Origin of the sequence: Burkholderia sp. AU45251, assembly GCF_030482905.1 — a bacterium.
GTDB classification, from domain to species: Bacteria; Pseudomonadota; Gammaproteobacteria; order Burkholderiales; family Burkholderiaceae; genus Burkholderia; species Burkholderia aenigmatica.
On sequence record NZ_JAUJQH010000024.1, the window covers coordinates 1 to 56,166 of the forward strand.

55 protein-coding genes, 1 tRNA gene and 1 pseudogene (1 of these 57 only partly in view) are annotated in these 56,166 nt (G+C 66.6%); 28 read left to right on the plus strand and 29 right to left on the minus strand.

Annotated features, from left to right (window positions below):
- Positions 1 to 108: 108 nt before the first annotated feature.
- Entirely contained in the window at positions 109 to 414 is a 306-nt protein-coding gene (locus QZM67_RS31620; protein WP_301809341.1) for a hypothetical protein, read from the minus strand.
- A 350-nt stretch (positions 415 to 764) separates the two neighbouring features.
- On the opposite strand from QZM67_RS31620, the gene QZM67_RS31625 reads away from it, so the two are divergent.
- A tRNA-Gly gene (locus QZM67_RS31625) sits at positions 765 to 839 on the plus strand.
- Positions 840 to 1,077: 238 nt separating this feature from the next.
- On the opposite strand, the gene QZM67_RS31630 is transcribed toward QZM67_RS31625, so the two are convergent.
- A complete protein-coding gene (locus QZM67_RS31630) occupies positions 1,078 to 1,410 on the minus strand; it encodes a hypothetical protein (RefSeq protein WP_301809343.1) in 333 nt (110 codons plus the stop codon).
- A 200-nt stretch (positions 1,411 to 1,610) separates the two neighbouring features.
- On the opposite strand from QZM67_RS31630, the pseudogene QZM67_RS31635 reads away from it, so the two are divergent.
- Together QZM67_RS31635 and trmB are read left to right on the plus strand one after the other, a co-directional pair.
- Positions 1,611 to 1,928, plus strand: a pseudogene (locus QZM67_RS31635) (2-oxo-4-hydroxy-4-carboxy-5-ureidoimidazoline decarboxylase); the annotation flags it as partial.
- Between the two features lie 373 nt (positions 1,929 to 2,301).
- On the plus strand, positions 2,302 to 3,069 hold the full coding sequence (gene trmB / locus QZM67_RS31640) for a tRNA (guanosine(46)-N7)-methyltransferase TrmB (protein WP_175021851.1): 768 nt from the start codon (positions 2,302 to 2,304) through the stop codon (positions 3,067 to 3,069).
- A gap of 111 nt (positions 3,070 to 3,180) precedes the next feature.
- On the opposite strand, the gene QZM67_RS31645 is transcribed toward trmB, so the two are convergent.
- The 3 genes from QZM67_RS31645 to QZM67_RS31655 all read right to left on the minus strand — a co-directional run bounded on the left by QZM67_RS31645 (position 3,181) and on the right by QZM67_RS31655 (position 4,985).
- Positions 3,181 to 4,011 carry an undecaprenyl-diphosphate phosphatase gene (locus QZM67_RS31645; protein ID WP_301809348.1) on the minus strand — a complete coding sequence of 277 codons (831 nt, stop codon included), beginning with the start codon at positions 4,009 to 4,011 and terminating at the stop codon, positions 3,181 to 3,183.
- Positions 4,012 to 4,092: 81 nt separating this feature from the next.
- On the minus strand, positions 4,093 to 4,674 hold the full coding sequence (locus tag QZM67_RS31650) for a DUF1439 domain-containing protein (RefSeq protein ID WP_175021849.1): 582 nt from the start codon (positions 4,672 to 4,674) through the stop codon (positions 4,093 to 4,095).
- Positions 4,671 to 4,985, minus strand: coding sequence for a YkgJ family cysteine cluster protein (locus QZM67_RS31655; protein WP_089450665.1), 315 nt, complete (start codon positions 4,983 to 4,985; stop codon positions 4,671 to 4,673). The genes QZM67_RS31650 and QZM67_RS31655 overlap by 4 nt, the downstream gene beginning before the upstream one ends.
- A gap of 173 nt (positions 4,986 to 5,158) precedes the next feature.
- On the opposite strand from QZM67_RS31655, the gene hemN reads away from it, so the two are divergent.
- From hemN to ureG, 16 genes are all read left to right on the plus strand, one after another.
- Entirely contained in the window at positions 5,159 to 6,550 is a 1,392-nt protein-coding gene (hemN, locus tag QZM67_RS31660; protein ID WP_301809351.1) for an oxygen-independent coproporphyrinogen III oxidase, read from the plus strand.
- Between the two features lie 80 nt (positions 6,551 to 6,630).
- Positions 6,631 to 6,888: a hypothetical protein gene (locus QZM67_RS31665; protein ID WP_006488573.1), complete on the plus strand. Its 258-nt coding sequence runs from the start codon at positions 6,631 to 6,633 to the stop codon at positions 6,886 to 6,888.
- Positions 6,889 to 6,992: 104 nt separating this feature from the next.
- Complete coding sequence (locus QZM67_RS31670) at positions 6,993 to 7,649, plus strand: protein-L-isoaspartate O-methyltransferase (protein ID WP_043181658.1); 657 nt, start codon at positions 6,993 to 6,995, stop codon at positions 7,647 to 7,649.
- Positions 7,650 to 7,663: 14 nt separating this feature from the next.
- Complete coding sequence (locus QZM67_RS31675; RefSeq protein WP_011351193.1) at positions 7,664 to 7,987, plus strand: rhodanese-like domain-containing protein; 324 nt, start codon at positions 7,664 to 7,666, stop codon at positions 7,985 to 7,987.
- 456 nt (positions 7,988 to 8,443) lie between these two features.
- Positions 8,444 to 9,751: an urea ABC transporter substrate-binding protein gene (gene urtA, locus QZM67_RS31680; protein ID WP_301809356.1), complete on the plus strand. Its 1,308-nt coding sequence runs from the start codon at positions 8,444 to 8,446 to the stop codon at positions 9,749 to 9,751.
- Positions 9,752 to 9,900: 149 nt separating this feature from the next.
- Positions 9,901 to 11,520: an urea ABC transporter permease subunit UrtB gene (gene urtB / locus QZM67_RS31685; RefSeq protein WP_301809359.1), complete on the plus strand. Its 1,620-nt coding sequence runs from the start codon at positions 9,901 to 9,903 to the stop codon at positions 11,518 to 11,520.
- A 1-nt stretch (position 11,521) separates the two neighbouring features.
- Entirely contained in the window at positions 11,522 to 12,709 is a 1,188-nt protein-coding gene (gene urtC, locus QZM67_RS31690; protein WP_301809361.1) for an urea ABC transporter permease subunit UrtC, read from the plus strand.
- Positions 12,706 to 13,563 (plus strand): urea ABC transporter ATP-binding protein UrtD, encoded by an 858-nt coding sequence (gene urtD / locus QZM67_RS31695; protein ID WP_175021845.1) that lies wholly within the window; start codon positions 12,706 to 12,708, stop codon positions 13,561 to 13,563. Before urtC ends, urtD begins: the two co-directional genes overlap by 4 nt.
- 4 nt (positions 13,564 to 13,567) lie before the next feature.
- Complete coding sequence (gene urtE, locus QZM67_RS31700) at positions 13,568 to 14,260, plus strand: urea ABC transporter ATP-binding subunit UrtE (RefSeq protein WP_175021844.1); 693 nt, start codon at positions 13,568 to 13,570, stop codon at positions 14,258 to 14,260.
- Between the two features lie 208 nt (positions 14,261 to 14,468).
- The gene (locus QZM67_RS31705; RefSeq protein WP_301809367.1) at positions 14,469 to 15,344 is read left to right on the plus strand and encodes an urease accessory protein UreD; all 876 of its coding nucleotides are present in this window, start codon (positions 14,469 to 14,471) and stop codon (positions 15,342 to 15,344) included.
- Positions 15,345 to 15,580: 236 nt separating this feature from the next.
- Positions 15,581 to 15,883 (plus strand): urease subunit gamma, encoded by a 303-nt coding sequence (ureA, locus tag QZM67_RS31710; protein ID WP_006406310.1) that lies wholly within the window; start codon positions 15,581 to 15,583, stop codon positions 15,881 to 15,883.
- A gap of 8 nt (positions 15,884 to 15,891) precedes the next feature.
- Positions 15,892 to 16,197, plus strand: coding sequence for an urease subunit beta (locus QZM67_RS31715; RefSeq protein WP_043181642.1), 306 nt, complete (start codon positions 15,892 to 15,894; stop codon positions 16,195 to 16,197).
- Between the two features lie 29 nt (positions 16,198 to 16,226).
- Entirely contained in the window at positions 16,227 to 17,933 is a 1,707-nt protein-coding gene (gene ureC, locus QZM67_RS31720) for an urease subunit alpha (protein WP_301809376.1), read from the plus strand.
- A 22-nt stretch (positions 17,934 to 17,955) separates the two neighbouring features.
- The gene (gene ureE, locus QZM67_RS31725; protein ID WP_301809378.1) at positions 17,956 to 18,543 is read left to right on the plus strand and encodes an urease accessory protein UreE; all 588 of its coding nucleotides are present in this window, start codon (positions 17,956 to 17,958) and stop codon (positions 18,541 to 18,543) included.
- Positions 18,530 to 19,210, plus strand: coding sequence for an urease accessory protein UreF (locus tag QZM67_RS31730; RefSeq protein WP_301809381.1), 681 nt, complete (start codon positions 18,530 to 18,532; stop codon positions 19,208 to 19,210). Before ureE ends, QZM67_RS31730 begins: the two co-directional genes overlap by 14 nt.
- 17 nt (positions 19,211 to 19,227) lie before the next feature.
- Entirely contained in the window at positions 19,228 to 19,875 is a 648-nt protein-coding gene (gene ureG / locus QZM67_RS31735) for an urease accessory protein UreG (RefSeq protein ID WP_072436159.1), read from the plus strand.
- 63 nt (positions 19,876 to 19,938) lie between these two features.
- Here ureG and waaA read toward each other — a convergent pair whose 3' ends face one another.
- The 4 genes from waaA to QZM67_RS31755 all read right to left on the minus strand — a co-directional run bounded on the left by waaA (position 19,939) and on the right by QZM67_RS31755 (position 25,014).
- Positions 19,939 to 21,294: a lipid IV(A) 3-deoxy-D-manno-octulosonic acid transferase gene (waaA, locus tag QZM67_RS31740; protein ID WP_301809388.1), complete on the minus strand. Its 1,356-nt coding sequence runs from the start codon at positions 21,292 to 21,294 to the stop codon at positions 19,939 to 19,941.
- A 37-nt stretch (positions 21,295 to 21,331) separates the two neighbouring features.
- On the minus strand, positions 21,332 to 22,216 hold the full coding sequence (locus QZM67_RS31745) for a Kdo hydroxylase family protein (protein WP_175021837.1): 885 nt from the start codon (positions 22,214 to 22,216) through the stop codon (positions 21,332 to 21,334).
- 34 nt (positions 22,217 to 22,250) lie between these two features.
- Positions 22,251 to 23,279: a lipopolysaccharide heptosyltransferase I gene (gene waaC, locus QZM67_RS31750; protein ID WP_367620454.1), complete on the minus strand. Its 1,029-nt coding sequence runs from the start codon at positions 23,277 to 23,279 to the stop codon at positions 22,251 to 22,253.
- A gap of 340 nt (positions 23,280 to 23,619) precedes the next feature.
- The gene (locus tag QZM67_RS31755) at positions 23,620 to 25,014 is read right to left on the minus strand and encodes a phosphomannomutase/phosphoglucomutase (RefSeq protein WP_175021835.1); all 1,395 of its coding nucleotides are present in this window, start codon (positions 25,012 to 25,014) and stop codon (positions 23,620 to 23,622) included.
- Between the two features lie 263 nt (positions 25,015 to 25,277).
- Between QZM67_RS31755 and QZM67_RS31760 the strand changes: the two genes are divergently transcribed.
- From QZM67_RS31760 to QZM67_RS31780, 5 genes are read left to right on the plus strand one after another with little or no spacing between them, the layout of a single operon-like run.
- A complete protein-coding gene (locus tag QZM67_RS31760; protein WP_301809392.1) occupies positions 25,278 to 26,534 on the plus strand; it encodes a lipopolysaccharide biosynthesis protein in 1,257 nt (418 codons plus the stop codon).
- A complete protein-coding gene (locus QZM67_RS31765; RefSeq protein ID WP_301809395.1) occupies positions 26,531 to 27,355 on the plus strand; it encodes a glycosyltransferase in 825 nt (274 codons plus the stop codon). Before QZM67_RS31760 ends, QZM67_RS31765 begins: the two co-directional genes overlap by 4 nt.
- Before the next feature lie 51 nt (positions 27,356 to 27,406).
- Complete coding sequence (locus QZM67_RS31770) at positions 27,407 to 28,543, plus strand: glycosyltransferase family 4 protein (protein ID WP_301809398.1); 1,137 nt, start codon at positions 27,407 to 27,409, stop codon at positions 28,541 to 28,543.
- A 15-nt stretch (positions 28,544 to 28,558) separates the two neighbouring features.
- On the plus strand, positions 28,559 to 29,581 hold the full coding sequence (gene galE / locus QZM67_RS31775; protein ID WP_175021832.1) for a UDP-glucose 4-epimerase GalE: 1,023 nt from the start codon (positions 28,559 to 28,561) through the stop codon (positions 29,579 to 29,581).
- A gap of 27 nt (positions 29,582 to 29,608) precedes the next feature.
- Positions 29,609 to 30,715 carry a glycosyltransferase gene (locus tag QZM67_RS31780; protein WP_089450045.1) on the plus strand — a complete coding sequence of 369 codons (1,107 nt, stop codon included), beginning with the start codon at positions 29,609 to 29,611 and terminating at the stop codon, positions 30,713 to 30,715.
- Positions 30,716 to 30,799: 84 nt separating this feature from the next.
- On the opposite strand, the gene QZM67_RS31785 is transcribed toward QZM67_RS31780, so the two are convergent.
- The 7 genes from QZM67_RS31785 to QZM67_RS31815 all read right to left on the minus strand — a co-directional run bounded on the left by QZM67_RS31785 (position 30,800) and on the right by QZM67_RS31815 (position 39,266).
- A complete protein-coding gene (locus QZM67_RS31785; protein ID WP_175021831.1) occupies positions 30,800 to 32,683 on the minus strand; it encodes a nucleoside-diphosphate sugar epimerase/dehydratase in 1,884 nt (627 codons plus the stop codon).
- Positions 32,684 to 32,695: 12 nt separating this feature from the next.
- Positions 32,696 to 33,712: a glycosyltransferase family 4 protein gene (locus QZM67_RS31790; protein WP_301809404.1), complete on the minus strand. Its 1,017-nt coding sequence runs from the start codon at positions 33,710 to 33,712 to the stop codon at positions 32,696 to 32,698.
- A gap of 5 nt (positions 33,713 to 33,717) precedes the next feature.
- Positions 33,718 to 34,683 (minus strand): SDR family oxidoreductase, encoded by a 966-nt coding sequence (locus QZM67_RS31795; protein ID WP_301809407.1) that lies wholly within the window; start codon positions 34,681 to 34,683, stop codon positions 33,718 to 33,720.
- The gene (locus QZM67_RS31800) at positions 34,680 to 35,510 is read right to left on the minus strand and encodes a glycosyltransferase family 2 protein (protein ID WP_175021828.1); all 831 of its coding nucleotides are present in this window, start codon (positions 35,508 to 35,510) and stop codon (positions 34,680 to 34,682) included. The genes QZM67_RS31795 and QZM67_RS31800 overlap by 4 nt, the downstream gene beginning before the upstream one ends.
- 111 nt (positions 35,511 to 35,621) lie before the next feature.
- Entirely contained in the window at positions 35,622 to 36,356 is a 735-nt protein-coding gene (locus QZM67_RS31805; protein WP_089450040.1) for an ABC transporter ATP-binding protein, read from the minus strand.
- Positions 36,357 to 36,358: 2 nt separating this feature from the next.
- On the minus strand, positions 36,359 to 37,291 hold the full coding sequence (locus tag QZM67_RS31810) for an ABC transporter permease (protein WP_175021827.1): 933 nt from the start codon (positions 37,289 to 37,291) through the stop codon (positions 36,359 to 36,361).
- Positions 37,292 to 37,325: 34 nt separating this feature from the next.
- On the minus strand, positions 37,326 to 39,266 hold the full coding sequence (locus QZM67_RS31815; protein ID WP_301809415.1) for a glycosyltransferase family 2 protein: 1,941 nt from the start codon (positions 39,264 to 39,266) through the stop codon (positions 37,326 to 37,328).
- A 370-nt stretch (positions 39,267 to 39,636) separates the two neighbouring features.
- Here QZM67_RS31815 and QZM67_RS31820 point away from each other — a divergent pair, with 370 nt between their 5' ends.
- Together QZM67_RS31820 and QZM67_RS31825 are read left to right on the plus strand one after the other, a co-directional pair.
- On the plus strand, positions 39,637 to 41,529 hold the full coding sequence (locus QZM67_RS31820; protein WP_301809418.1) for a hypothetical protein: 1,893 nt from the start codon (positions 39,637 to 39,639) through the stop codon (positions 41,527 to 41,529).
- Positions 41,522 to 42,331 carry a glycosyltransferase family 2 protein gene (locus QZM67_RS31825; RefSeq protein ID WP_301809419.1) on the plus strand — a complete coding sequence of 270 codons (810 nt, stop codon included), beginning with the start codon at positions 41,522 to 41,524 and terminating at the stop codon, positions 42,329 to 42,331. Before QZM67_RS31820 ends, QZM67_RS31825 begins: the two co-directional genes overlap by 8 nt.
- A gap of 53 nt (positions 42,332 to 42,384) precedes the next feature.
- Here the strand turns inward: QZM67_RS31825 and rfbD are convergent, their stop codons facing one another.
- The 4 genes from rfbD to rfbB are packed head-to-tail and all read right to left on the minus strand — an operon-like array spanning position 42,385 to position 45,779.
- A complete protein-coding gene (gene rfbD, locus QZM67_RS31830) occupies positions 42,385 to 43,284 on the minus strand; it encodes a dTDP-4-dehydrorhamnose reductase (RefSeq protein WP_205823237.1) in 900 nt (299 codons plus the stop codon).
- Positions 43,277 to 43,828, minus strand: a complete 552-nt coding sequence (gene rfbC, locus QZM67_RS31835) for a dTDP-4-dehydrorhamnose 3,5-epimerase (protein ID WP_089450034.1) — start codon at positions 43,826 to 43,828, stop codon at positions 43,277 to 43,279. Before rfbC ends, rfbD begins: the two co-directional genes overlap by 8 nt.
- Positions 43,813 to 44,706: a glucose-1-phosphate thymidylyltransferase RfbA gene (rfbA, locus tag QZM67_RS31840; RefSeq protein ID WP_089450033.1), complete on the minus strand. Its 894-nt coding sequence runs from the start codon at positions 44,704 to 44,706 to the stop codon at positions 43,813 to 43,815. The genes rfbC and rfbA overlap by 16 nt, the downstream gene beginning before the upstream one ends.
- An 11-nt stretch (positions 44,707 to 44,717) precedes the next feature.
- A complete protein-coding gene (rfbB, locus tag QZM67_RS31845) occupies positions 44,718 to 45,779 on the minus strand; it encodes a dTDP-glucose 4,6-dehydratase (RefSeq protein ID WP_043181595.1) in 1,062 nt (353 codons plus the stop codon).
- Between the two features lie 344 nt (positions 45,780 to 46,123).
- Between rfbB and QZM67_RS31850 the strand changes: the two genes are divergently transcribed.
- Complete coding sequence (locus QZM67_RS31850; RefSeq protein WP_043181592.1) at positions 46,124 to 46,963, plus strand: symmetrical bis(5'-nucleosyl)-tetraphosphatase; 840 nt, start codon at positions 46,124 to 46,126, stop codon at positions 46,961 to 46,963.
- A gap of 32 nt (positions 46,964 to 46,995) precedes the next feature.
- Here the strand turns inward: QZM67_RS31850 and QZM67_RS31855 are convergent, their stop codons facing one another.
- From QZM67_RS31855 to QZM67_RS31890, 8 genes are all read right to left on the minus strand, one after another.
- Positions 46,996 to 47,853: a 1-acyl-sn-glycerol-3-phosphate acyltransferase gene (locus QZM67_RS31855; RefSeq protein WP_301809423.1), complete on the minus strand. Its 858-nt coding sequence runs from the start codon at positions 47,851 to 47,853 to the stop codon at positions 46,996 to 46,998.
- 19 nt (positions 47,854 to 47,872) lie between these two features.
- On the minus strand, positions 47,873 to 49,150 hold the full coding sequence (locus QZM67_RS31860; protein WP_301809426.1) for a dihydroorotase: 1,278 nt from the start codon (positions 49,148 to 49,150) through the stop codon (positions 47,873 to 47,875).
- Positions 49,151 to 49,202: 52 nt separating this feature from the next.
- Positions 49,203 to 50,234, minus strand: coding sequence for an aspartate carbamoyltransferase catalytic subunit (locus tag QZM67_RS31865; RefSeq protein ID WP_006476735.1), 1,032 nt, complete (start codon positions 50,232 to 50,234; stop codon positions 49,203 to 49,205).
- A 73-nt stretch (positions 50,235 to 50,307) separates the two neighbouring features.
- Positions 50,308 to 50,820: a bifunctional pyr operon transcriptional regulator/uracil phosphoribosyltransferase PyrR gene (gene pyrR, locus QZM67_RS31870; protein ID WP_175021819.1), complete on the minus strand. Its 513-nt coding sequence runs from the start codon at positions 50,818 to 50,820 to the stop codon at positions 50,308 to 50,310.
- Positions 50,807 to 51,256, minus strand: a complete 450-nt coding sequence (gene ruvX, locus QZM67_RS31875) for a Holliday junction resolvase RuvX (RefSeq protein WP_301809430.1) — start codon at positions 51,254 to 51,256, stop codon at positions 50,807 to 50,809. The genes pyrR and ruvX overlap by 14 nt, the downstream gene beginning before the upstream one ends.
- Positions 51,253 to 51,831: a YqgE/AlgH family protein gene (locus QZM67_RS31880; protein WP_011351143.1), complete on the minus strand. Its 579-nt coding sequence runs from the start codon at positions 51,829 to 51,831 to the stop codon at positions 51,253 to 51,255. Before QZM67_RS31880 ends, ruvX begins: the two co-directional genes overlap by 4 nt.
- 182 nt (positions 51,832 to 52,013) lie before the next feature.
- Complete coding sequence (locus tag QZM67_RS31885) at positions 52,014 to 53,315, minus strand: hypothetical protein (protein WP_301809434.1); 1,302 nt, start codon at positions 53,313 to 53,315, stop codon at positions 52,014 to 52,016.
- A 104-nt stretch (positions 53,316 to 53,419) separates the two neighbouring features.
- Positions 53,420 to 53,590, minus strand: coding sequence for a rubredoxin (locus QZM67_RS31890; RefSeq protein WP_004186709.1), 171 nt, complete (start codon positions 53,588 to 53,590; stop codon positions 53,420 to 53,422).
- A gap of 254 nt (positions 53,591 to 53,844) precedes the next feature.
- Between QZM67_RS31890 and QZM67_RS31895 the strand changes: the two genes are divergently transcribed.
- On the plus strand, positions 53,845 to 54,711 hold the full coding sequence (locus QZM67_RS31895) for a hydroxymethylpyrimidine/phosphomethylpyrimidine kinase (protein WP_043181580.1): 867 nt from the start codon (positions 53,845 to 53,847) through the stop codon (positions 54,709 to 54,711).
- 183 nt (positions 54,712 to 54,894) lie between these two features.
- Here the strand turns inward: QZM67_RS31895 and groL are convergent, their stop codons facing one another.
- Positions 54,895 to 56,166: the 3' portion of a chaperonin GroEL gene (gene groL / locus QZM67_RS31900; protein ID WP_043181578.1), read on the minus strand. The gene runs 369 nt beyond the window's last position; only the last 1,272 of its 1,641 coding nucleotides appear in the window; its start codon lies beyond the right edge, outside the window; the stop codon is at positions 54,895 to 54,897.

The following is a 56,166-nucleotide window of genomic DNA, read 5'->3' on the forward strand; positions in this document are numbered from 1 at the left end:
TGGACGCCTATCGGCGCGGTAACACTGAACCCCGAGCGCGACTGCATCGTCAAAACGTATACGCGCTCGACCGATATAGAGCCATTGGCAGCATGACCGAGACGACAACTAGCTTGACTCGCGCCGAAGTATCGCCTTCAACGCTGAATGTTTGTCGCTCTCAAGGGTTTCATCGGTGACCCAGAAAAAGTCGGCCGCCTTCGTCAGGCTTCCTTTGGCAACGTAATGTGTTATCTGCGTTGCAGTCATTGGATCGTTCGGACGAATTGCCTCCGCCAACTGGTTCAGCAATCCTTTCCAGTCCGGCAAACCCGCCAACATCGACACTCCTGCGCCGGCGAAAAGAATTGGAAAGTCGGAATTTTTGAAGAAGTCAGCAAGAGCCTCAGCTACCGAACTAGTTTTGGTTGTCATGTAATAGTGGGGACCAAATTGTTTGTGCTCATTGTGCCACGCACTCTACGTGGTGGAGCTCTTATCGCTTGAAGTCCTGAGGCGTCGCACCGGGTATCCGACGAGGCAACCATAGAGCAACCAATTGTAGGTTCGACGTCGACCGCTTGCGTTGTACCAGCCGTGCACTTTTTTGAGGATATGTCGAGAGTCCCGTAAAGGGTACCGCGTTCGCTATCCGTCCGGCGCCGACGCAACGGCATCCGCAGCGATGCCACCGCTCGATCATCAAGCCATGCCAGTTTCGCTGCCACCGGCCAAAACGCCCCGCTTGCCATCCCCACCGAAACCCCTGTAGAATTGCGCGTTCTGCGGGCGTCGTATAATGGCCATTACCTCAGCTTCCCAAGCTGATGACGTGGGTTCGATTCCCATCGCCCGCTCCAGTACATCTCAAACCCCTGCCGCGCAAGGCTTGCAGGGTTCTCCGGCAGTCACTGCCCCTCTTCCCGCGATATCCGTCTCGAATGTGTGCCACGGTGCATTTCCGTCGCGCGTCTGCGCCAGGATCGACCGATAGCTCACCCGTGACGTAGCGTCCGGCGTCTGCCCCATCCGCCACATACCTCCAGCCGCCCTCGCCCAACGACAGGCGAAGACCGGTCGACGCACGCGGCGCCTACCTCATGCCGCCCGCAACATCACGATGAGGATGGGCAAGCACAGCAGGCCATGAAGCACGATCGCGCAATAGGCCGGCACCAAGTCCACTCCGGCATCATCTTTCGCATGCAGCAACGCACCGATCGCCCAGACGAGACCGCCCAGCGAAACGATCCCGCACAGAACCACGACAACCAGCGCCGTACCGATCGCACCAAATCCCGACACCCCTGCGAAGGCCCCCGGATCATTCAGGATCGATATACCGACGATGCCGGCAATCGCACACTCGGCGAGTGCAAGGATGGCAGGGCTGCTACCGATCTTGCGACGCACGGAAGTTGTTTCACTCATGGCTTTTCTCCCCAAAGGCCAGTGATGGCGGATCATGCCGACGCACCCTCTCGCACGGTTGTTGCAAGCGCAACCACCGGCGAAGCATGAATCGTCGCGGCAGCCGTCATCGCTTCTTGTCGTTCTGGCCGCAGGCCGTCGAAACGAAACGCGCACTGTTCATTTTCATCACGTTGCGCACGCGTCTCACGCATCCGGTCATGCCGGTTGCGTACGCGATTCTACTCAATCGCCCGGCGACAGCACATCGTCCGAACCATCCCGCCCCCCCAAGAAAAAAGACACGCGCTCCCTCATCAGGAAAATCGGTCATCGAACAGACGAGCGCCGGCCTCGACGCACTGACCGACGACGAGGAAATCCGCCTGCAACGGATGAATCGCGCGTATCGCGAGCAGCATGGCTTCCCGTTCATCATCTGCGTGCACCACTACACGAGGGCCGGCATCTTCTTCGAACTCGAGAGCCGCGTGTCGCGCGAGACCGCATTCGAACGCGACTACGCGCTGAATCAGATCACCGGCTCGACCAGCGCGTCGGGTGACGCGCCACGCATCCGTTCGCTGAAACGAGGGCCGATGTGGCATACGCTTCGGCCCCGTCCCCATATGCCCCCGCCCCCGAGCACGTCGACGCCGGGCCGACGGCAGCACCGCCGCAGCCCCCGCAACCTTGCCAGTCGGATCAAACCAGTCCATAATCCGGCTCTTTCCGGTTGGCTGAACGGGAAATCCTTAAGGATCAACGGCTTGACGGCGTATCGCCGCTCCCGTCGCCACGTTCCGCAACCGCGCGCCCAGCCGCCTCGTCGAAGGCGGCTTTTTTATACCGCGCTGGCGCGTCCCGCGCGCCCGATGCCCTCGCCCGCAACCGAGCCTTTCTCTGTCACCGATGATGCACGACGACCCGAACGAAACCGGCCTGCCGCCGCACGACGACGCCATTCCCGACGAAGCCGCCGAAGGCGCCGACGCAGTCAATCCGCTGCACCACCGCCGCATCCGCAGCTTCGTGACGCGCGCCGGCCGCGTATCGACCGGCCAGCGCCGCGCGATGGACGAACTCGGCCCGCGCTTCGTGGTGCCGTACACGCCGGAACTGCCCGACTGGAACGCGGTGTTCGGCCGCAACGCGCCGCGCATCCTCGAAATCGGCTTCGGCATGGGCGCATCGACCGCGGAAATCGCTGCGAACCGCCCCGGCGACGACTTCCTCGGCGTCGAGGTGCACGAGCCGGGTGTTGGCGCGCTGCTGAAACTGATTGGCGAGCAGGATCTGCCGAACATCCGCATCATCCAGCACGACGCGGTCGAGGTGCTCGAGCACATGATCGCGCCGGAAAGCCTCGACGGCGTGCACATCTTCTTCCCCGACCCGTGGCACAAGGCGCGCCACCACAAGCGGCGGCTGATCCAGCCGCCGCTCGTCGCGCATCTCGCGTCGCGCCTGAAGCCCGGCGCGTACATTCACTGCGCGACCGACTGGCAGAACTACGCGGAACAGATGCTCGAAGTGCTCGGCGCGGAGCCGACGCTCGAAAACACGGCCGCCGACTACGCACCGCGCCCCGACTACCGCCCAGTGACGAAGTTCGAACGGCGCGGGCTGCGGCTCGGCCACGGCGTGTGGGACCTGGTGTTCCGCAAGCGCGCAAGCTGAGCCCTCCCGCCGCGGCGGCGCATGCCGCCCTGCTCCGGACAAGAAAAAGCCCGACCGGCATCCGCCGATCGGGCTTTTTTCATGGGAGACGCGCCCGCCTCCGTATTCGCGTCACGCCCAGTTGAGCCAGCCGCTGTACCCGACCAGCAGCACGAACAGCCCGAACGCAATCCGGTACCACGCGAACACCGTGAAATCGTGCGTCGCGACGTAGCGCAGCAGCCAGCGCACGCACACGAACGCGCTGACGAACGCCGCGACGAGCCCGAGCGCGAACAGGCCGAGCGAATCGACGGTGAACGCCTGCCAGTCCTTGACGGTTTCGTAGAGCGTCGCGCCGAAGATGATCGGGATCGCGAGGAAGAACGAGAATTCGGTGGCGACGCGCCGGTCGAGGCCGAACAGCATCCCGCCGATGATCGTCGAGCCCGAGCGCGACATGCCGGGAATCAGCGCGAAACACTGTGCGATGCCGACCTTGAGCGCATCGAGCGGCGTCAGCGCATCGACCGACACCACGCGCGGCGGTTCGCGACGCTCGCGCTGCCGCGCCTCGGCCCACAGGATGATCGCGCCGCCCACGACGAGCGCGAACGCGACGGGAACCGGCGAGAACAGCACGGCCTTGATCTTCTTCTCGAACAGCAGGCCGAGTGCGATCGCGGGAATCGTCGCGATCACGACGTTCAGCGTGAAGCGCCGCGCGTCGGGCCGGCTCGGCAGCCCTGACACGATGGACGCGATCCGTTGCCGGTATTCCCAGCAGACCGCGAGGATCGCGCCGAACTGGATCACGACGTCGAATGTCTTCGCGTGCGAATCGTTGAAATTCAGGAAGCTGCCCGCGACGATCAGGTGACCGGTACTCGACACCGGCAGGAACTCGGTCAGCCCCTCGACGACGCCGAGGATCAAAGCCTTGCAGATCAGGATCCAGTCCATCCGTGGCCCAACTCCGAAATGGTCGAATGAATGGGCCACTCTTCCACGCGCGGCCCCCCTCCGGCCGAGCGCGGGTCGTCGTCATTTTTCGACGATCGCCACGCGTATGCCGTTTGTAAGAATCGTAATTGTACCGGGTTCGTAGTTCACCCCGGCAAATTGCAGTTGTTCGGGCTTGAACGTGTAGATCGGATAGTTGGTCAGCAACTGCGTCGCGAGCAGGCCGGCGGCCGCGCCGACCTGTTGCGCGTACATCTGCGCGTCGCCGTCGAGCGCGAGGCTGTCGACGGCCGGCGACTTCAGCACGACCGAGCGGCTCGGCGCGTCGTAAGCAAGCTGGCCCGACACGGTGAACTTGCCGTTGACAGGCGCGCGCAGGAACGGGCTCACGAAATGCGCGTCGAGCTGCACGGCGACGCGGTTCTGGTCGGGCAGCAGGCTGACGGCCGGGTTCGCGAGCGATACGTCGACGACCTGCGCGACCGTCTTCTGGTACGGGAACTTGCGCGCGACGGCTTTCTGCACGTCACCGCGCGAGAACGTGTAGTGATCGGGGATGAACGGGAACGTCGACGCGCACGCGGCGAGCGAGAGCGTCACGCCGATGGCGCCGACGGTTGCGGCAAGAAAACGGCGCCGGCCGGGCGCGCAAGGTGCGGTCATGCTGAACACTCTCCTGGTGACGACGGTCGCGTCGCGGCCTCGAGACGCGTGAGCCACGCGAGCGCGTCGTCGCGCGATGCGCCGCACATGTCCGCCGCCGGCTGCAACCCGGAACAGCACGCGGGCCGCTCGGGGCGGCCGAAGATCCGGCAGCGCAGGTCGTCGCCGAGCTGCACGCAGCGCACGCCGGCCGGCTTGCCGTCGGGCATGCCGGGAATCGGGCTGGAAATCGACGGCGCGATGCAGCACGCGCCGCAGCCCTCGCGGCACGCATGCGGCGGCGGGACGGCTGACGCCGGGCGGACAGGCAATTCGACGGACACTCGGCTCTCTCGAACGAACAACAAAAAAACGGTGCGGCAACCGGACGCGGTGCCGGCAGCCCCACCCCGCATTGTGCCATCGCCGGCTGCGACGTTATTACACAATGCAGCCCAATCGCGCGTTTATATACTCGAAAGCATCTAAAAAGCGCGAGACCATCATGCGTTCTGGTTCTGCCGACACAATGTTCCGTCCCGATTTGCTCGCGAAGTACGGCGCGAACGGGCCGCGCTATACGTCGTACCCCACCGCGCTGCAGTTCCGCGACGATTTCGACCCGGCCGACTACGTGCGCGCGGCAAGCGACCCCGGCGCGTCGTCGAGTGAGCTGTCGCTGTACTTCCACATCCCGTTCTGCAACACCGCGTGCTTCTACTGCGGCTGCAACAAGATCGCGACCAACAACCACCGCCGCGCGCGCCCGTATCTCGACCAGCTCAAGCGCGAGATGGCGCTGCAGGCCGCGTTGTTCGATCCATCACGCCCGGTTACCCAGTTGCACTGGGGCGGCGGCACGCCCACCTTCCTGTCCGACGACGAAACGGCCGAGCTGATGGCGGCCACCCGCGAGCACTTCGCGCTCGCGCCGGATGCCGACGCCGAATTCTCGATCGAGATCGACCCGCGCACGGTCACGCCCGCGACGCTCGTGCACCTGCGCAACATCGGCTTCAACCGGTTGAGCCTCGGCGTGCAGGATTTCGATCCGGTCGTGCAGCAGGCGATCAACCGCATCCAGCCACTTGCGATGACGGCCGACCTGCTCTCGGCCGCGCGCACGACGGGCTTTCATTCGGTGAGCGTCGACCTGATCTACGGGCTGCCACACCAGACCGTCGCCGTCTTCGCGCGCACGCTGGAAACGATCATCGAACTCGCGCCCGACCGGCTGTCGGTGTTCGGCTACGCGCACATGCCGCACCTGTTCAAGATGCAGCGGCAGATCGACGATGCGACGCTGCCGCCGCCGGAAACGCGCATCGCGCTGCTCGGCCTCGCGATCGACATGCTGACGTCGGCCGGCTACGCGTACATCGGGATGGACCACTTCGCGCGGCCGTCCGACGAACTCGTGCACGCGCAGCGCAACGGCACGCTGCAGCGCAACTTCCAGGGCTACAGCACGCGCGCGGATACCGATCTCGTCGGTTTCGGCGTGTCGTCGATCGGCAAGGTCGGCGACGTCTACGCGCAGAACGCGAAGGACCTGCCCGCCTACGGCGCCGCGCTCGACGCGGGCCGGCTGCCGATCGCGCGCGGCGTGCGGCTCACGCCCGACGACCGGCTGCGCCGCGACGTGATCACGCAACTGATGTGCAACCTCGACCTGCCGTTCTCGCACGTCGAGGCCGCGCACGGCATCCGCTTCGCCGATCATTTCGCGCGCGAACTCGACGCCCTGCGCCCGTTCGAGCGCGACGGGCTGGTGACGATCGCGGCCGACCGCCTGACGATCCATCCGGCCGGCCGGATGGTCGTGCGCAACATCGCGATGGCATTCGACGCGTATCTCGGCCAGACGCAGCAGCAGCGCTACTCGCGCACGGTCTGAACCCGGCGGGCCCCGGCCGGCCGCACGCGGGCGGCCGGTTTGATACAGTGTGGGGCTTACGCCCCGCCAGAATCCGCACGATGCGCACCACCAAAGCGACCCACGCGGTCGAACGCCTGAAGACCCGCTCCGGCAACCCGCAATTCGCGGCCGTCGCGATGGCGGGCGGCCTGTTCTATCTCGTCGACCGCTCCGGCGGCACGGCCGAGAAGCGCTGCGAGCCGCTGCCGCTCGACGAGTTCGTCAAGTTCGTCGACGAATTCGGCCCCAAAAAACCGCGCAAGGCGAGCAAGCTCGACCTCGCGTTCGAGGCGCAGATCAAGAAGAGCAAGGGGTAAAGGTCTGTTGCAGGCCGCCTGAAGGCTTCGCGGCCGCCCCGTTTGGTACAATCACGAAGTTTCTCTATCCCCGCTGATGGCCGACCAGGCTGCGTGACCACACCATGAATATCGAAAACGCGCGTTTCAACATGATCGAACAACAGATCCGGCCGTGGGACGTGCTGGATCTCGACGTCCTGGGCCTGCTGTCGATCGTCAAGCGTGAAAACTACGTTCCGGCCGAATACCGCGATCTCGCGTTCGCCGACCTCGAACTCCCGCTGCCCAACGGCAACAGCAAGATGCTGTTCCCGCGCGTCGAAGCGCGCGTGCTGCAGGAGCTGACGGTCAAGAAGCACGAGAACGTGCTCATCATCGGCGCCGGCTCGGGCTACTTGGCTGCGCTATTCGCGCACCGTGCGCAGCACGTGACGGCCGTCGAGATCGATCCGACCAACGCGAAGTTCGCGGAAGACAACCTGCGCAACGACGGCGTGACCAACGCGGAAGTCGTGCTCGGCGACGGTTCGCGCGGCTGGGCCGGCAAGGCGCCGTATGACGTGATCTGCGTCGCGGGCGGCCTGCCCGTCGTGCCGCAGGAAATGCTCGAACAGCTGAAGGTCGGCGGCCGCCTCGCGGCATTCGTCGGCGGCCGTCCGGTGATGAAGGCGCAGATCATCACGCGCATCGACGACAAGCAGTACCGCGTCGCCGACGTGTTCGAAACGTACATCGACCACCTCGTCAACGCGATCGAGCCGTCGCGCTTCAAGTTCTGAGCGGCGGAGCCACCATGCAGATCCTGACGGCCGCGATGCTCGCGGAATGGCTCGGCGACAAGGCGCGTCCCGCGCCGGTCGTGCTCGACGTGCGCGAACCGTGGGAAATCGCGACCGCGCATATCGCCGGCAGCGTGTCGATCCCGATGCAGCAGATTCCCGCGCGCAGCGAAGAGCTCGACGACGAAGCGGAAATCGTCTGCGTGTGCCATCACGGGATGCGCAGCGCGCAGGTCGCGATGTTCCTCGAATCGCGCGGCTTCACGAAGCTGTACAACCTGCAAGGCGGGATCGACGCGTGGTCGCGCGACGTCGATCCGTCCGTGCCGCGTTACTGATACTGCCGGCGGCGCATCGCGCGCCGCCTCGCCGATCGGCACACTGCCGCCGGCCGCACTGATCCCCCGAACGGGCACGCATCGCGTGCCCGTTTCTCTTTTCCGCTCCGGTTAATCACTTCAGCGTCGTCTCGATGACCGGCAGCGGCACTGCGCTGTGTCCGAGCCCTGCCCTGCCCGCGTGGCGCGAAGTCACGGTGCACGGCAGTCCCGCACCGCGTTCCGGTGCCGGCACCGGAACGGGGAACCCCGACCGTGCACCATTTGCGCCCGTGAACCTGCACCGCGACGGACCGCCCATGCTGCACGACGCGTCATGCGCACCGTCCCGACGCCACGCACCGCCCCGCTCAGGCACGCCGGACGTGCATCCGCACGACTGGCACATGCCTTGCGTTACCCCCTTGGCCGACGCCTACACGGCGCACGCATATCCAACACGTCAAGGGGAACCCGATGAAACGTCGCAGTCTGTTGAAGTTCGGTTCGATGGCCGGCGCACTCGCGCTCGCGGGCAAGAGCCCGTTCGCGCACGCGGCCGATGCGGGCACCGGCCCGATCAAGGTCGGCATCCTGCACTCGCTGTCGGGCACGATGGCGATCTCGGAGACGTCGCTGAAGGACACGGCGTTGATGACGATCGCCGACATCAACAAGAGCGGCGGCGTGATGGGCCGCAAGCTCGAGCCCGTGGTGGTCGATCCCGCATCGAACTGGCCGCTGTTCGCGGAGAAGGCGCGCCAGCTGCTCACGCAGGACAAGGTCGCGTGCGTGTTCGGTTGCTGGACGTCGGTGTCGCGCAAGTCCGTGCTGCCGGTATTCGAGGAGCTGAACGGCCTGCTCTACTACCCGGTGCAGTACGAAGGCGAGGAAATGTCGCGCAACGTGTTCTATACGGGTGCGGCGCCCAACCAGCAGGCGATCCCGGCCGTCGAGTACCTGATGAGCGCGGAAGGCGGCGGCGCGAAGCGCTTCTTCCTGCTCGGCACCGACTACGTGTATCCGCGCACGACCAACAAGATCCTGCGCGCGTTCCTGAAATCGAAGGGCGTGAAGGACGCCGACATTCAGGAGGTCTACACGCCGTTCGGCCATAGCGACTACCAGACCATCGTCGCGAACATCAAGAACTTCTCGCAAGGCGGCAAGACGACCGTGATCTCGACGATCAACGGCGACTCGAACGTGCCGTTCTACAAGGAGCTCGGCAACCAGGGGATCAAGGCGACCGACGTGCCGGTCGTCGCGTTCTCGGTCGGCGAGGAAGAGCTGCGCGGGATCGACACGAAGCCGCTCGTCGGCCACCTCGCCGCGTGGAATTACTTCATGTCGGTGAAGAACCCGACCAACACGAAGTTCAAGGACCAGTTCGCCGCGTGGGTGAAGGCGAACAACCTGCCGGGCGGCGCGAAGCGCGTGACCAACGATCCGATGGAAGCGACCTACGTCGGCATCCACATGTGGAAGCAGGCTGTCGAGAAGGCGAAGAGCACCGACGTCGACAAGGTGCGCGTCGCGATGATCGGCCAGACCGTCGCCGCGCCGTCGGGCTTCACGCTCGCGATGGACGGCAATCATCACCTGCACAAGCCGGTGATGATCGGCGAGATCCGTGGCGACGGGCAGTTCAACGTCGTGTGGAAGACCAAGACCGCGGTGCGCGCGCAACCGTGGAGCCCGTTCATCGCGGGCAACCAGGGCAAGCCGGACATCGTCACGTCGATCCCGGTCTTTCTGCGCCGGCAGCGCGCGGCGCTCGCCTGATGCAGGGTGGCACGTCGCGCTTCATGCGCGACGTGCCGCTCGCACACCGGCGCCGATATCGATGCGCCGGCCACGCTTGCCTTCATGAACAGCAAGCGACCGCGCGTCGCCGCCCGCATTCGCTTCCCCACGCCCGACAGGATTTCCCGATGCCTACACGCTTTCGCCGAGCCGCCGTCGCGATCGTCGCGTGCGCCGCCCTCGCGGGCGGGCTGCCGCGCGCCGCGTTCGCGCTGACGGCTACCGATACCGCCGCGCTCGCCGGCGACGACTTCGACGCGAAGACGGCCGCGATCGAACGGCTCGCCGCCGATCCCGATCCGCGCGCCGTCGCGCTGCTCAACGCGCTGTCGACCGGCGACGCGCTCGCGACCGGTGACGGCCGCCTGCTGGTCCAGACCGGCGACACCGCGCACGACGCGCTCACGCAGGCCGCGACGCCGGCCGGCGACGCGCAGCCCGTGATGCTGAACAACCTGCTGCGCACGAAGATCGCGGGCGCGCTGTCGGGGCTCGCGCTCGCATCGCCCGACGTCGCCGCGCGCCGCGACGCGATCGATGCGTTGCTGAAAGCGCCCGACCCGGCACTCAAGCCGATGATCGACCGCGCGCGTGCGAAGGAAACCGATCCCGCATTGAAGCGCCGCCTCGACGCGTTGTGGGCGATCGCCGCGCTGCACGACGCCGATCCGGCAAAGCGCCTCGAAGCCGTGCAGGTGGTGGCCGCGCGCCGCGATCTCGACATGATCGAGCAGTTGCGCCCGCTCGTCGCGAAGAACGCCGACGGCAGCTACGCGGAGCCGGACGCGCGCGTGCGCGACGCCGCGCAGCAGGGGCTCGAAGCGCTGCACGCGTTGCAGCGCCGCGGCGAGATCGTCGGCACGCTGTTCGCGGGCCTGTCGCTCGGCAGCGTGCTGCTGCTCGCCGCGCTCGGCCTCGCGATCACGTACGGGCTGATCGGCGTGATCAACATGGCGCACGGCGAATTCCTGATGATCGGTGCGTACGCAACCTATGTGGTGCAGACGCTGATCCAGCGCTACGCGCCCGGCGCGTTCGACTGGTATCCGCTCGTCGCAGTGCCGGTGTCGTTCGTGACGGCCGCGCTCGTCGGCATCGTGCTCGAACGGCTCGTGCTGCGGCACCTGTACGGCCGCCCGCTCGAGACGCTGCTGGCGACGTTCGGCGTGAGCCTGATCCTGATCCAGGCGACGCGGATGCTGTTCGGCGCGCAGAACGTGCAGGTCGTGAATCCGTCGTGGATGAGCGGCGGCGTGACCGTGATGCAGAACCTGATCCTGCCGTACAACCGGCTCGCGATCCTCGCATTCGCGCTGGCGGTGGTGTTCGTCGCGTGGGCCGTGCTGACGAAGACGCGGCTCGGCCTGTTCGTGCGCGCCGTCACGCAGAACCGCCGGATGGCCGCGTGCGTCGGCGTGAAGACCGCGCGCGTCGACGCGTATGCGTTCGCGTTCGGAGCGGGCATCGCGGGCCTCGGCGGCTGCGCGCTGTCGCAGATCGGCAACGTGGGGCCCGACCTCGGCCAGAACTACATCATCGATTCATTCATGGCCGTCGTGCTCGGCGGGGTCGGGCAGATCGCCGGCACCGTGCTCGGCGGCTTCGGGCTCGGCCTCGCGAGCAAGGCGATCGAGCCGTTCTGGGGCGCCGTGCTCGCGAAGATCGCGGTGCTCGTGATGATCGTGCTGTTCATCCAGAAACGTCCGCAGGGCATGTTTGCCCCGAAGGGCCGCAGTGCGGAGGCTTGACGTGACTTCATTCACCCACTCGTTGTCCAATCCGGCCGCCGATTCGCCGAAGCCGACTGCCGCCGCCCGCGCGGAAGAACGCTTCGCACTCGGCCTGCCGCCCCGCCCCGCGCTGCTGTCGCGGCGCGCGTGGCTCGCGCTGATCGCGCTGTGCATCGCGATCGGCATCGGCGTGCCGCTCGCCGCGCTCGTCGCGCCCGAGTCGAGCGTGTTCCATCTGTCCGCGTACGCGATGACGCTCACCGGCAAGCTGATGTGCTACGCGATCGCCGCGCTCGCACTCGATCTCGTGTGGGGCTACTGCGGGATCCTGAGCCTCGGCCACGGGCTGTTCTTCGCGCTCGGCGGCTATGCGATCGGCATGTATCTGATGCGCGAGATCGGCCGCGACGGCAAGTACGGCAGCGACCTGCCCGACTTCATGGTGTTCCTCGACTGGCACCAGCTGCCGTGGTACTGGAGCGGCACGCAGCATCTCGCATGGGCGCTCACGCTCGTCGTGCTCGTGCCGGCCGTGCTCGCGTGGGTGTTCGGCTTCTTCACGTTCCGCTCGCGGGTGAAGGGCGTGTACCTGTCGATCATCACGCAGGCCATGACGTTCGCCGCGATGCTGCTGTTCTATCGCAACGAGACCGGCTTCGGCGGCAACAACGGCTTCACCGACTTCAAGCGCATCGCGGGCTTCGCGATCACGTCGCCCGGCATGCGCACGGTGCTGTTGCTGCTGACGTTCGCGACGCTGGTGCTCGCGTTCATCGCGGCGCGCGCGATCGTCACGAGCAAGCTCGGGCGCGTCGTCACCGCGGTGCGCGACGGCGAGACGCGGCTGATGTTCCTCGGCTACAGCCCGCTCGCGTACAAGCTGTTCGTGTGGACCGTGTCGGCCGTGCTGTGCGGCATCGCAGGCGCGCTGTACGTGCCGCAGGTCGGCATCATCAACCCCGGCGAGATGTCGCCCGGCAACTCGATCGAGATGGCGATCTGGGTCGCGGTGGGCGGGCGCGGCACGCTGATCGGGCCGATCGTCGGCGCGTTCGCGGTGAACGGCGCGAAGAGCCTGTTTACCGCGTACTTCGCCGAATACTGGCTGTTCTTCCTCGGCCTGATCTTCGTGCTCGTGCCGCTGCTGCTGCCGCGCGGGATCATGGGCCTCGTCGAAACCGTGCTCGCGAAGGGGAAACGCGCATGAACGGAACGGCCCTCTACCAATTCACGCCGCCGCCCGAGGACGAACTGCTGGCCGTCAGCGGCACCGCATCGATGGGGCGCGTGGTGCAGCCCGGCATCGATACGTCGCATGGCACGATCCTCTACCTCGAGGATATCGAGGTGAGCTTCGACGGCTTCCGCGCGCTCAAGAAGCTGTCGCTCGCGATCGACGCGGGCGAGCTGCGCTGCGTGATCGGCCCGAACGGCGCCGGCAAGACGACGATGATGGACGTGATCACCGGCAAGACGCGCCCTGACGCAGGCAAGGTGTTTCTCGGCCAGACGCTCGATCTCGCGCGGATGAACGAGCCCGAGATCGCACGCGCGGGCATCGGCCGCAAGTTCCAGAAGCCAACCGTGTTCGAACAGCACCCGGTGTGGGAGAACCTCGAGCTCGCGATGCAGACCGACAAGGGCTGGCTCGCGTCGCTACGTGCCCGGCTCGACCGTGCCGCGCAGGCGAAGATCGAGGAGACGCTCGCGCTGATCGGCCTCGAAAGCCACGCATTCCGCGCGGCCGGCGAGCTGTCGCACGGGCAGAAGCAGCGGCTCGAGATCGGCATGCTGCTGATGCAGCGCCCCGCCCTGTTGCTGCTCGACGAGCCGGCGGCCGGGATGACCGATCACGAGACGATGGAACTCGCCGAGCTGCTGAACACGCTGCGCGGCACCTGCTCGATGATGGTCGTCGAGCACGACATGGAATTCGTCGCAGCACTCGCGGGCGACACGGGCCGCGTGACGGTGATGGCCGAAGGCGCCGTGCTCGCGCAGGGCACGCTCGACCAGGTCAAGCGCGACGACGCGGTGATCGAGTCTTACCTTGGACGATGATGCGATGCTGAAGATCGATGCACTGAACCAGTACTACGGCGGCAGCCACATCCTGCGCAACGTGAGCCTCGCCGCCGACGACGGCAAGCTCACCGTGCTGCTCGGCCGCAACGGCGTCGGCAAGAGCACGCTGCTGCGCTGCCTGATGGGCGTCGTCGCCGCGAAGAGCGGCAGCGTATCGTGGCGCGGCACGGCGCTCGGCGCGATGCCGCCGTACGCGCGCGTCGCGGCCGGGCTCGCGTACGTGCCGCAGGGACGCGACATTTTTCCGCGGCTGACCGTCGAGGAAAACCTGCTCGTCGGCGCGGCGAGCCGCAAGACGCCGTCGAAAGTGCCCGACCGCATCTACGACCTGTTCCCGGTGCTGAAGGACATGCGCGCGCGACGCGGCGGCGACCTGTCGGGTGGCCAGCAGCAGCAACTCGCGATCGGCCGCGCGCTGATGAGCGAGCCGCAGTTGCTGATCCTCGACGAGCCGACCGAAGGCATCCAGCCGTCGATCATCCAGGACATCGGCCGCACGCTGCGCCAATTGGTCGACGAATCGAAGATGACCGTGCTGCTCGTCGAGCAATACTACGACTTCGCCCAGTCGATCGCCGACCGCTACTGGGTCATGAGCCGTGGCGAGATCGTCGCGGGCGGCGACGCGCGCGACATGGAGACGAACGGCGTGCGGGAACTGATCGCGGTATAGCGGGAAAGGCGACCCGGGGCGGCGTTGCGTCCGACGATCGGCCCGCAACACCGATCCGGTGCCTCGCCGAACGGCGCCTGTCGGGCACGCGCCGGCGAAGCAGCACGGCCCGGGAACGGCGTTGCCACGCCCCGCAACGCGGGCACCTCGGCGTATATTGTTGCGGTAGCATCCTCGTTCACCGCGCCCGCCCCCCTGCTTCCCGCCGATGTCCGCCCCCGACTCCCATGCCCCGCTGTCCCGCCCCGCCGTCGCCAAGTCGTGGCACGGCCGCCTCGAACTCGGCTTCGAACGGCACGGCGCGCGCACGACGCTCGCGCACCGGCTGCACGACGGCCCGCTGCGCGTGCAGCGGCCGCTGTACCCGGAAGGCGACGCGATCTGCCACGCGGTGATCGTCCACCCGCCCGGCGGCGTCGCGGGCGGCGACCGGCTCGACATCGACATCGCGCTCGGCAACGGCACGCATGCGGTGCTGACGACACCCGGCGCGACCAAGTGGTACAAGTCGAACGGGCTGGACGCGACGCAGCGCATCGGCATCGCGGTCGGCGAGCACGCGAAACTCGACTGGCTGCCGCAGAACAACCTGTTCTTCGACGCGGCGCACGCGTCGCTCGATTTCACGGTCAAGCTCGGCGCGGGCGCCAGTGCAATCGGCTGGGACGCGTCGCAGCTCGGCCGACAAGCGGCCGGCGAAACCTGGTCGGCGGGCCGCATCGCGTCGACGTCGGCGCTCGTCGATGCCGACGGCCGGCCACGATGGACCGAACGCGCGCTGCTCGATGCGCACGACCCGCTGCGCGGTGCTTTGCAGGGTCTCGCCGGCTTTCCCGCGTACGGCACGCTGTGGGCGGCCAGCGCCGCGTGCGACGCCGCGCTCGCCGAATCGCTCGCCGCGCGGATGCCGTTCGATGCCACGCTGCGCGCGGGCGCGACCTGCGTGACACCGGGCGTCGTGCTGGTCCGCGCGCTGTCGACGTCGATGGAAGCGCTGCAACGCCACTTCACCGACTGCTGGCTGCATCTGCGGCCGATCGTGCACGGCGTCGACGCACGGCCGCTGCGCCTCTGGCAGACCTGAGCGCGATCGCACCACGCACCGTTTCGGCGCAGCGTCGCGAGCGGCGCTGCACGTTGCGCATGCATCGCGCACCACGAGCGCGCATCGCGCTGCGTACAACGCACATGGCACACGCCTTGCTCCTTACATAACCGATACGCGACGCACGCAAAACAGCGCGGTGCTACGATGACCCGCGCGTTCGCCCCGTTGCGCACGCACCGATAAAAATTACGTTTTCCTGAACGTTTGCCTTCATGAAACTGACTCCCCGAGAGAAAGACAAGCTGCTGATCTTCACGGCGGCGCTGCTGGCCGAGCGCCGTCGCGCACGCGGCCTGAAGCTCAACTATCCGGAGGCGGTCGCCTTCATCACCGCCGCGCTGATGGAAGCCGCGCGCGACGGCAAGACGGTCGCCGAGGTCATGCATTACGGCACGACGCTGCTCACGCGCGACGACGTGATGGACGGCGTGCCGGAGATGATTCCCGACATCCAGGTCGAGGCGACCTTCCCCGACGGCACGAAGCTCGTGACCGTCCATCACCCGATTCCGTGAGGTCCCGCATGATCCCCGGCGAAATCCTCACCGACGACGGCGAACACGAACTGAATGCAGGCCGCGCCACGCTGACGCTCGTCGTCGCGAACACCGGCGACCGCCCGGTGCAGGTCGGCTCGCACTACCACTTCTTCGAAGTCAACGACGCACTGTCGTTCGATCGCGCGGCCGCGCGCGGCTTTCGCCTGAACATCGCGGCCGGCACCGCCGTGCGCTTCGAGCCGGGCCAGACGCGCACCGTCGAACTCGTCGCACTCGCGGGCGAGCGCGCCGTCTACGGTTTTCAGGGCAAGGTGATGGGGCCGCTGTAAGCCGCGCCCCGCTCTTCAGGAACAGCAACATGACACTACGCTTGAGCCGCCGCGCGTACGCGGAAATGTTCGGGCCGACGACGGGCGACCGCGTCCGGCTCGCCGATACCGAACTGCTGATCGAGATCGAACGCGACTTCACGACCTACGGCGAGGAAGTGAAATTCGGCGGCGGGAAAGTGATCCGCGACGGGATGGGCCAGTCGCAGCGCGTCGCAGCCGAGGTGCCCGACACGATCATCACGAACGCGGTGATCCTCGATCACTGGGGCATCGTGAAGGCCGACATCGCGATCAAGCACGGCCGCATCGCCGCGATCGGCAAGGCCGGCAACCCCGACATCCAGCCGGGCGTGACGATTCCGATCGGCGCGGCGACCGAAGTGATCGCCGGCGAAGGGCTGATCGTGACGGCGGGCGGCATCGACACGCACATCCACTTCATCAGCCCGCAGCAGATCGACGAGGCGCTCGCATCGGGCGTCACAACGATGCTCGGCGGCGGCACGGGGCCGGCCACCGGCACCAACGCAACGACCTGCACGCCGGGCCCGTGGCACATGGAGCGGATGCTGCAGGCCGCCGACGGCTGGCCGATCAACCTCGGCTTCCTCGGCAAGGGCAATGCGAGCCTGCCGCAGCCGCTCGTCGAGCAGATCGCGGCCGGCGCGATCGGGCTGAAGCTGCATGAAGACTGGGGCACGACGCCCGCCGCGATCGACAACTGCCTGTCGGTCGCCGACGACACCGACACGCAGGTCGCGATCCACACCGACACGCTGAACGAAGGCGGCTTCGTCGAATCGACGGTCGCCGCGTTCAAGGGCCGCACGATCCACACCTACCACACCGAAGGCGCCGGCGGCGGCCATGCGCCCGACATCCTGAAGGTGTGCGGCGAGTCGAACGTGCTGCCGTCGTCGACCAACCCGACGCGCCCGTACACGATCAACACGCTCGACGAGCATCTCGACATGCTGATGGTGTGCCATCACCTCGATCCGTCGATCGCCGAGGATCTCGCGTTCGCCGAATCGCGGATCCGCCGCGAGACGATCGCGGCCGAGGACATCCTGCACGATCTCGGCGCGCTGTCGATGCTGTCGTCCGATTCGCAGGCAATGGGCCGCGTCGGCGAAGTGATCATCCGCACGTGGCAGACCGCGCACAAGATGAAGGTGCAGCGCGGCGCGCTGCCCGAGGACGGTGCGCGCAACGACAACTTCCGCGCGAAGCGCTACGTCGCGAAGTACACGATCAACCCGGCGCTCACGCACGGGATCGCGCACGAAGTCGGCTCGATCGAGCCCGGCAAGTGGGCCGACCTCGTGCTGTGGGAACCGGCGTTCTTCGGGATCAAGCCGGCCATGATCCTGAAGGGCGGGATGATCGCGATGGCGCAGATGGGCGACCCGAACGCGTCGATCCCGACGCCGCAGCCGGTCCACTATCGCGAGATGTTTGCCACCCGCGGCGGCGCACTCGCGCGCACGTCGCTGACCTTCGTGTCGCAGATGGCGGCCGATGCGGGCATCGCGGAACGCTACGGCCTCGCGAAGCGGATCGTGCCCGTGCGCAACTGCCGCAACGTGACGAAGGCCGACATGATCCACAACGCGTGGCGCCCGTCGATCAGCGTCGACCCCGAAACCTACGACGTGATCGCCGACGGCCAGTTGCTCACCTGCGAGCCGGCCACGGTGCTGCCAATGGCGCAGCGTTATTTCCTGTTCTGACCTGATTGCCGGTTTTCGATTCATGCGCACCCTCGACAAACGCATTGCCCCGAACGTGAAACTCGCCGCGTCGCTCGTCGCGCGCGCGCCGACGCTCACGCTCGCCTACGACGCCCGCTGCAAGAGCCGCCTCGCGGCGACGCTCGACACCGGCGAGGACGTCGCGGTCCTGCTGCCGCGCGGCACGATCCTGCGCGACGGCGACGTGCTGGTTGCCGACGACGGTGCACTCGTGCGCATTGCCGCCGCGCCCGAAACCGTGCTGCTCGTGCGCGCCGCCGATCCGCTCACGCTGATGCGCGCCGCATACCACCTCGGCAACCGCCACACGCCGGTCGAGATCGGCGACGGCTACCTGAAGCTCGAAGCCGACCCGGTGCTCGCGGACATGCTGCGCCGGCTCGGCACGCAGGTCGAGGAAGCGAGCGCGCCGTTCCAGCCGGAAGCCGGTGCATACGGCGGCGGCCACAAGCACGGGCACGACGCGACGTTCGCCGAGGACTACGCGCTCGCGCAGCAAGTGTTCGGCGAGCATCACGGCCACTCGCACGATCACGATCACCAGCATGGTCCGGGTTGTTCTCACGGCCACGGTCATGACCACCACTGAACTCGTCGCGCTGCTGCATCTCGCGTCACCGGCACTGCCGATCGGCGCGTTCAGCTATTCGCAGGGTCTCGAAGCGGCGCTCGACGCGAACCTGATCCGCGACGCCGACACCGCGCGCGACTGGATCGCGAGCGGCCTGACCGACGTGCTCGCGCACGGCGAGCTGCCGTTCCTCGCGCACCAGCTCGCACGCTGGCACGCGCACGACGCATCGGCACTCGCTACCGAAAACGCGTGGTTCATCGCGAGCCGCGAATCGGCGGAACTGCGCCGCGAGACCGAACAGATGGGCTGGTCGCTTGCGCAGCTGTGCGCATCGCTCGAATGGGGCGACGCCGCGCGCCGCGCGACGCTCGCGTCGATTTCGCCGATCGCGCTGCCCACCGCATTCGCCTATGCCGCCGCCGCGCACGACGCGAGCGCCGACGCCGTGCTCGCCGCGTATGCATTCGGCTGGGTCGAGAACCAGACGTCCGCCGCGCTGAAGGCGGTACCGCTCGGCCAGCTCGCCGGGCAACGCATCATCGTCGCGCTGCGCGGCGCGATCGACGCGGCCGTGCGCCGCGCGCTCGCGACGCCGCCCGACGCCGTCAACACGTTCGCGCCGCAGCTCGGCATCCTGTCCGCGCGGCACGAAACCCAGTATTCGCGGTTGTTCCGCTCCTGAATCCGACACTATCCGCCATGAACGCACCTGCCCCTTCCTCCGCCCGCCGCACGAAGAAACTGCCGCCGCTGCGCGTCGGCATCGGCGGCCCCGTCGGCTCCGGCAAGACCACCCTGCTTGAAATGCTGTGCAAGGCGATGCGCGACAAGTACGACCTCGTCGCGATCACCAACGACATCTATACGAAGGAAGATCAGCGGCTGCTGACGGTCGCGGGCGCGCTGCCCGAGGAGCGCATCATGGGCGTCGAGACGGGCGGCTGCCCGCACACGGCGATCCGCGAGGATGCGTCGATCAACCTCGAGGCGGTCGACCGGATGCTGTCGCGCTTTCCCGATGCCGACATCGTGTTCATCGAATCGGGCGGCGACAATCTCGCAGCGACCTTCAGCCCCGAGCTGTCGGACCTGACGATCTACGTGATCGACGTCGCGGGCGGCGAGAAGATTCCGCGCAAGGGCGGCCCCGGCATCACGAAGTCCGACCTGCTCGTGATCAACAAGACGGATCTCGCGCCGCTGGTCGGTGCGAACCTCGACGTGATGGCGTCCGACACGAAGAAGATGCGCGGCGAGCGGCCTTACGTGATGACGAACCTGAAGGCGCTCGACGGCGTCGCGGACGTGATCGCGTTCATCGAGAAGAAGGGTTTGCTGACGGTCTGAGCGGCGCGGCGGCGCCATACGGTGCCGCCACGCATGCTCCCGGCGGCATTGCGCCGCCTTCGTCTAGTCGTCGGAATTATCCTGCGCGTCCTGCAGCGCGCGCCCGCCGCGTTCGGCGGGCGGCAGCAGTGCCGCGAGCACGTCGACCGTGCGCGCGGTCGCGCCGCGGTGACGCGACGCGAATGCGGCACCGGCCGAACCCATCGCGATACGCCGCGCCTTGTCGGCGAACAGCGCGTCGAGCACGTGCGCGAGATCGAGCGGATCCTCGACCTGCAGCGCCGCGCCGGCCGCGACCGCGTCGGCGGTCGCCTGCGTGAAGTTGAATACGTGCTTCCCGATCAGCACCGGCACGCCGACCGCGCACGCTTCGATCAGGTTCTGGCCGCCGAGCGGCAACAGGCTGCCGCCGATGAACGCTACGTCGGCCGCCGCGTAATACGCGCCGAGCTCGCCCATCGAATCGCCAAGCAGCACCGACACGTCGTCCGGCAGTGGCTCGGCAGCCGGCCGGCCGGCCGCGAGCGCGGCCTTATCGGCCGCCCATACCGAGCGTCGCACGCACTTGAGCCCGCTGCGCTCGACGAGCGCCTCGACCTCGGCGAAACGCTGCGGATGACGCGGCACGAGCACCAGCAGCGCGCCGGGCGTGCGCATCGACGCGAATGCCTGCAACACCAGCGCCTCTTCGTTCTCGCGCGTGCTCGCGGCCACCCACACGGGCCGCGCGCCGATCGTGTCGCGCCACGCATGGCCGCGCGCCGCGAGTTCCGGCGGCGTCGTCATGTCGAACTTCAGGTTGCCGAGTACGGTCACGTTGCGCGCGCCGAGCGACGTCAGCCGCTCCGCGTCGGCCGGGCTCTGCGCGAGCACGCGCGAGAAGCCGCCGAACACGTCGTGCGTCGCCGCGCCGAACTTCGAGGCACGCCGGAAAGAACGCGCGGACATGCGCGCATTGGTCAGCACCAGCGGCACGTCCGCACGGCGGCACTCGTCGATCAGCGTGGGCCACACCTCGGTTTCCATCACGAGGCCGAGCGTCGGCCGCCACGCGCGCAGGAAGCGCCGCACCGCGCCGGGCATGTCGTACGGCAGGTAGCAGCGCAGCACGCGATCGCCGAAGATCTGTTCGCCGGTCGCACGGCCGCTCGGCGTCATGTGCGTGAGCAGGATGCGTGCATCGGGGCGCGCATGCATCAGCGCGTCGATCAGCGGCTGCGCCGCGCGCGTCTCGCCGACCGATACCGCATGCACCCAGATCAGCGGCGCACGGTCGTCACGCGAGCGGCCCGCCCCGTGGCCGAAGCGTTCGCCGATATGCTCGCGATAGCCGCGCTCCTTGCGCGAGCGCACGACAAGCCGGATGACGGCGATCGGTGCGACGAGCCACCACAGCGCGCGATAGATCACCCTCAGCATGCCGCGTCCCTTGTCTTGCTTCGAAGAAAATGCGCGCTCAAACCAGCGCCCTGCCCTTCAGGCGTTCGAGAATGCCGAGCGGCGCGCATTCGCGGCGGACCATCGCGTCGACCGGCAGGAAGAAGGTCTGCTCGAGCATGAACTGGCCGGACATCACAGCGTGCGAAGTCTGATCCGAGAAACATATCCACACGCAGCCCGGCGGAAACGGCATCGTCTCCTGCGGGCTCGTCTTCTGGTAGTCGAGATCGGCCTTCATGCTGTCGTGCAGGTTCAGCATCAGGTGGTCGTACGCGCTGCGCGGCGACTTCGTCACGTGCAGCAGGTTCAGCAGCCACGCGGCGCCCGGCAACTGCGGCTTGATGTGCGGCAGGAAGCGCTTCGCGACGTCCTCGAACGGCTCGCCGACGCGCCACACGCGCGGCACGCCGGCCGGGTTCACGTTCGTGAACACGCGCAGGATGCGCTCGCCGTAGTTGGGCCGCGACGGGAACGCGTCGACGTGCAGCCGGCTGTCGTCCTTGCGCCAGGACGTCTGGCGCGTCTCGACCTGCATCAGCCGCAGGCTGGTCGGTGCGACGCGCAGCTTGCCGCGGTATTCGGGAAAGAGGCCGTCGACGAGCGTGCCGGCCTGCTGCTGGAAGCGTGCGACGAGCGCGCGCACCGCCGACTGCGTGACGCTGTCGCCGAGCACGCCGGCAAGCGCGCCGCCGTTCGGCGCGAGGCTGATGTTCTTGCGTTTCGGGTCGGCGAGCGCCGGATCGAGCAGCGCTTCCTCGCCGCCTTCGATCGCGAAGCGCAGGTGCGGGAAATACAGCACCTTGCCTTCCTCGACGGCGGCCAGCAACTGCTCGCGCGGCGCCGACAGGTTGTGTCCGCTCCAGTCGGCGGACGAGACTTCGATGATCTGGGATTCGCTCATGTTCGGTTCGCGTGGGTTCGCGCGTGTGACAGCGTTACAGGAGACCGAAGCCCGCGAGCGCCGACTTCACCTGCGCGATCGACGGGGGTTGCCCCGCCGTGCCGAGATTGACGACGTTCGGCGACCAGTAGCCGCCGGTCCGCCAGGCCGTCGCGAAATTGTACAGTTCGACCGTCGGACGCTTCAGCGCGGCCGCGATGTGAACCAGACCTGTATCAACCCCGACGGTGGCGGCCGCGCCCTCGATCAGCCCGACCACGGCCGGCAGCGACAGCCGCGGCGGCACGATCGCCGCCGCGCCGAATTCCTTCGCGAGCCGCTCACTGGTCGCGCGCTCCGCGTCGTTGCCCCACGGCAGCACGAGCGACGCGCCGCGCCGCACGAGCGCCTGGCCGAGCTCGATCCACGCGGCGTCCGGCCATTGCTTGTCGGCACGCGACGTCGCATGGACGAACACCACGTACGGCACCGGCAGGTTCAGGCCGAGCGCCGCCACGGCGAGCGCCGCCGCACGCGTATCGAGGCCGAAGTCGACCGGATCGGCCGGCGTCGGCGCCGGGTCGCCCAGCGCGGCCGCGACGAGTTGCCGCGAGCGCTCGACGACGTGCGTGCGCGGCGCGATCGGCACGCGCTTGCGATAGAAGAAGCGCACCGGCCACTCGTAGCCGGCGCCATCGGTGCGGTTGCCGAGCCCGACGAGCGGGCCGCGCGCCCAGCTCGCGACCCAGGCCGTCTTGATGAGGCCCTGGCAGTCGATCACGAGGTCGTACTGCTCGGCCGCGAGGCGCTGGCGGAAGGCCCGGATCTCGCGCCACGTGGCGCCCGAGAACGGCTTCTTGCGCCAACGGCGCAGCGAGAACGGCAGCACGTTGCGCACGCCGTCGACGAGCTTGACCAGGTCGACGAAGCTTTCCTCGACGAGCCAGTCGATCTGCGCATCGGGGTGGCGGCGCCGGATATCGGCGATCACCGGCATGTTGTGCACGACGTCGCCCAGCGACGACACGCGCACGATCAGGATCTTTTGCACGCTGAAAAAACGCCGGCTGGCAGCCGGCGACAAGCAGAAAGGAGCGATTTTATCGCGCCCGGAGAGCCTAGGGCCTGTTCCCGCTAATAACGGGCTTGCGAACGTGCCTTGCCGGCTGCAGTGCAAGAAGCAAGGAGCGCCGTTTGGCTCGTGCCAAACAAGCGACGCGCGACGCCGCAATGCGGCCGGCAAGGCACGTTCCCGTGATTAAAAATTCCTTTGTGGGGCTGGCCGCCAGAAGGGCCCGTTATTAGCGGGAACAGGCCCTAGAGACAAAAAGCGGCCGCACGCGTGTCGCGTGCGCCGCTTTTCGGGGGAGGCGCGACGATCGGACTCACCATCGCGCCGTTGGCGGCCCATAGGCCGCCGAGGCTCAGAACGGCAGCTTGACGTCCGGCTTCGCGGCCGTCAGCACGCGGCGGAAGTCCTCCTGGATGCGCTTGAGCCCTTCCTGCGTCTCGGACTCGAAACGCATCACGACGACCGGCGTCGTGTTCGACGAACGCGCCAGGCCGAAGCCGTCCGCGTACTCGACACGCAGGCCGTCGATCGTCACGACTTCCTCGGCGCCGTCGAACTTCGCCTCTTTCTGCAGCTTGTCGATCAGGCGGAAATTTTCGCCTTCGTCGAGCCACAGCTGCAGTTCAGGCGTGCTCATCGCGTCCGGCAGCCCGTTCAGCAGCGCGCTCGGATCGGCCGTCTTCGTGAGGATCTCGAGCAGGCGCGCGCCCGTGTAGAGACCGTCGTCGAAGCCGTACCAGCGATCCTTGAAGAACACGTGGCCGCTCATTTCGCCGGCGAGCGGCGCACCCGTCTCGCGCAGCTTCGCCTTCACGAGCGAGTGGCCCGTCTTCCACATCAGCGGCTCGCCGCCCTTCGACTTCACCCATTGCGCGAGGTGGCGCGTGCACTTCACGTCATAGATGATCTGCGCGCCCGGGTTGCGCGACAGCACTTCTTCCGCGAACAGCATCAGCTGGCGGTCCGGATAGATGATCTGGCCGTCCTTCGTGACGACGCCGAGGCGGTCGCCGTCGCCGTCGAACGCGAAGCCGATCTCGGCGTCGGTGTCCTTCAGCGCCTGGATCACGTCCTGCAGGTTTTCCGGGTGCGCGGGATCGGGGTGGTGGTTCGGGAACGTGCCGTCGATGTCGGTGAAGCGCTCGACGAGCTCGCAGCCGAGCGCCTTGAACAGGCGCGTCGCGAGCGGGCCGGCCACGCCGTTGCCGGCGTCGACGACGAGCTTCATCGGGCGGGCCGGCTTGATGTCGCCGACGATGCGCGCGATGTATTGATCGGCCACGTCGAACTGCTCGTACGAGCCGCTGCCCGTCTCGAAGCGCTCGTCGACGATGCGGCGGTACAGCGCCTGGATCTGCTCGCCGTAGATCGCCGCGCCGCGCAGCACCATCTTGAAGCCGTTGTAGTCGGGCGGGTTGTGGCTGCCCGTGACGACGATGCAAGAATCGACGCGGCGCTCGCCGTCCTTCAGCGCGAGCGGGACGTTCGCCGCGAAATAGCCGACCGGCGTGGGCACCATGCCGACGTCGACGACGTCGACGCCCGCGGCACGCAGGCCGTCGGCCAGCGCGCCGACGAGGTCCGGCCCGGACAGGCGGCCGTCGCGCGCGACGACGACTGCATCGCCGCCCTGCGCGCGCACTTCGCTGCCGAATGCCCGGCCGATCCCGCGCGCCGTGTCGGTGTCGAGCGTCTTGCCGACCACGCCACGAATGTCATATGCCTTGAAGATGGATTGGGAGATCATCGATTCTCTTCTCTCAGTTGCGTGCATGGAAATTTGTCTGGCTCGCCTGGCCGCCGCTCGCCGGTGCCGCGCATGATACATGCTGGCCCGGCATCGAGCGAAACCGCTGGCGCGGAACGGCGGGAGCGCCCCCGATCCCACTTATAATCGCGGGTTTTGATGACGCGCATACCGCCCATTTTAATGCCTAGCCGTCCCGCCGCCGCCAATCTGCAGCCCCCGGGCGCCCTGCCGGCCGCCCTGCGCGCACGCCGCCGCCGCGCATGCTGAAGCGCTTCGGCAACCCGGATGTCGCGAAGGCCGTCGCGAACCTCGTCTGGCTGGGGCTCGAACGGCTCACGCAGATCGGCGTCGCGATCGCGATCAGCGGCCTGCTGGCCCGTTATTTCGGGCCAGATGTGTTCGGCAAATGGCAGTATGCGAATACGCTTCTCCTGGTACTGGCGCCGCTCACCTGGGTGTGCGGCGCGGAAATCCTCGTCCCGACCATCGTCCAGCGCCCGCCCGCCCAGCTCGGCGCGGTGCTCGGCAGCGCGTTCGTGCTGCGCATCGCCGTGTCGGTCGCCGCGCTCGCCGCGACCTGGATCGCGATCGCCGCGGGCGCCTTCGACCCGCTGGTCGGCGCGATGCTCGCGGGCCTCGCGGTCACGATGGTGTTCCGCGAGCCGTTCGTCGGCGTCGTCAACGCGTGGCTGCAGAGCATGACCTACAGCAAGCCACAGCTCGTCACCAGCATGGTCACCGCGCTGGCGAAGGCGCTGCTCGTCTGGCTGCTGGTCCGCGCGGCCGCGGGCCCCGCCCGCTTCGCATGGCTGTGGGCGCTCGAAGCCGCCGCCATCGGCTTCGCGCTGCTGCTGTACTACCGGCATCGCAACGGCGGCGCGCTCGGCTGGACCTTCGACAAGCCGTTGTTCCGGCACTTTGCGACCGCCGGCACGGTGTTCTGGCTCGGCCTCATCTGCATGTACCTGTTCCTGAAGCTCGACCGCCTGATGCTCGAGCGTCATGTCTCGTTCGCCGATCTCGGCCGTTACTCGGCCGCGCAGCAACTCAACGAGAACTGGATCACGCTCGCGCTGATGCTTGCGCAGACGATCGCGCCCGCCTTCGTCTACCGCATGCAGGACGTCGCACGGCTGCGCCGCAACATCGTCCGGCTGATCGCGATGACGGCCGGCCTGATGACAGCCGGCGCGCTCGTACTCGACACCGCTGCCCCGCTGATCGTCGGCAAGGTGTTCGGCCACGGCTACGAGGCGTCGGTCGACATCTTCCGCTGGGCGGTCTGGCTGTCGGTGCCGGCCGGCATCGAGGCGATAGGCAATCTTATCGTTCTCAAATATCAAGCAAAATTCGTGTTGCTGTCGAAATGGCTGCTCGCGCTCGCGATCGCCGCGCTCGTCAACCTGTTCGCGATCCCGCGGCTCGGCCTGTACGGCGCGCTCGTCGGGCTGGCAGCCGGCTACCTGGCCGCCGCCGCCGTCAATTTTTATTACATCCGTTTCAAGCTGCGACCATGACGTCCCCTGATTGCCCGCCCTCGCTCGACGATGTGGCCGTGCTGATGCCGGCCTACAACGGGCACGACGACGTCGTCCGGACCCTCGCGTCGTTTCGCGAGGACACGCCCGTGCACGTGCTGATCGTCGACGACGGCAGCACGCCGCCGATCGTCGCGCCCGACCTGCCCGGCCTCGCGATCGAGGTGCTGCGCATGCCGCAGAACGGCGGCATCGAGCGCGCGCTCGCGGCCGGCATCGACGCGCTGGCCGCCCGCGGCTTCCGCTATGCGGCACGCATCGACGCGGGCGATCTCGCCGCACCGCAGCGCCTCGCGAAGGAGCGCGCGTATCTCGGCGCCCACCCGCGGGTGGCCTGCGTCGGCATGTGGACGCAGGTCGTGACGCGCGCCGGCGAGCCGCGCTTCATGCTGACGCCGGCCACCGACCCGCACACGCTGCACCGCACGCGCTTCCTGCGCTCGCCGCTCGTGCACCCGTCGGTCATGCTGCGCATCGACGCCGTGCGCGAAGTGGGCAACTATCGCGTGAAATACCGCGCAGCCGAGGATCTCGATCTTTTTTTACGGTTAATGCAACGCTACGATTGCGCGAACCTGCCCGAGCTCGGCCTCTATTACGAGCTCAACGAGGGCGGGATCAGCGCGACCAAGCGCCGGCGCCAGCTGGTGTCGACGCTCACGCTGCTGCTGATCCACTTCAACGCGCTGAACCCGTACGACTGGGCCGGCCTCGCCAAGAACCTGCTGCATTTCGTGACGCCGTACCGCACGCTGCAGCGGATCAAGCAGACGCTGTTCGCCGCGCGGCCGTCCGCGTGACGCGGATCCGGCGCTTTCGGTCATTTCGACGCTTTATTTTTTCTTTTTTTCATGTCCGCCACCTCCCCGCTGCGCATCGCGCTCGTCTGCAACACGGCCTGGGCGATCTACACGTATCGCCACGGGCTGATCCGTGCGCTCGTCGCGCGCGGCGCCGAGGTCATCGTGATCGCGCCGCACGACCGCACGGTGCCGCTGCTCGAGCAGATGGGCTGCCGCTGCGTGGCGCTCGCGGTCGCGTCGAAAGGCACGAGCCCGCGCGAGGATCTCGGCACGCTCGCCGCGCTGACGCGTCACTACCGCGCGCTGCGGCCCGATCTCGTGTTCCATTACACGATCAAGCCGAACATCTACGGCTCGGTCGCCGCGTGGCTCGCGCGCGTGCCGTCGATCGCGGTGACGACCGGGCTCGGCTACGTCTTCATCCAGAAAAGCCGCGCGGCAAGCGTCGCGAAGCGCCTGTACCGGTTCGCGTTCCGCTTCCCGCGTGAAGTGTGGTTCCTGAACCGCGACGATCTCGCGACCTTCACCGACGAGCGGTTGCTCGCGCATCCCGATCGCGCGCGGCTGCTGCACGGCGAAGGCGTCGATCTCGAACAGTTCGCACCGGCGCCGCTGCCCGCCGGCGATGCCCCCGTCTTCATCCTGATCGGCCGGCTGCTGTGGGACAAGGGCGTGCGCGAATACGTGGAGGCCGCGCGCATCGTGCACACCCGCTTCCCGAACGCACGCTTCCAGTTGCTCGGGCCGCTCGGCGTCGACAATCCGAGCGCGATCGGCCGCGCCGATGTCGACGCATGGACGAGCGAAGGCGTCGTCGAGTATCTCGGCGAAGCGCACGACGTGCGCCCCCATATCGCGGCGGCCGACTGCGTCGTGCTACCGTCGTACCGCGAAGGCGTGCCGCGCACGCTGATGGAAGCGTCGGCGATGGGCCGCCCGATCGTCGCGACCGACGTGCCGGGCTGCCGCGACGTCGTCGCCGACGGCGAAACGGGCTTCCTGTGCCGCGTGCGCGACAGCGCAAGCCTCGCGGAGCAATTGCTCCGCATGATCGAACTCGGCACGGCCGGACGCGACGCGATGGGTGCGCGCGGCCGGCACAAGGTCGCGGTGGAATTCGACGAGCAGCAGGTCGTCGAGCGCTACCGGCAGACCATTCATTCATTGACAGGCATTACCCTCTGAAGGAGCACCTCTGCAATGACCGCTAAAGGCACCATCCTCGTTACCGGCGGTGCGGGCTACATCGGCTCGCACACGGCCGTCGAGCTGCTCGACAACGGCTACGACGTCGTGATCGTCGACAACCTCGTCAACAGCAAGGCCGAATCCGTGCGCCGCATCGAGCGGATCACGGGCAAGACGCCCTCGTTCCATCAGGTCGACGTGTGCGACGAAGCCGCGCTCGCCAAGGTGTTCGACGCGCACCCGATCACCGGCACGATCCATTTCGCGGCGCTCAAGGCCGTTGGCGAATCGGTCGCGAAGCCGCTCGAGTACTACCAGAACAACCTCGGCGGCCTGCTCGCCGTGCTGAAGGTGATGCGCGAGCGCAACGTCAAGCAGTTCGTGTTCAGCTCGTCCGCGACCGTGTACGGCGTGCCCGAACGCTCGCCGATCGACGAATCGTTCCCGCTGTCGGCAACCAACCCGTACGGCCAGTCGAAGCTGATCGCCGAGCAGATCCTGCGCGACCTCGAGGTGTCGGACCCGTCGTGGCGGATCGCGACGCTGCGCTACTTCAACCCGGTCGGCGCGCACGCGAGCGGGCTGATCGGCGAGGATCCGGCCGGCATCCCGAACAACCTGATGCCGTATGTCGCCCAGGTCGCGGTCGGCAAGCTCGAAAAGCTGCGCGTGTTCGGCGCCGACTACCCGACGCCGGACGGCACGGGCGTGCGCGACTACATCCACGTCGTCGATCTCGCGAAGGGCCACATCGCCGCGCTCGACGCGCTCGCGAAGCGCGATGCGAGCTTCGTCGTGAACCTCGGCACGGGCCAGGGCTACAGCGTGCTGGAAGTCGTGCGGGCGTTTGAAAAGGCGTCGGGCCGGCCGGTGCCGTACGAGCTCGTGGCGCGCCGCCCGGGCGACATCGCCGAGTGCTACGCGAACCCGCAGGCCGCGGCCGACATCATCGGCTGGCGCGCGACGCTCGGCATCGAAGAAATGTGTGCCGATCACTGGCGATGGCAGGAGGGGAACCCCCGCGGTTTTGTATAATCCGCTGTCCATTTTTCGAGCGGTCCCATGCTCAGCTTCGCGTCCGGCTTCATTGTCTCCCTGCTCGTCACGCTGTTCATCGTGCGCTACGCGCACCTTCACGAGAAATTCTCGATCGACAGCGACCTGGCCGGCGTGCAGAAATTCCACGTGCGGCCCGTGCCGCGGGTCGGGGGCATCGGGATCCTCGCGGGCGTCATCACCGGGGCGCTGCTGCTCATGCAGCGCTACCCGACGATCGCCGGCAGCATTCTCGGCATCGTTGCCTGCGGCATGCCGGCGTTCCTGTCCGGCCTGGTCGAGGACCTGACCAAGCGCGTGTCGCCGCGCGCGCGGCTGCTCTGCACGATGGGGGCGGCCGCGCTCGCGTTCTGGCTGCTGCACATCGCGGTCACGCGCATCAGCGTGCCGCCGCTCGATTTCCTGCTTAGCTATGGCGCGATTTCGGCGTTCGTCACCGTGCTCGCGGTCGCGGCGCTCGCGAATGCGGTCAACATCATCGACGGCTTCAACGGGCTCGCGTCGATGGTCAGCTTCATGATGTTCGCGTCGCTCGCGTACGTGGCGTTCCAGGTCGGCGACCCGGTCGTCATGTCCGCGTCGATCATCATGATGGGCGCCGTGCTCGGCTTCTTCCTGTGGAATTTCCCGGCCGGCCTGATCTTCCTCGGCGACGGTGGCGCATACTTCATCGGCTTCATGCTCGCGGAACTCGCGATCCTGCTCGTGATGCGCAACCGCGAGGTGTCCGCGTGGTACCCCGTGCTGCTGTTCATGTACCCGATCTTCGAGACCTGCTTCTCGATCTACCGGAAGAAATTCATCCGCGGGATGTCGCCCGGCATTCCGGACGGCGTGCACCTGCACATGCTCGTGTACAAGCGGCTGATGCGCTGGGCGGTCGGCACGAAGCACGCGCACGACCTGACGCGACGCAATTCGCTGACGTCGCCGTATCTGTGGCTGCTGTGCCTCGTCGCGGTGATTCCCGCGACGCTGTTCTGGCGGCACACGGTGCACCTGTTCGTGTTCGTCGTGCTGTTCGCGCTGACCTACGTGTGGCTGTACCTCAGCATCGTGCGGTTCAAGGCGCCCCGGTGGATGGTGGTGAGAAAGCATCGACGCAGCCACTGAGCCGCATACCGACTTCCGGACAAAAAAAGCGCCCCGCAGGGCGCTTTTTTTGTCTTGCCGTCCGGTTCACGGCCCGGGGCCGCGTCACCCGTTCGATGCGGCGCGCACCGACGGGACGCTCTGCAACACGGGGGCAATGGCCGTCTGATATTCCGGCACCCAGCGCCGCAGGTCGCGCCGCACTTCGTCGTCAGGCAGTACACGATGCTGCATCAGCCACGGCAGCAGCTCGTCGAGGAAATTGTCCGGCACTTCCCGTGCACGCGCGATCCGCAGCTTCGGGTGCGGTGTGCGCGTCGTCGCCTCGTCATCCGCGAGCAGCTCCTCGTAGAGCTTCTCGCCGGGCCGCAGCCCGGTGAACTCGATGCGGATCTGCTCTTCCGCGAAACCATACAGGCGGATCAGGTCGCACGCGAGATCGACGATCCTCACCGGTTCGCCCATGTCGAGGATGAAGATCTCGCCGCCATGCCCCATGCTCGACGCCTGCAGCACGAGCTGCGACGCTTCCGGGATCGTCATGAAGAAACGCGTGATCTCCGGATGCGTGACCGTCACCGGGCCGCCCTTCGCGATCTGCTGCTGGAATTTCGGGATCACGCTGCCCGCGCTGCCCAGCACGTTGCCGAAGCGCACGGTCTCGAACTGCGTGCGCTCGCTCGTCTGCTGCAACGCCTGGCAGGCCATTTCGGCCAGGCGCTTGCTCGCGCCCATCACGTTGGTCGGATTGACCGCCTTGTCGGTCGAGATCAGCACGAAATGACGGACATCGTGGCGAATCGCCGCGCGAGCCACGCGATAGGTGCCGAGCACGTTGTTGCGCAAGGCCTGCCACGCATTGTGCTCTTCCATCAGCGGCACATGCTTGTAGGCGGCCGCATGGAACACGATGTGCGGCGCATGACGCGACATCACCTGGTCGAGCAGCAGCGAATCCTTCGCGTCGCCGATGATCGGCAGAACAGGCAAATCGGGGAAGCGCTCGTGCAGTTCCTCGGTCAGCCGGTACATCGCATACTCGGACAGGTCGAACGCGACGAGTTGCGCCGGCGCGAAACGCAGGATCTGCCGGCACAGCTCGGAGCCGATCGACCCGCCCGCGCCCGTCACCATCACGACGCGGCCACGCAGCAACGCCTCGACGTGCGGCGTGTCGATCGTCACGGCCTCGCGGCCGAGCAGATCCTCGAGATCGATGTTCCGCACCTGCGACAGGAAGCCCTGCCCCGGCATCAGCGCGGTCAGCGACGGCAGCACCATCGCCTTCACGCCGGCCCGCACGCACAACGTCGCGACGCGGCGCTGCACCTCGACGGACGCCGACGGAATCGCGATGATCGCGTATTCGACCTTCATCGCGTCGGTCCAGTGCTTGAGGTCGTTGAACGAGCCCAGCACCTTGTGACCGTATATCTCGCGGCCCTGCTTGGCGACGTCATCGTCAAGCAGGCCGACGAGGCGCCACTCGCCGGAGCGCGACAGCTCGCGCGCGAGGCTCGCGCCGGCCGTGCCGGCGCCGAGCACCAGCACCGGCTTGCCCTTCCCGACGAGCCCGCCGTACAGGTAGTACTCCTTGGTCGCGCGATACAGCGCGCGTGCGCCGCCCATCACCAGGAACAGCATCAGCGGCGACACGAGCAGCACCGAGCGGGGAATGATCGGCGTCGGCTGGAACATCACGGCGCCGATCATCACGATCACGCCGCCGCCGGCCACCGCCTTCGAGATGCGCATCAGGTCGGGCAGGCTCGCGAATACCCAGAGCCCGCGATACAGGCCGAACCCGCGGAACATCAGCGCGTACACGGGCAGCACCCATGTCAGCGCCTTCAGCGCACCGCGCAGGAACTCATGCGGGACGCTACCGTTGAAACGAACGAGATAAGCGAACAACCACGCGGCAAGTACCGCAGTCAGGTCGAACAGGAAAGCACTCAGCGACAGCCACGATGCTTTGGATCGCAACATCGGCGGGAAACCTCATGATTTGTTTTCGGCGGCCTGCCGAATCCGGCGCCAGCGCATGTCAATGACGAGCCCGAGACATACGAGAACGCCGTACCAGGCGGCAAACAGCAACCACTGCTGCGGTTCCGGGCGACCCAATGCCCACAGGGCAACGATTATGCCCGCGAGCATGATGAGGTACCAATATACGGCGGTGCGTCCATGACCGATGCCGGATCGCACCATCCTTTGATAATAATGCTCCCGGTGCGCCTGCCAGAACTTTTCTCCGCGTAACAAACGTCTCAGGAGTGTTACAGATGCATCGGCAATAAAGGGCGCGAAGACCATCGCCGGGAACCAGATCGGCCAGACCCCGCGTCGCCAGCCCCAGTAGCCGAGCGCGCCCGCCATGAACCCGAGTGGAATGGAGCCCGCATCGCCGAGGAACAGCTTCGCCGGATGGAAATTCAGAAACAGGAAACCCAGCGCGGCACCCGCGACTGCGGCGGCACCGGCGACAAGATCAGGGGACGGATGCACACCGGCCAGCGCCGCCACCGCATAGGCCCCGAAACCGAACAGCGCCATCCCGCCTGCAAGGCCGTCCGCACCGTCCATAAAGTTGTAGAGGTTGGTCAGCCAGACCATCGCGAAACCGACACCCGCCAGCAGCCACCATGGGGCCGCGGCCGGATAGCAGGCGATCAGCGCGACGACTGCGGCCAGATGCGCGGTGAACCTGACCCGGGCAGGCAACCCGTGCCGGTCGTCGAATTGCGACAGGGCTGCCAGCGCCGCCGCCGCGACGGCGATCAGCCAGAGCGGCGGCGCGAACCCCAGCATCGCAAGCACGGAAACCGGCACGATGCCCCAGCCGCCGACGCGCGGCGTCGGACGCACGTGCAACGAACGATCGTTTGGAATGTCGGTGGCAAGCCGCCACGCCAGCCCGGTGACGAGCAGCGTGCGCAGGATCGCTGCCGTCACGATGGCGCAGGCCAGCGCCATCGCGGCGGCGGTCGGCCACGTGGAAATCGCGAAATGCATGTCGGTTATTGTTCCGTGTCGCGCGAACGATACCATGCCGCCGTCGCTTCGAGCCCCTGCCGGGTCGAATGGGGGGGCCGCCAGTCGAGCACCCGTGCGATGCAGCCGGTATCGAGCTGCAGGCCGCCCGTCAGGCGGTCGATCGCGGCAGTCCGGCCGGTCAACTTGCCCACCGCGCGCAACACCCCGACCGGAACCGGGAACAACCGCGCCGGCTTGCCAAGCGCCTCGCCGACCATCTGCAGCAGCTCCGTCACGGACGGTGCGTCGTCGTCGGCAACGTGAAAGCAGCCCTGCGCCGCACGCGGGTCGGTCGCACAGTGCAGCAGCGCATCCGCGAGATTGTCGACGTAGACCAGACTGCGGCGGGCGGCGATCGCGCCGAGCGGCAGCGGCACGCCGCGCGCGATCGCATCCATCATCCGCAGGAAGTTGGCGCGCACACCGGGGCCATAGACGAGCGGCGGGCGAACGATCACGACGTCGAGGCCGGTTTGCGACGCAAACTCGAGCAGCGCCTGCTCGGCCTCGAGTTTCGACCGCCCGTACGCATCTTCCGGATGCGGCGGCGCACGCTCGTCCAGCGGCACGCCGCCGTCGGACTCCGCCACCGCCTTCACGCTGCTGACGAACACCATTCGCCGGACCTGGTGGCGATGTGCGGCCTGCGCAACCCGCAACGCACCTTCGACGTTTGCCGCGCGAAATGCGGCAACCGGATCGACGGCGTCGTCACGCATCACGTGGACGCGCGCCGCGAGGTGCACCACGCAATCCGGCGTGAACGCAGCCGGCCACGCCTCGGCGAGGCCCGCGAAGTCATCGGCGGGATGAACCCACTCTCGAACGCCGGCAACACACGCGCCCGAGCGGCGCACCAGCCCGCTCGCGGTATGCCCGTGACGCTGCAGCGCCAGGCAAAGCGCACGGCCGACGAACCCGTTCGCCCCGGTCACGAGCACATCGCTCATAGACACTTCCAGCCGAAGCGGTTGAAGAACTTGAACGCCGACGCCGAGAACATCCGGATGTGCGCGAATCCCTTGCGCGAAGCACCACCGCCATAGTGCGACACCCGCACGGTCGGCACGTACGCAACCCGCGCAACATCGAGCGTGCGCAAGCTCAGGTCGTAGTCTTCGAAATACAGGAAATAGCGCGGATCGAAGCCGCCGAGCTTCTTGAGGAGGCCGGTCCGAAACAGCATGAAGCAGCCGCTGACGATCGGGGGATCCCACACGATGTCGCGATCGTTGATCACGTCCCGCATTTCATATCGGGACAGTCGCGACGAGAAAAACCGCCTGAACCGCGCCGGCATGAAACCCCGCACGGCCAGGTCCAGCACCGTCGGATAGCGGCGGCACAGATACTGAATATGGCCGTCGCCGTCATCGATCCTCGGCGTCAGCAGGCCGACATCCGGATGGGCATCGAAAAATTTCAGCGCGTGCGTGAGCGCATCGGGCTCGACGTCGATGTCCGGATTCAGAATCAGATGGTAGCCGCCATCCGCGCGCTCGATCGCGAGATTGTGCCCTCGCCCGTATCCGACGTTACCCTGGCCGCTCACGGTCACATGGCGGATCCCCGCGGCATCGAGCACGCCCGGGTTCCATCCGGCGTCCGCAAGGCCGCCGTTGTCGATCATGTACAGGTCGACGGCAAATCCGGGGCGGGACTTGCGCGTCGCGTCGACGGCAACACACAAGCTCTCGAGCGTGCGCGCCAGCACCGTCGCGTCAGGCCGATAGACGACGACGGATACCGACAGCCGGTTATCTGAACCGCCCGTCACGCCAGCCGCCCGAGTGGGTCGGCGCCACGCATGCCGGCGCACCGCGCCGCTTCGGCGCCGCGTCGAACGCGCACCGGGGTCATGCCGGACAGGCTGACCGCTACGCGTGCGTCAACGCGCCGCCAGGTACTGCGTGATGATTTCATCGGGATTTCCGTCCGCCTTTACCTGCCCGTGATCGAGCCACACGACGCGATTGCACAGCGTCTTCAACAGGTCCATGTCGTGCGACACGCAGACCATGATGCTGGCCTTGTCGATGAACTCCGTCATCCGTTGCTTGGCCTTGGCGATGAAAGACGCGTCGCCGCCGGCAAACACTTCGTCGAGAATCAGGATTTCCGGATGAACGGCCGTCGCAATTGCAAACGCCAGCTTCATGTACATGCCGGTCGAATAGTATTTCACCGGCGTGTCGATGAATTCTTCCAGCTCCGTGAATTCAATGATTTCGCCTTCCAGGCGGCGCAATTCGTCTTTCGAATAGCCGAGAATGCTGCCGCTGAAATAAATATTGTCACGACCGCTGAATTCGGGATTGAAGCCGGCGCCGATCTCGATGAGCGGCGCGACGCGCCCGGTGATCTTGACGTCGCCGGACTGCGCGGAATAAATGCGGCAGATGGTCTTCAGCAGCGTACTTTTACCGGCGCCGTTATGCCCGACGATACCCACACGATCGCCGCGACGAATCGTCAGACTGACATTCTTCAACGCCCAGAAATCCGTGAATTTCGAATGGGATTTCGAGCGGAAAAACTGCGCAAGGTAGTCTTTCAGACTCGGCGTCTTGTCATGGTAAAGTCGAAATTTGAGCGACACATTTACCACTTCAATCGAAGACATAATCAAAGCCTAAAGATAAGTTTGTTCTCGTACGACCGAAACAGCTTGAGTCCGATCGAGAAGCTTGCGATCGCAGCGCCCAACGCGATGCCGATCACCGTCAACGACGGCAATTCCGAGCGATAAATCGGTGCGCGGAACAGATCCACGAAATAGAGCAGCGGATTGAAACGCAGGATGTCTTGCAGTCGCGGCGAAATGGCGCTCGGCTGGTACATGATCGGCGTCAGGAAGTACAACGCCTGCATCAGCACGCCGATCAGATGCTGCAGATCCCGGAAATACACCATCGCAACCGACAGCATCAGCGCGAGACCGAGCGCGAAGAAATACAGGATCGCGAAAGAAATCGGGAGAAAGAACAAGGCCGGACTGATGCGCGCGCCCACGACAAACGCGATGACGAACAGCGCAACCAGGCCGAACAGCGAATCCAGCAGGCACCCGATCGCGGTCGAGATCGGGAAGATCAGCTTCGGGACATAGACTTTCTTGATCAGCCCTTCGTTCGAGACGATCGAGCTACCCGCCTGCACCACGCATCCGCTGAAGAAGTTCCACGGCACCGTGGCGGCGAACAGGAAAATGGCGTAGTCGCGCAGGCCGAGGCGGAAGATATGCGAGAAAACGACGGCGGACACCGTCATCATCATCAGCGGATTGAGAATCGTCCACAAATATCCGAAGATGGTCCGGCGGTAACGGGCCAGCAGTTGCTGCGTCACCAGTTGGTACAGCACGTGCCGATAGGCAAACAGCTCTTTGGTAAACATTATCGAGTTCAATTGAAACCGGCAATTTGGCAAAATCGGCATGCAAACCAGCCCCGGCGACCGCTCGGCGGCCGCGGACCCGATACGGCGAACGGCTTTCCACGTCTCGCGCCACGCATCGGACTCCGGCCCGGATCGGAGGGGGCGCAAATTATAGCGCACCGGTCGCGCAATCAGCGACCGATCCGGCGCAGGATTACCCTTGCCGCTTCGCCGCCGACGCGAACTTCCGCTTGACCCGCCCCATTACGCCACGAGAAATCAGATAGAAGCGGCGCAATACCCAGATTCCGGGAATCCGCAGCGCGATCGCGCGAAGCCGGCTCCTCGACACCGCGATCGGGTACATGATCTTCGCCAGCTCCTCGGCGTACTTCATCACCTCGTTCGGCGTCATCTGCAGCACCATGCCGTCCCGGGCCTCCACCGCTTTCTGATAGTAGTCGTCCAGTTCCTGCTGACGGACCGATGCAACCGAGTCTTGAGCCGGCACCCGATACTCGGATGTCACCTTCTCGACGAGCTCGAAATCGTTGCGCTGGCAATAGCGCACCCACAAGTCCCAGTCCTCGAGGCGATCCAGTTGCACGTTGAACCCGCCGTACTGCTCGAACAGCGCGCGCCGGAACAGAATCGCCTGAATCGGAATGAAGTTGTGATGCCAGATCGCCGCCCGCGAGAAACCCTCGCGGTACGCTACGTAGCGGCTGGCAACCCGGTACACCCACGGATCATGGCTGACGATTTCCGTATCCACCTGGAACGCGAGCGCATACGCACCGGCCAGGTCCGGACGGCTGTCGAGCTTGCGCGCCAGCACTTCGACGTGGTCGGCAAACAGCAGGTCGTCGTCATCGAGGAAACACGCGTACTTGCCGGTCGACGCCTCGAGCCCGACGTTGCCGGCGACACAGCGCCCTGCTTTCGGAATCGGGTGGTACTGCACCCGTGCAAGCGCGCCCGATGCCCGAACGGCTTCGACGAACGACTGCGCGGTATCCGAGCCGTCCTCCACCACCACGAGTTCGACGTTCGGGTAAGTCTGATGCACGACCGACTGCACGGCCTCTTTCAGCTTGCCCAGGCGCCCCGCACACGTACGCACCACGATGCTCACGAGCGGCGCGTCCGCCGGCACGTGCTCGAACGTTTGAAACGCACCTTCGCGAGATTGCTCGTAGTCCCACCCGCGGAACGAGAACGTGATGTCCGACTGCTTGCGCGTCCGCAGGAAATAGAATCCGTCGCGCAGGATCGTCATCAGGTTCGCAAACAGGCCCTTGATGCGCCCCTGGATCGGCAGCGGGATCATGAACAACCCGAGATACATCGCGAGCCCGCCGACGATCTGGCGCAGCGTGCCGTACCGCATGCGCAACAGGACGTTCGCCCGCGTGCTGCCGAAAAACTGCACCGGCTTCAGCTCGTTCGCGGTTTCATAGGTGTAGTGCCAGCACACGGCGTCGACGCAGTACTTGATGAGATGGCCTCGATCGCGAAGGCGATACGAAAGCTCGACGTCTTCGCCGTACATGAACAAGCGTGACTCGTAACCCCCGACCTGCTCCAGCGCGCTGCGCCGGAACAGCATGCAAGCGCTTGACGCCCAGCTCACCTCGAGCGTGACGGGATCGTAGTACTTCGGATGCTCGTACGGCTTTTGCCTGAACTCCCAGCCCGCGACCCGCGCGTCGTCGGCGACGGCGCGGCGCACCGCGCGCTCGATGGCATCCGCCTCGTACGTCAGGTCGACGTTGGTGACCAGAAAGAAATCCGACTGGCCCGCCGCAAGGTTGGCGTTGTGCCCTGCGCCGAAGCCGACGTTTGCGCCCACGTCCAGCGACACCGACCGGAACCGCTCGCCGAATCGCGCGATCAGGTCGCGCAGCACCTCGACCGTGCGGTCCTTCGAACCATTGTCACGAATCAACACTGTGATCTTGTCGAGCGGATACTGCTGCGCGACGAGACTCTCCCAGAAACCCGCAAGCCAGCGCTCGGAATTGTATGTAACGATGGAAATATCGATACAAGGTAGGTCGGTTGTGCTCAGACTGGACATTGATTCCAAAGGGTGACCGGGGGGAAAGAGTGGTTCTGTCATGTCTACTCGCCTGAACGAGGGACGGGGATACAAGGCGGCAGCGTCCCGGGACAGCCGCTCGCGTTGCAGCTGTCTGGCCGGCGCTGGAGCCGGCACTGGAACTACATGGGCAGCCCCGGACGACAGGGTGCCTCCCGCTCCCGCCACGGATGCCTCTCGTACTCCACGAGACCCCCGTGCGAATGGACGACTCTCGAGTCGAGGAGAGACGCAAACGCGTTGCGATCAGGCCGTTACCGCCGGCACCCGGCCCGTTGAACCATTTGGACTATTTGGACCGGTTCGGCCGCCTGACGACAGGCCCGACAAAGACGGCATTGTCGCATGAATGACTCGGCGGATAATGTTAAAAGGTGTTTCAAGGCCTGTCGAGTTGCGTCCCGGCGGCGTTCCCGCGACGTCCGTGGCTGCCGCGGTACGCCCACGCCAGCCGCCCGCCCCTGACCGCACGCACCGGTCAGGTGCATTCGCGGAAAGGGCACAACAGCGGTCATGTACAATCTCGGCCGTTGTCACTTGCCGCCTCCGCCGATCGAGGCCGACATTCCGTGTATCCGGTGTGTTAACGTGTTCTCGTTCGAGGCTGCGCATTCATCACATGAAACTGACGATTCAAGGTACTGCCCGCCTCTCCAAGCGTGTTCTGTCGCGGCTGCGACATCGCATGACGGCGGGCCGCGGGCCCGCCCGTAGCAACACGGCCGCCAGCCCCAACGGCACGGCTCCGTCGCAAGGCGACCGCGAGCCGGGAAGCGACGCACGATTTCGAGCGTTCGTCGAAGAAAAATTCGATCGCGACGCCTATCTGTTCAACAATCCGGACGTCAAGGCCGCCGGCGTCGACCCCGTCGAACACTGGCTGAAGTGGGGCATCGATGAAGGTCGCTCGATGGCACCGCGCACGGACGTCGTGATCGGCGACATGGATCACATCGAAGGCGCGTCGTGGCAGTACTTTCGCTGGAACGGGCGCCCCGTCGCGGTCCGCGTGCGTCGCCCGATCGGACGCATCCTCGATCAGATCGCTGAACAGGCCGAATTCGATCTCGGGATCGTGGCGGCCGGCGCGAAAGCGATCAGCAATCTTCGCGAATTCGACGCGACCGACCTGCTGGCTCGCGACGGCGTTCACGTGTCGAGAATCTTCGAATCGCTGTCGGTGGTGCCGCGCACCGTCGTCGCGACGCCGTTCCTGTGTACCGGCGGTGCCGAGAAATACGTGGCCGACCTCGTGCAGACGCTTGGCGATTCGGTCGCCGAACCGATCCTCGTGGTGGTGACCGAGGCAACCGAAAAGGAATCCGCCGGCTGGGAAGCGCTGAACATCCTCGCGCCCCTCAAGCGGCACGAGGTGCTGTTCTGGCGTGACGCGTGCGGCCCGGGCCACGCCAGTGCGGCCGTCTTCGCCCGCTTTCTCAACGCCCTTCGGCCCAATACGATCATCATCAACAACAGCCGGGTCGGCCTTGACGCGGTCGCCCAGTTCGGCCGCGGCTTGTCGCAGTACGCAAAGATCTTCTGCACGTTCTTCAGCCTCGGCGTCAACGGCATCGGCGCCCCTTACGGCGCACGCTTCCCGCGCCGCACGCTTTCCTATGCCGCGGCACTGACCGACAACGCGCGCATGGCCGATACCCTCGAGCGCATGTGGGGCGGCATTCGCGGCCCCGGCGTCGTGGAGTTGCCGGCCAAGGCCATGCTGATCGACGAGACGACGTTCGCAGCCCGCCTGGCGCGCCGCGCGCCACGCTGGGCCAACCCCGACCGGCATCGGCGCTGGCTGTGGGTTTCCCGCGTCGAACCGTTCAAGGGCACCGAGATCCTGGCCGCGCTCGCGCAACTGCGCCGCTCGGACGAATTCGACGTGTACGGCCCCGTTCACGGCAGCATTGCGCAACTGGGCCTCTCCGCGCCGAACATTCATCACAAGGGCGTGCTCGAAAACGTGCCGGCCGCGGATTTCGTCGACTACGACGGCTTCATCTTCACCAGCCTGTTCGAAGGCATGCCCAACATCGTGCTGGAAATGAGCCAGCATGCGCTGCCGATGATCCTGGCGGACGTTGGTGGGCTGCGCGGTACGTTCGACGACTCGGCCGTCAAGTTCGTCGGCCACCAGCACCACGCCGTCGAAACGGCCGCCGCATTCAGCACGGCGATGGACGCGGTGTGCGGATCGACCGGCGCGGAAGTCGAACGCATGATCGGTGCCGCGTACCAGCAGGTGGTCGCCCGCCACTCCCCTGCCGCCTACTCGCAGAACGTCAAGACCATCTTCGGACTAGAAAGTGACTGACATTTCCGTCTTCATCGTTTTCCACAAAGAGGCGGCATTTGCGATTCCGGCTCTGGCGAGCATGCATCGACTGGTGAGCGTCGCGCGCGAATCGGGCTTGCGTATCGAAGCACGAGCGTTGCTCGACAACCCCGACCCCCAGACGCTCGACATCGTGAAACAGCGCGGCGCGTGGCTGGATGCACTCGACGTCGTCTCGTGCGGCGACCTGGGCCTGACGAGAAACAAGGGCGTCGAAGCGGCAAGCGGCGAATATCTCGCCTTTCTCGATGGCGACGACCTGTGGGGCAGCCAGTGGCTGACGCGCGCATTTGCGTGCTCGCGCGACGAGCCGGCCGAAGCCCGCTCCATCTGGCACCCCGAAAGTCTGTTCTATTTCCACGAGAGCGATTACGACCGGCACTCGATGAACCATCTGCCGCACCCGTTGGCCCAATCGTTCCACTTCCGCCACCGGGCAAGCGACGAGGAAGGCTTCGATCGCAATTCGCTGTTCCTGAACAACGTCTGGTCAGCCAACATATTCGCGCACCGCAGCATTTACCAGCGGTTCCCGTACAAGCCTGTCGTGAAGTCGATGGGGCTCGGGATCGAGGATTGGACCTGGAACATCGAAACGCTTTGGTCCGACGTCGCGCACCGGATCGTGCAGGATACCGTCCACATCATCCGCGTGAAGGAAATGGGCTCCCTGGGGCAGAGCAATGCGAGCGAAGGGCTGCTCCCGCACATGCCGGAGCAGATTTTCCCCATCGTCGGGAAGCACGAGGATCACCCTCTCCAGGCCAACGGCACGGCCTGACCGACCCGGAATGCCCGTGAGCGGACCGCGATGACGCGCGGTCCGGCAAGCGCTCAGTCCCGCCGGATTTCGGCGAGGCAAAGCGCCAGTGCATCGCGCCAGTCAGGTGCGGCAAGCCCGAACGTCCGCAAGAGCTTTTCGTTCGACAAGCGCGAGTTCGCCGGGCGCACGGCGGGTGTCGGATATTCCGACGACGGAATCGGCAGGACCAACGGACGCGCCTCAAGCGCGGCGAGCTCGACGATCGCGCTCGCAAAACCATGCCACGAGGTTTCGCCACCGGCCGTCAGATGATAGACGCCCGAACGGGACGCCCACCACGCGGGCGCATCGTCGGCGGCAAGCGCCTGCGCGACGACGTGCGCGGTCATCGTGGCGATCGTGTTCGCCCAGGTCGGCGCACCGATCTGATCGGCAACGATCTTCAACTCCCGGCGTTCCGCCGCGAGCCGCAGCATCGTCAGCAGGAAGTTGCGTCCACGCGCGCCATACACCCAGCTGGTACGAAATACGATCGCGGCCGCGCCGACGGCTTCGATCGCCCGCTCGCCCGCGAGCTTCGAGCTTCCGTAGACATTCTGCGGCGCGGGCGTATCGGTCTCGACATACGGCGAGGCCTTCGCACCGTCGAACACATAGTCGGTCGAGTAATGGATCAACGCAGCGCCCAGCGCCTTCGCCTCCTCGGCCAGCACGCCCGGCGCGGTCGCGTTGATACGCATTGCCGCGTCCTCGTCGCGCTCCGCCTGGTCGACCGCCGTGTAGGCCGCGGGATTGACGATCAGCGTGGGCCGCACGTCGCGCACCACCGCCCGAATCCGGTCCGGATCGGCCAGGTCGAGTGCGGCACGGTCTACCGCGACGACACGGCCGAGCCCCTGCAGCGAACGGGCGAGCGCGAACCCGACCTGCCCGCCCACCCCCGTCACGAGAATCCGTCGTGCGTCACTCATACACGTCGGCCTCCGCGAGCGGCTTGCCGGCGGCATCCTTCGCCGCAAGCACCGGTTCGCCATCGAGCTGCCAGTCGATACCCAGCGCGGGATCGTTCCACAGCAGGCTGCGCTCGTGTTCGGGATACCAGTAGTCTGTCGTCTTGTACAGGAACTGCGCGGAGTCGGACAACACCACGAAGCCGTGCGCAAAGCCGGGCGGCACCCACAGCTGCCGATGATTGGCTTCCGACAGCAGTACGCCGACCCACTTGCCGAAATTCGGCGAGCTGCGCCGGATATCGACCGCGATGTCGAGCACTTCGCCCTCCACGACCCGTACGAGCTTCCCCTGCGCATGCTGGATCTGATAATGCAGCCCGCGCAGAACACCCTTCGCCGATCGCGAATGATTGTCCTGCACAAACGTCACGTCCGGCGCGACCTGTTCGGCAAACTCGCGCGCATTGAAGCTCTCGTAAAAGAACCCGCGCGCATCGCCGAACACCTTCGGCTCGATGATCTTGATTTCCGGCAATGCCGTTTCGGTTACTTGGATGGCCATGCCAATTGGTCGTCGAGAATGTGTTGCAGGTATTTACCGTAAGCGTTCTTCGCAAGCGGTCGTGCCAGCGCCAGCACTTGCTCCGCGTCGATCCAGCGCATCCGATAGGCGATTTCCTCAGGGCATGCCACGACCAGCCCTTGCCGCTTTTGCAGCGTCGCGATGAAGGTCGCCGCCTCGATCAGCGAATCGTGCGTGCCCGTATCGAGCCACGCGTAGCCGCGCCCCATGATCTCGACGTCGAGCTCACCGGCCGCCAGATAGCGCGAGTTGACGTCCGTGATCTCGAGTTCGCCGCGCGCCGACGGCTTGATGTCGGCGGCAATATCGCACACCTGCCGGTCGTAGAAATAGAGCCCCGTCACCGCGTAGCTCGAGCGCGGCACGGCCGGCTTCTCTTCGATCGATACCGCCCGGAACGCGCGGTCGAATTCGACCACGCCGTAGCGCTCGGGATCCTGCACGTGATAGGCAAACACGGTCGCGCCAGCCTCCTTCGTGCTGGCCCGCTCGAGCTGCTTCGCGAGGTCGTGCCCGTAGAAGATGTTGTCGCCGAGAATCAGCGCGGACGGATCGTTGCCGACGAAGTCCCTGCCGATGATGAACGCCTGTGCCAGCCCGTCCGGCGACGGCTGCACCGCATACTGGATGTTCATCCCCCACTGGCTGCCGTCGCCGAGCATCGCCTCGAAGCGCGGGGTGTCCTGCGGCGTCGAGATGATCAGCACGTCGCGAATGCCCGCGATCATCAGCGTCGACAGCGGGTAATAAATCATCGGCTTGTCGTACACCGGCAGCAATTGCTTCGATACGACGTGCGTAATCGGATACAGCCGCGTGCCCGAGCCGCCGGCGAGAATAATGCCCTTACGTGCCATCGATCAGACCCTCACGTGCGTTGCGCGTAATTGGTTTCGACCCACTTGCGGTAATCGCCGGACGCGACCTCGTCCACCCATGCCTGGTTGTCGAGATACCAGCGGACGGTCTTCGCGAGCCCCGTCTCGAACGTCTCGGCGGGCGTCCAGCCGAGTTCGCGCTCGAGCTTGCGCGCATCGATCGCATAGCGGCGGTCGTGGCCCGGGCGATCCTTCACATAGGTGATCTGGTCGCGGTACGAACCAGCTGCCTTCGGCCGCGCGGCGTCGAGCAGGTCGCACAGCGTGTGCACGACGTCGAGGTTCTTCTTCTCGTTCCAGCCGCCGATGTTGTACGTCTCGCCCGGCACGCCGCGCGCGAGCACTTCGCGGATCGCGCTGCAGTGGTCGCCGACGTACAGCCAGTCGCGCACGTTCTGGCCATCGCCGTAGACCGGCAACGGCTTGCCCGCGAGCGCGTTCGCGATCATCAGCGGAATCAGCTTCTCCGGGAACTGGTACGGGCCGTAGTTGTTCGAGCAATTCGTCGTGAGCGTCGGCAGCCCGTACGTGTGGTGGTACGCACGCACGAGGTGGTCGGAGCCGGCCTTCGTCGCCGAATAGGGGCTGTTCGGCGCGTAAGGCGTCGTTTCCGAGAACTGCGGATCGGTCGCGGACAGCGACCCGAAGACCTCGTCGGTCGACACGTGCAGGAAGCGGAACGCCGCCTTGTCGGTATCGTCCAGGCCGTTCCAGTGCATGCGCGCCGCTTCGAGCAGCGTGAACGTGCCGACGACGTTGGTCTGCACGAAATCGGCCGGCCCGTGGATCGAGCGGTCGACATGGCTTTCGGCGGCAAAGTGGATCACGGCACGCGGCTTGTGCTCGGCAAACAGTGCATCGAGTGCCGCGCGATCGCAGATGTCGACACGGGCAAACACATGATCCGGATTCTCGTTCAGCGGGGCCAGCGTACGCAGGTTACCCGCATAGGTCAGCTTGTCGACATTGAGCACGGCCTCGCCGGAAGCTGCCATCCAGTCGAGTACGAAATTGGCACCGATAAAACCCGCGCCGCCGGTAACCAGGATCATGAAACGTCCTCTAGTAATAATCATGTGCGGCGCGCCTGACAGGCGCACTTCGCACTTCTTGTCATGTCACAGTGGCCAAGTCTCGGCCGATCAGGCCCGGCATTTTAACCGGTCGCCATGACCGGCCAAGTCACGAGATGTTAATTTCGGAGCGAAAATGCCAATTATAGGAATCCAGCCGGCGCCAACTCCATGCCGCTAACAACTTGATACAGCGCCCCGGCCCTTTGCGCCACAAGAATCCTGTGCCACGCAAGCGGCCCGATGCGGAACGTCCTTTGCGCCACACGCGTATTTGAATGATGCTTTCTCAGCTCACCCAGACTCGTCACGATCCGACCCTCATGCTTTCCCCCCCCATCGCCATCGGCGACATCCAGGGCTGCCATTCGGCTTTCCAGTCTTTGCTCGACAAGCTTTCAGCCCCCGCCGACACGCCGCTGTGGATCGCCGGCGACGTCGTCAACCGCGGCCCGGACTCCCTCGCCTCGCTGCGAGCACTCGTCGACCTCGGCCCGCGCGCGACCGTCGTGCTCGGCAATCACGACCTCCACCTGCTTGCGGTCTCCGCCGGCCTGCGCACCGAACGCCCGGGCGACACCATCGGCGAGATTCTCGACGCGCCCGACGCCGACGCGCTGCTCGATTGGGTCCGCCACCGTCCGTTCGTGCATGCGGAGCACGGGATGCTGCTCGTGCATGCGGGCATGCTGCCGCAGTGGGATGCCACGCTCGTGCTGGAACTCGCCGACGAACTCCAGCGCGCGTTGCGCGCGCCCGACTGGCGCGACACGCTGCAGAAGCTGTACGGCAACGAGCCGTATCAATGGAGCCCGGATCTGAAGAAACGCGACCGGATGCGCGTCGCGTTCAACGCATTCACGCGCCTACGCTTCTGCACCCCCGACGGTACGATGGAATTCAAGGCGAACGGCGGCCCCGACAACGCACCGCCCGGCTACCTGCCGTGGTTCGACGTACCGGGGCGCCGCACGGAGAACGTGACGGTCGTGTTCGGGCACTGGGCCGCGCTCGGCCTGATGCTGCGCGACAACGTCGTCGCGCTCGATTCGGGGTGCGTGTGGGGTAACCAGCTGTCGGCCGTGCGGCTGACGGCCGATCCGGCGCAGCGCACCGTCACGCAGGTGCAGTGCGACGCGTGCCGCGCGCCGGGCGGAGAGTGATTACAGGCTGATTCGCGGGGCCGGGAGGCGCGTCAACCCTCGCGCCCCGGCACGGGTGCATCGGCCGCCTCGTCGGCTGCCGCGCCGGCGCCGATCTCGGTCGTCGGATACGCATGCCTGGCCAGTTCCGCGAGCGACTCGGCCGTCGGCTTGCCGACATTTGCCTGCAGCGTCGCGAGCGCGGCCGCGATCGCGTCGCGTGCCGCCGCAGACGTCGCCCGCCGGTCGCCACCCGGCGCGATCGGTTCGCACACGTACAGGTGCACGACGAGCGGGCCGCCGCGCAACACCATGTCGAGCGACTTGCCGAGCGCCAGCTCGCCCGTGTAGGCCGGCGCGACCGACTGCCGCCGCTGCGCATCCTCGTACATCAGGCAGATCGGCTGCACCGCGCAGCCGGCCGATACCGCGGACTGGAACAGGTTCGCATGGAACGGCAGCAGTTCCTGCCCGTCGGTCGTCGTCCCTTCCGGAAACACGCACATCAGCCCGCCGTTGCGCAGGCGCTCGGCCATTTCGTGCATGACCCGCATCGCCTCCGTGCGCTTCTCGCGCTGCAGGAACACGGTGTCGAGCTTCTCCGCGAGCCAGCCGACGACCGGCCACTGCCGCACCTCGGCCTTCGACACGAACGGCGTCGGCCGCCACGCGTTGACCGCGTAGATATCGAGCCACGACACGTGATTGCCGACCACGAGCGCGCTCGCGTCGAGCCGCGCGCTGTCGTTGTGCACGACGAGTCGCATCCCGCAAATCCGCAGCATCTTGAGCGTCCAGCGGCGCGTCATCTCGGCGCGCCGCGCGGGCGTGACATGCGAAAAACGCAGCGCGACGATCGCCATGCCGCGCAACAGGTGAAAAACGAGACGCAGCTTGCGAAGGGCAATCATGGCGAAGGTCCGGCGTGGTTCAGGGGCGCTCGAACGCGATCTGCCCGGCGACGAGCGTCGTGCGCACGCAGGCGGGCAGTTCGTAGCCGAGGAACGGCGAGTTGTGGCCCTGGCTCTTCAGCGCACGCGGCTCGACACGCCAGTGCGCGCGCGGGTCGAACACGCACAGGTCGGCCGCACTGCCTTCGGCCAGGCGGCCGGCCGGCAGCTGCAGCACGTCGGCCGGTGCGGACGTGATGCGGCGCAGCGCCTGCGCGAGCGGCGTGCGCGTCTCGTCCGCCCACTTCAGCGTCAGCGACAACAGCAGTTCGAGCCCCGTCGCGCCCGGCGTCGCTTCGCCGAACGGCAGCAGCTTCTCGTCGTCGTCGACCGGCGTATGGTCGGAACAGATCGCGTCGATCGTGCCGTCGGCGAGCGCCACGCGAATCGCTTCGCGATCGCGCTCGCTGCGCAGCGGCGGATCGAGCCGGAACTGCGAATCGAAGTAGCCGATGTCGATGTCTATCAGGTGCACGTGATTCACGCCGACGTCGCAGGTCACGGGCAGCCCCTCGGCCTTCGCCTCGCGCACGAGCGCGAGGCCCGCCGCCGACGACAGCCGCGCAAGGTGCACGCGTGCGCCCGTCACGCGCATCAGTTCGAAGATCGTGTGCAGCGCGATCGTCTCGGCCGCGACCGGCACGCCGGACAGCCCGAGCCGCGACGCCAGCGCGCCGCTGGCAGCGACGCCGCCGCGGCCGATGAAGGCGTCTTGCGGGCGCAGCCACGTGGTGTAGCCGTAGGTGCTCGCGTATTGCAGCGCACGCAGCAGCACCTGCGTGTCGCGCACCGGCACGTTGGCATGCGTGAAGCCGACGCAGCCGGACTCGGTCAGCGCGACCATCTCGGTAATCACTTCACCCTTGAGGCCGACCGTCAGCGCGCCGAGCGGATGGACGTTCGCCTGATGCAGGTTGCGCGCGCGGTACTTGAGCATCTCGACGAGGCCCGGCTCGTCGAGCACGGGATCGGTATCCGGCGGGCACACGAGCGTCGTGACGCCGCCCGCGACGGCCGCGGCCATCTCGGATGCGAGCGTCGCCTTGTGCTCGTAGCCGGGCTCGCGCAGCCGCGCGCACAGGTCGACGAGGCCGGGCGCGACGATCAGGCCCGACGCGTCGATCGTCCTGTCCGCGTTGAAACCGGCCGGCGCCGTGCCGAGCGCGGCGATGTTGCCGCCTGCGACGAATACGTCGGCCTGTTGCTCGGTACCGGCGACCGGGTCGATCAGCGTGCCGCCTTTGATATGAATCTTCATGCGCTGTCTGTGAATGCGTTGATTGCGTGAATAGGGATGCGCGAAAGCGGGCTCAGTCGCTGTTGCCGGCGACGATGCCCATCACCGCCATCCGCACGGCGATGCCGAACGTGACCTGATTGAGGATCACTGACTGCGGGCCGTCGGCGACCTGCGAATCGATCTCGACGCCGCGGTTCATCGGGCCCGGGTGCATCACGATCGCGTCGGGCGCGGCGAGCGCGAGGCGCTCGGGCGTCAGGCCCCAGGTCTTGAAGTATTCCTGTGCGGAAGGCAACAGTGCGCCGCTCATCCGCTCGTTCTGCAGGCGCAGCATGATGATCACGTCGACGCCCTTCAGCCCTTCGTCGAGGTTGTGGAACACCTTCACGCCCATCTGCTCGAGACCGCCCGGCAGCAGCGTGCGCGGGCCGATCGCGCGCACTTCCGGCACGCCGAGCGTGGTGAGCGCATGGATGTCGGAGCGCGCGACGCGCGAATGCAGGATGTCGCCGACGATCGCCACGCGCAGCTTCGTGAAGTCGCGCTTGTAGTGACGGATCGTGTACATGTCGAGCAGGCCCTGCGTCGGGTGCGCATGGCGGCCGTCGCCGGCGTTGATCACGTGCACGTGCGGCGCGCAGTGCTCGGCGATCAGGTACGGCGCGCCGCTCGACGCGTGACGCACGACGAACAGGTCGGCATGCATCGCCGACAGGTTGTTGATCGTGTCGAGCAGCGATTCGCCCTTGCTCGTCGACGACGCGTTGATGTTCAGGTTCAGCACGTCGGCCGACAGGCGCGTCGCGGCGATCTCGAAGGTCGTGCGCGTGCGCGTCGAGTTCTCGAAGAACAGGTTGAACACGGACTTGCCGCGCAGCAGCGGCACCTTCTTCACTTCACGGTCCGTCACGCTGACGAACTGCTCGGCCGTATCGAGGATGTGGTTGACGATCGAGCGCGGCAGGCCCTCGATCGACAGCAGGTGCTTCAGCTCGCCGTTTTTCGTGAGCTGCGGGTTGCCCTTCAGGAAGCCGTAGCGAAACCGGTCGGGGCTCGCGGCCGCAGCGGGATTGCCGGTGCGGCCAGTGGTGTCGGTGGTCATGGTGTGCGTGATTCCAACTATGCAAACGGGCCGCGGTGCAAACCGGCGGCCCGGGATACGGTTCGCGTGTCGTTCAGGCGCCGTGCGCCTCGACGCGCAGCGTGAACTGCGCATCGTCGCGCGCGAGCACGAGCGTCGCATCGGCCGGCACGTCGAGCGCGCCACCCGCGAAGCGTGCGGCGACCGGCAGCTCGCGGCCGCCGCGATCGGCGAGCACCGCGAGCTCGACCGCGGCAGGACGGCCGTAGTCGAACAGCTCGTTGAGTGCCGCGCGCACGGTGCGCCCGGTGTACAGCACGTCGTCGACGAGCACGATGCGCGCGCCGTCGACCTCGAACGGCAGCGACGTCGGGCTGGCCTGGCTGTGCAGCCCCTTCTTCGCGTAGTCGTCGCGGTGCAGCGCGACGTTCACGACGCCGAACGCCGGTGCGCCGAGATCGCGCGCGAGGCGCTCGGCAAGCCACGCGCCGCCGCTGTGAATGCCGGCGAGCCGCGGGCCGCCTGGTTCGGCGAAAGCCATGCCGTACGCGGCGCGGATCTGGTCGAGCAGGACGCGGTAAAGCGCCTCGGCATCAATGGTGCTCATGGTCGGACAATTGATCGAGATACTGTTGAAGGATGACGCGCGCGGCCTCGGCATCGAGCATCTCGGCCCGTGCGCGGCCGCGCACGTTGCGCTCGCGCAGCCCGGCCTCGGCCTCGACCGACGAATAGCGCTCGTCGACCCAGGTGACGGGCAGCCCGAAGCGGCCGTTCAGTTGGTTGCCGAAGCGCTTCGCCTGCTGCGTCATGTCGTGCGGCGTGCCGTCCGGATGCATCGGCAGGCCGACGACGAGCGAGTCCGGCCGCCATTCGGCCAGCAGGTCGCCGACCGCCTTGAAGCGGTGTTCGCGGTTCAGGTTCTGGATCACGACGAGCGCACGGGCCGAGCGCGTCAGCGCATTGCCGATCGCGACGCCGATACGTTTTTCGCCGTAGTCGAACGCGAGGAGCGTCGCATCGCGCGCACTCGCGCCACTCATGCGTGCCCTGCTTCGCCGGACAGCATCGACGAGCTGACGCCGAGCAGGCCGAGTGCGGCTTCGAAGCGCTCTTCGGCCGGCGTGTCGAACACGATGCGCGGATCGGCGGCCACAGTCAGCCAGCCGTTGCGGGAAATTTCTTCCTCGAGCTGCCCGGCCCCCCAGCCCGCATGGCCGAGCGTCAGCAGGAAGCGCTTCGGGCCGGTGCCCGTCGCGACCGCCTCGAGCACGTCCTTCGACGTGGTCATCTCCAGCCCGCCCTCGACGGACATCGACGAGTTGTAGCTCGCGCCCTCCACCGGCTCGTGCAGCACGAAACCGCGCTCGGTCTGGACCGGGCCGCCGAAGTACACCGGGATGTGCAGCAGCGGCTCGATGTCGAGCTTCAGGTCGATGCGGTTGAACAGCGATTCGAGGTCGATGTCGGTAGGACGATTGATGACGAGGCCGAGCGCACCGCGCTCGCTGTGATCGCAAAGATAGACCACCGTTCCCGAGAACGTCGGATCGGCCATGTTAGGCATGGCGATCAGGAACTGGTTGGTGAGATTGATGCGATCGGAAGGCTTTGACATGGTTTGAATTTTAGCAAAGACGCCGCGGCCTGACCGAGCCGCGATCAACAAGCAACGCCGCACCGCGCTGGCAACGGCGCGCACGGATCACACGGCACTCTAACACGCGCGCGGGCGCTGTCGGCAGCGTGTTGCGGGCCCGCGCAGCAAGGGCCGCCGGCGCGTGTTCGTCCCCTTGTTCGTCAGGCTCGGCCGAGCGCCGCGCCGAGCGCGCCGGACGCCGCGGTGAGATCCGGCGGCGCGACGCCGGCCGCGATCTTCAGCAGCGCCGCGCGCAGCATGTCGGACGCGTGGCCGTGTGCGTCGAGGCCGCCGTCGGCGAGCGGCACGCCGTGCGCCGCACGCCGCCAGGCGAGGCCGAGCGTGTCGGCCAGGAGCGCCGCGTGGCCGAGCCCGAGCGCGCAGGCGGCCGTGCCGACCCGGTAGGCGGCACCGGACGCATGCCATGCGGCACTCGCGTCGGCTCTGGCCGGATCGGCTGCGAGGTCGGCCATCGACGCATCGGCCGTCTGCAGGAAATCCTCATAGGCATGCGCATTGACCGTCACGACGCCGAGCGCGCGCGTCGGCGCAGCGGCGACCGCATCGTGCTCGGCCCGCGCGGCATCGGCCTCCCACAGCGCTTCGGACGCGGGCGTGCCAGCCACGTGCCAGTCGACCGTCAGCCCGTAGTCGTGCAGCACGTCGACGAGCGCGACATCCTCGGCCGCAGCGCCGAACAGCGCGAAATCGCGCCATAGCAGCGCGACCGTCTCACGCACGAACTCGGGCGGCGCGTCGCGCCGGCCCTGCGCGTGCTCTCCGAGCAGCAGGTTCGTGCGCGCGAGAAAGCGCTTCAGCTCGGGCGCGCCGCTGGCGCGCAACGCGCGCAAGCACGCGGCCGCGAGCCGCCAGAAATTGTATGGATCGTCGTCGGCGAGCGCGGCCAGCATCGCATCGAGTTCGTCGAGCGCCGCGTCGGGCGCGCCGTGTTCCGCGCGCAGCAGGCCAAGCAGCGCCTGTTCGTAGCGGGCGCGAATTCGGGTCGCGAACGCATCGGGCAGCGCGCGCAGCGTGGCCGGCGGCACCGCGCGACCGACGAGCGCGAGCGCGTCGAGCGGCGCGTTTGCACGCAGGTCGGCGGCGCTTTGCGCACGCAATGCACGAAAATGCTCGAATAGAACGGGCGAGCAGGCAAGCTCGCGCAGGTTATGGCGTGCGACGGCCGCGCGGAAATCGCGCAGCGCCGCGCGCCAGCCGGCCGAAGTCGGCTCGACGGCGACCAGCGGCACGGCGGCCGACAGTTGCCCCGCGAAACGCGCGGCCGGCAGCCAGCCGGCTTCCGCCAGCACGGCCGCCGCGGCGGACAGCGGCGCGGCCGCATCGTCACGCTGCTCGAAAGCGTCGGCGGCCGCCGCAAGCCATGCGTCGGCCGCACGCACGGCCCCGCCGCGCGGGTTGGGCAGTGCATCAGGGTGGGGAACGTTCGCCGGTTCTGGCCTCATGGACACGCGCGCCTGTCATCGTCAAGTCGCTCGCGCGACCCTCGGCGCGCAAGCGCCGGGCCGATGCGAGACCTGAGCGGTGTGTCCGTGGGCCAGCGATCCGGTCAGATCTGGACCATCTCGAAGTCTTCCTTGCGGGCGCCGCATTCAGGGCACGTCCAGTTGATCGGGACGTCTTCCCAGCGCGTGCCCGGGGCAATGCCCTCTTCCGGCAGCCCGGCTTCTTCGTCGTAAATCCAGCCACAAATCAGGCACATCCAGCTCTTGTATTCCATCTTAAGCCGCGTCGGGAAAGTCGGTAAATTCGGGAGCCATGATGGTACCGTGTCGGGGCCGGACTGCCTAGCAATCGCGCTGGAGTAACGCGACTACGTTGCGCTGCGCTAAAAAATCCGTCGTGCGGGCCGGATTCCGCCGCATAATGACTGAAAAGTGCGGCCTGCCGGGCAACACAGGGCCGAAAACGCCCATTTCGCCTCGCCGTCCGCATGTCCGTCGCTTGTCCGTTTTTCTCTTGCCCCATTTTTACATGTCCAGCAACGCCCCTCCGATCGTCCTCACCTTCGGCCTGTCCGATCCCACCGGCGGCTCTGGCATTCAAGCCGATCTGTTGACCCTGGCGAGCATGGGCTGTCACGGTGTGTCCGTCCTGACGGGCTACACCGTGCGCGACTCGGCCGCTTGCGACGAAGTGACGGGGCTCGATCCCGACGTCGTCGCCGCCCAGGCGCGCATGCTGCTCGAGGACATGCCGGTCGCCGCGTTCAAGATCGGCGCCACCACGCGCGCGGAAGTCGTCAGCGCGATCGCCGAAGTGGTCGCGGACTACGACGGCGTGCCGCTCGTGCTCGCGCCGGATTTCACGCTCGACGACGAGCACGTGCTCGCCGCCGACGACCTGCGCGAATCGATCGCCGACCTGCTCGCACCGCAAACCACGCTGCTGGTCGCCGACTACGCGACGCTGATCGCGCTCGCGCAGCCGGACGGCGATGCCGAGGCGCCGAATCTCGATGCGGCCCTGTCGCACCTGCTGTCGCAAGGCTGCGAATACATCCTGTCGTCCGAGACGGGTTCGCACCGGCTCGTCAACACGCTGTACGGCGAGGAAGGCCAACTGCGCGAGGACATGTGGGATCGTTCGCCGCACCGGCTGATGGGCATCACCGACACGCTGGGCGCAGCAATCGCGGCGCTGCTCGCGAACGGCCAGGAGCCGCCCGAAGCCGTGCGCGAAGCGCAGGAATACCTGTACCAGGCCGTTCGCGACGCGTTCCGGCCCGGCATGGGGGCATACCTGCCCGACCGGTTCTTCTGGGCGCGCAGCAACGAAGACTCGGACACCCCGCCCGCCGCGAAGGCCGACCCGGTGCCGAGGACATCGCACCGGCACTGAAGCGGACACGGCGGGGCATGCCCCGCCGTCGCACCTGCCGCGCCGCTTTGGGCGCGACCGCTCCGGCTGCCCCGCGCACGCACCGAAATCTGCACGCATAAAAAAAGACCCGCATCGCTGCGGGTCTTTTCTTTTGGCTGGAACGCGCATCGCTGCGCGTTCCGGACAATCGACCGAAGTCGATTACATGTCCATGCCCATGCCGCCCATGCCGCCCGGCATGCCGCCCGGCATCGGTGCATCTTCCTTCGGCAGTTCTGCGACAGCTGCGTCCGTCGTCAGCAGCAGGCCTGCAACCGAAGCTGCGTTCTGCAGTGCGGTGCGCGTGACCTTGGTCGGGTCGACGACGCCGGCTTCAACCATGTCGACGTACTCGCCCGTTGCTGCGTTGTAGCCGTAGTTGCCCGTACCTGCAGCAACTGCCGCCACCACGACGCTGGCTTCTTCGCCGCCGTTCGTGACGATCTGGCGCAGCGGCTCTTCCATTGCGCGCAGCACGATCTTGATGCCGGCGTTTTGATCGGCGTTAGCGCCGGTCAGGCCTGCGATCGCGGTGCGAGCGCGGATCAGCGCAACGCCGCCACCTGCCACGATGCCTTCTTCCACAGCTGCGCGCGTTGCGTGCAGTGCGTCTTCGACACGTGCCTTCTTTTCCTTCATTTCGACTTCGGTCGCTGCGCCGACCTTGATCACTGCAACACCGCCGGCCAGCTTGGCCACGCGCTCTTGCAGCTTTTCACGGTCGTAGTCCGACGTCGCTTCTTCGATTTGCGCGCGCACTTGCTTCACGCGTGCTTCGATGTTCACGGCTTCGCCTGCGCCGTCGATGATCGTCGTGTTTTCCTTGCCCACTTCGATGCGCTTCGCCTGGCCCAGTTCTGCCAGCGTTGCCTTCTCGAGCGTCAGGCCGGTTTCTTCAGCGATCACCTGGCCGCCGGTCAGGATCGCGATGTCTTCCAGCATCGCCTTGCGACGATCGCCGAAGCCCGGCGCCTTGACCGCAACGGTCTTCAGGATGCCGCGGATGTTGTTCACGACCAGCGTCGCGAGTGCTTCGCCTTCGATGTCTTCAGCGATGATCAGCAGCGGACGGCCAGCCTTCGCGACTTGCTCGAGTACCGGCAGCAGATCACGGATGTTCGACACCTTCTTGTCGTGCAGCAGCACGAACGGGTTGTCGAGAACAGCGACTTGCTTTTCCGGGTTGTTGATGAAGTACGGCGACAGGTAGCCGCGGTCGAATTGCATGCCTTCGACGACGTCGAGTTCGTCAGCCAGCGACTTGCCGTCTTCGACGGTGATCACGCCTTCCTTGCCGACCTTGTCCATCGCTTCAGCGATGCGATCGCCGATCGACGTGTCGCTGTTCGCCGAGATCGAGCCGACCTGTGCGATTTCCTTGTTCGTCGTGCACGGCTTGCTGATCTTCTTCAGCTCTTCGACAGCCGCTGCGAC

Coding starts and splice junctions, on each gene's coding strand:
- ureA (WP_006406310.1), top strand. CDS start 15,581: ATGAAACTGACTCCCCGAGAGAAAGACAAGCTGCTGATCTTCACGGCG.
- QZM67_RS31770 (WP_301809398.1), top strand. CDS start 27,407: ATGTCCGCCACCTCCCCGCTGCGCATCGCGCTCGTCTGCAACACGGCC.
- QZM67_RS31850 (WP_043181592.1), top strand. CDS start 46,124: ATGCTTTCCCCCCCCATCGCCATCGGCGACATCCAGGGCTGCCATTCG.
- QZM67_RS31675 (WP_011351193.1), top strand. CDS start 7,664: ATGCAGATCCTGACGGCCGCGATGCTCGCGGAATGGCTCGGCGACAAG.
- QZM67_RS31790 (WP_301809404.1), bottom strand. CDS start 33,712: ATGCATTTCGCGATTTCCACGTGGCCGACCGCCGCCGCGATGGCGCTG.
- rfbD (WP_205823237.1), bottom strand. CDS start 43,284: ATGAGTGACGCACGACGGATTCTCGTGACGGGGGTGGGCGGGCAGGTC.
- galE (WP_175021832.1), top strand. CDS start 28,559: ATGACCGCTAAAGGCACCATCCTCGTTACCGGCGGTGCGGGCTACATC.
- QZM67_RS31885 (WP_301809434.1), bottom strand. CDS start 53,315: ATGAGGCCAGAACCGGCGAACGTTCCCCACCCTGATGCACTGCCCAAC.
- rfbA (WP_089450033.1), bottom strand. CDS start 44,706: ATGGCACGTAAGGGCATTATTCTCGCCGGCGGCTCGGGCACGCGGCTG.
- rfbB (WP_043181595.1), bottom strand. CDS start 45,779: ATGATCCTGGTTACCGGCGGCGCGGGTTTTATCGGTGCCAATTTCGTA.
- QZM67_RS31670 (WP_043181658.1), top strand. CDS start 6,993: ATGAATATCGAAAACGCGCGTTTCAACATGATCGAACAACAGATCCGG.
- QZM67_RS31620 (WP_301809341.1), bottom strand. CDS start 414: ATGACAACCAAAACTAGTTCGGTAGCTGAGGCTCTTGCTGACTTCTTC.
- QZM67_RS31860 (WP_301809426.1), bottom strand. CDS start 49,150: ATGAAGATTCATATCAAAGGCGGCACGCTGATCGACCCGGTCGCCGGT.
- pyrR (WP_175021819.1), bottom strand. CDS start 50,820: ATGAGCACCATTGATGCCGAGGCGCTTTACCGCGTCCTGCTCGACCAG.
- hemN (WP_301809351.1), top strand. CDS start 5,159: ATGCGTTCTGGTTCTGCCGACACAATGTTCCGTCCCGATTTGCTCGCG.
- QZM67_RS31880 (WP_011351143.1), bottom strand. CDS start 51,831: ATGTCAAAGCCTTCCGATCGCATCAATCTCACCAACCAGTTCCTGATC.
- ureC (WP_301809376.1), top strand. CDS start 16,227: ATGACACTACGCTTGAGCCGCCGCGCGTACGCGGAAATGTTCGGGCCG.
- urtD (WP_175021845.1), top strand. CDS start 12,706: ATGAACGGAACGGCCCTCTACCAATTCACGCCGCCGCCCGAGGACGAA.
- ureG (WP_072436159.1), top strand. CDS start 19,228: ATGAACGCACCTGCCCCTTCCTCCGCCCGCCGCACGAAGAAACTGCCG.
- QZM67_RS31650 (WP_175021849.1), bottom strand. CDS start 4,674: ATGACCGCACCTTGCGCGCCCGGCCGGCGCCGTTTTCTTGCCGCAACC.
- waaA (WP_301809388.1), bottom strand. CDS start 21,294: ATGCTGAGGGTGATCTATCGCGCGCTGTGGTGGCTCGTCGCACCGATC.
- ureE (WP_301809378.1), top strand. CDS start 17,956: ATGCGCACCCTCGACAAACGCATTGCCCCGAACGTGAAACTCGCCGCG.
- QZM67_RS31855 (WP_301809423.1), bottom strand. CDS start 47,853: ATGATTGCCCTTCGCAAGCTGCGTCTCGTTTTTCACCTGTTGCGCGGC.
- QZM67_RS31730 (WP_301809381.1), top strand. CDS start 18,530: ATGACCACCACTGAACTCGTCGCGCTGCTGCATCTCGCGTCACCGGCA.
- QZM67_RS31780 (WP_089450045.1), top strand. CDS start 29,609: ATGCTCAGCTTCGCGTCCGGCTTCATTGTCTCCCTGCTCGTCACGCTG.
- QZM67_RS31665 (WP_006488573.1), top strand. CDS start 6,631: ATGCGCACCACCAAAGCGACCCACGCGGTCGAACGCCTGAAGACCCGC.
- urtA (WP_301809356.1), top strand. CDS start 8,444: ATGAAACGTCGCAGTCTGTTGAAGTTCGGTTCGATGGCCGGCGCACTC.
- urtB (WP_301809359.1), top strand. CDS start 9,901: ATGCCTACACGCTTTCGCCGAGCCGCCGTCGCGATCGTCGCGTGCGCC.
- QZM67_RS31755 (WP_175021835.1), bottom strand. CDS start 25,014: ATGATCTCCCAATCCATCTTCAAGGCATATGACATTCGTGGCGTGGTC.
- trmB (WP_175021851.1), top strand. CDS start 2,302: ATGATGCACGACGACCCGAACGAAACCGGCCTGCCGCCGCACGACGAC.
- QZM67_RS31895 (WP_043181580.1), top strand. CDS start 53,845: ATGTCCAGCAACGCCCCTCCGATCGTCCTCACCTTCGGCCTGTCCGAT.
- QZM67_RS31760 (WP_301809392.1), top strand. CDS start 25,278: ATGCTGAAGCGCTTCGGCAACCCGGATGTCGCGAAGGCCGTCGCGAAC.
- ruvX (WP_301809430.1), bottom strand. CDS start 51,256: ATGAGTGGCGCGAGTGCGCGCGATGCGACGCTCCTCGCGTTCGACTAC.
- QZM67_RS31705 (WP_301809367.1), top strand. CDS start 14,469: ATGTCCGCCCCCGACTCCCATGCCCCGCTGTCCCGCCCCGCCGTCGCC.
- QZM67_RS31715 (WP_043181642.1), top strand. CDS start 15,892: ATGATCCCCGGCGAAATCCTCACCGACGACGGCGAACACGAACTGAAT.
- rfbC (WP_089450034.1), bottom strand. CDS start 43,828: ATGGCCATCCAAGTAACCGAAACGGCATTGCCGGAAATCAAGATCATC.
- QZM67_RS31745 (WP_175021837.1), bottom strand. CDS start 22,216: ATGAGCGAATCCCAGATCATCGAAGTCTCGTCCGCCGACTGGAGCGGA.
- QZM67_RS31630 (WP_301809343.1), bottom strand. CDS start 1,410: ATGAGTGAAACAACTTCCGTGCGTCGCAAGATCGGTAGCAGCCCTGCC.
- QZM67_RS31765 (WP_301809395.1), top strand. CDS start 26,531: ATGACGTCCCCTGATTGCCCGCCCTCGCTCGACGATGTGGCCGTGCTG.
- QZM67_RS31795 (WP_301809407.1), bottom strand. CDS start 34,683: ATGAGCGATGTGCTCGTGACCGGGGCGAACGGGTTCGTCGGCCGTGCG.
- QZM67_RS31645 (WP_301809348.1), bottom strand. CDS start 4,011: ATGGACTGGATCCTGATCTGCAAGGCTTTGATCCTCGGCGTCGTCGAG.
- QZM67_RS31785 (WP_175021831.1), bottom strand. CDS start 32,683: ATGTTGCGATCCAAAGCATCGTGGCTGTCGCTGAGTGCTTTCCTGTTC.
- QZM67_RS31865 (WP_006476735.1), bottom strand. CDS start 50,234: ATGACCACCGACACCACTGGCCGCACCGGCAATCCCGCTGCGGCCGCG.
- urtE (WP_175021844.1), top strand. CDS start 13,568: ATGCTGAAGATCGATGCACTGAACCAGTACTACGGCGGCAGCCACATC.
- QZM67_RS31805 (WP_089450040.1), bottom strand. CDS start 36,356: ATGTCTTCGATTGAAGTGGTAAATGTGTCGCTCAAATTTCGACTTTAC.
- QZM67_RS31890 (WP_004186709.1), bottom strand. CDS start 53,590: ATGGAATACAAGAGCTGGATGTGCCTGATTTGTGGCTGGATTTACGAC.